The organism is Puribacter membranae (genome assembly GCF_055380425.1).
Genome location: NZ_AP040167.1, coordinates 858,300 through 915,970 on the forward strand (window position 1 = coordinate 858,300; position 57,671 = coordinate 915,970).

Genomic DNA, 57,671 nt, shown 5'->3' on the forward strand with positions numbered 1-57,671 from the left:
ACAAATGCTGCACGATGGTTTGATAGCCCTGTTCAAACACCACATCCGCGCCACTGAACGACTGATCTTCGTCAAAATATTGTGCCGATAATTGCTCCACCGAGCCGGAATACTCCTGCTCCAATGTGGAGTTGAGCAAAAACTCAATTTGCTGCGCCATCGCAGAGGTAATTCGTTTATTGCTTAAATACGCATTGACTGCCGCGCGTATCGAAACATCGTCATCCGCTTCACGCGCCGCATCGATCGCCATCTCGATCAACTCTTCGGCAGCATCATAATGATCGTCGTTTTGTAGCGCCGCATCCTTGGCATAAAAAACCCGCGCACTCTCCACCGAAGTGCTGATGGTTTTTGCCTGTATTTGTTTCGCCAAATCCGTGATCGGATTGCCTTGAACGCCGTGTATCCACGACGCACCCAAGTCCAGCGGCATGTCCGGCCAATGATGGCTGGTATGCGTACGCCCGCCAACGCGCTCGCGCGCTTCGAGTATCTGCACCGCATAACCGGCTTGGTGCAGACTGCGCGCTGCGGCCAAGCCCGCTAAGCCCGCGCCAACGACGATGACTTTTTTCTTTCCATTGGCCTTTGATGTTGGATTGCTCGTCTCACTCATGGCGCATGCCCAAACAGGAGTGCTCGCCATGATCGCCAAGCACAATTTCAACCAGTTTCTTCGCTTAGTGTCCATATCCGAGTCCTTTATTTGCCTGAACGCGTTTGAACCTCGGCTTCCAGCTTGGCCAATTTCGCCAAACGCGCCTCTTCTTTGGCGCGAGCTTTATCTCGCGCTTCATACGCATCGACAATGCGCGCCACCAGCGGATGGCGCACCACGTCGGCCGAGGTGAATTCCGAAAACGCAATGCCTTTGACCTTTTGCAGGGTTTGTACCGCATCGGCCAAACCGGACTTCATCCCGCGTGGCAAATCCAACTGCGACGGGTCGCCCGTTACCACCGCTCGCGCGCCAAAGCCGATGCGCGTGAGGAACATTTTCATCTGCTCGGGTGTGGTGTTTTGCGCTTCGTCCAAGATGATGAAGGCGTGATTGAGCGTGCGTCCGCGCATATACGCGAGCGGCGCGATTTCGATCATTTGCTTTTCAAACAGTTTTTGTACCTTGTCAAAGCCCATTAAATCGTACAAAGCATCGTACAACGGGCGCAAATACGGATCGACTTTCTGCGTCAAATCACCAGGTAAAAAGCCCAAACGCTCGCCCGCCTCCACCGCCGGACGCGTCAGTACAATGCGCTTGACCATATCGCGCTCCAGCGCATCCACGGCGCAAGCCACGGCCAGATAGGTTTTGCCCGTACCCGCAGGCCCCGTGCCAAAGGTGATGTCGTGCGAGAGGATATTTTCCAGATAGATTTTTTGGCGCGGTGTGCGTGCCTGCAAATCCGGTCGGCGGGTATACAGCACCGGTCCCGCGTCTTCCAATACCGGCAAGTTCGGATTGAGCGCGTGGCTCGGCAAACGCGCCTCATCGTCGTCTACTTTCGCACGCGAAGCATGAATCAGCAGACGCGCATCGGCGCGCTGCTCGTCCGTGCTCGCATGGCGTTTGTTGGCAAAGCCTGCCTGCAACTGCACGATGCCCAGCTGCACATCGTCAATCGACAATTCGCGTCCGGCCAAATCGTAAAAATACGCCAAGGCCTGAGCGACCTCTTGCGCACGCTGACCACTGGCCGCGCTGATGGTGAATTTGCCACCGCGTCGGCTGATGGTGGCGTTGTACGCCTGCTCAATCTGCCGTAGATTTTCGTCCAGCGTGCCGCACAGATGCGCCAGTCGCTGATTGTCGGATTTCGGGGCAATGAATTGGGTTTTGTGTGAAGCCATAACTTATTTCGTGTTCCTTTGGGTATCCCTTTGAGGGTTGCGCTGAGTGAGCAGCTCGATGAAATAGCGCTCGTATTCGCGCAAAAATCGGTCGATTTTCACGCTGGCATAGGTGGTATTCTTACCAAACAAATAGCCCGCATCGCGTTTGATCAGACCTTTTTGCTCGCATTCCGCCTCATTCAAGGCCATGCCCGCGAGTATGCCAACGCCCAAACCCAGCTCAACATAGGTTTTGATTACGTCGGCATCCACCGCTTCGAGCACGACATCGGCGCGCATATGTGCATCAATGAATGCCTTGTCGATTTTCGCCCGCCCCGCAAAGGCAGGTTCGTAGGTAATGATCGGGTATTCGGCAATATCGCTGATTTTCGGCTTGCTCTTATTGACCAGCGGATGATTCGCCGGAAAGAGCAATTGATGCGTCCATTCGTAGCATGCTTGCGAATCCAAGCCCTCGGTCGCGGCCAAACGTTCGGTTGCCACGGCGATGTCGGCATGGTCGTGCAACACCATTTGCGCAATTTGCGACGGCGCGCCTTCGATCAAGGACAGACGCACATCAGGGTATTTTTCACGGAATTTCGCAATCACCTGCGGCAGCACATAGCGCGCCTGCGTGTGCGTGGTAGCGATGGTCAAACGGCCAAATTTCGGGTTTTTACATTCGTACACCAAATCCTTGAACCCATCCATTTCCTGCAAAATGCGTTCCAACTGCGGCAATAAAATCGTGCCTTCTTTGGTCAGGCCACGAATGCGTTTGCCATGACGTTCAAACAAGTCAAAGCCCAAGCTCGATTCCAAATCCAAAATGGTTTTGGAGACGCCCGGTTGCGAGGTAAACAGCACTTCCGACGCACGGGTCAGGTTAAAATCCTGTCGCACGATTTCGCGCACATAGCGCAGTTGTTGCAAATTGATATTCATAGTCCATTCCTTCATCGATGATGGCTATACCACTCGAGTCACACGCCACAGCCAAATCATGGCAATGACCAAAAACAATACGGTCGGCGCCGCCGCAATCAGCACCGGCGAGTACGTCAGCAGCGGCCCCAAAAACTGCACCAAGGCGCTCAGAATAAAGAACAGCAGCCCTAAGAAAATCCCCGTCACCACACGCACGCCCACGCCGCCTTTGCGCGTCTGCATAAAGGCAAACGGCAAAGCGAGCAAAAGCATGGTCAGCATACTCAGCGGGTAAAACAGCTTTTGCCAAAAACCGAGTTCAAAATCACGCGAGCGCTGACCAGTCGATTGCAAACTGTCAATCCGCTGGCTTAACTGCATGAGCGGCAGACCAACGAACGACTGCCCCTGATAACGGATGGTGGACAAGGTGTTGTCCCCCAAATTGACCGTTTGCTCATCTAATTTTTGCTCGCTTTTGCCTGCGACCACACCGTTCTCACTCAGACTCAAATCGTATTGATGTACCTCTTTGAGTAGCCATTGTCCGGGCTTCTCGGTCTCCTGTGCGGTTTTGGCGTAAGTAACGCTTTTGAGCGCAAAGTCCGGCGTCAATTCGTACAGACGCACATCCTGCAAGGTGTCGCCATTCACCACCGTACGCACGTTGATCATTCGGCTGGCGTTCTGATCCAAAATCTGGCGACTCCAAAAACCACCGGCATTTTTAAAATACGAATCCGAATGCAAGGCTTTGTTCTTGATGCTGCGCGCCCATTGATCCGCATTGGCAATACCTGCCTCACCGACCAAAATCACCACCACCGCCAACACCGCGCCCATACTCATGATGATGCCAACCATGTGTCTGACGCTCAGACCCGAGGCACGCCACGCGATCAACTCCGAGCGCGCAGCCATGTTTGACAGCGCCAATACCCCGCCGATCAAAGTACAAATCGGCAGCAAACGATACACATAATCCGGCGAGCGCAACAGCACCACGGAGATCAAGGTGCGCCAAGTGTAATCATGCTCGCCCAAATTCTTCATCTCTTCCAAACCATCCATCGTGACCAACACGAGGAAAAAGCCCAGAAGAACCGCCAAAATCGACAGCAAAATTTCACGATAAAAGGTTTTAACAGCCAAATTCATACCCATCAACCCCGCTCAATCCTGCTTTTTCTGTAATAGACTGCCCAGAGAAAAATTCGGCAGCCGCCATGAATTGAAGCGATACCACAGCGCCAACAAACTCAAAGCCAAAAAGCCACCATGCACCAGCAGCAAGCCACGCGAAAAACGCCATTCGCCACGCGAAATATTGCTCTCGCCGATCTTAATCACATTCAGATAAATCATCAGAATCAAAATTCCCATCAGCACGCCCCAGGTTTTGGGCGAACGCGGCCGCACATAACCGAGCACCACGGCAAAAATCGCCGCCGGAATAATCATGAACGCATCAGAAAAACGCCGATACAGCTCACTCATTGCCGCTGCGCCACCTTTGTCCAATAGCTCATTGGTGAACATCTGATCGACCGGTTTTTCTTTGATCGCACCCACATCCACCTTAATCAAATCCTCCAGTGACAAACCATAGCGCCCAAAACGCATGCTGCTCACTTGCTCTTTCTCCTGCTCCAACAAATATTGACGACCGTTTTCCAAAATCAAAAACGAGCGACCATCGGCGCTCTCCTGCATTTTGGCTGACTGCGCAATCACCGTCAGATTTTTATCCGTTTGTTGCTGTGCGACGAAAATCTGCTCAAACTCTGGCAATACACCGGTTTTCACCTGACCAACGAATACCGTGCGCTCACCGCTTCTGGTGGTTTGAAACGAGCCGCTTTTGACCAAATTCAATTGACTGACCACATTATCGGTTCGAAACGCCGACATTTTCTGATTCGTCCACGGCAGCATCACCGCGTTCATAAACAGCAAAAAGCCAAACATCGGCAGCACCAGCATCCACACCGGACGGAAAATCGCCCAATGGCTCGCACCCGAAGTTTGCCACACCACCATTTCCGAATCTTTATAGATACGCGCAATCGTACTGATGAGCGCAATCATCACCGTCGCCACCATAATCAGCGGAAAATAACCCAGCGACACCACCAGCAAATACTGGAGCAGCACATCCACTGAGATTTTGCCTTGATTGACGTCATTGAGCGAGCGCACCAAAAAGAACACGGTCAAAATCGTGAACAAGGTGAAGAAAATAACCGCCGTTAACGTGATTTTTTCCCGCAAAATCGAGCGTTGAAAAATCATGGGGAAACCTATCCAAAAATAAAACGCGTACTGAACTATAATAACGCCATTGCGCGCGGCACGATAAATATGCAAACCAAACGCTTATGCACCAAACTTGGAACAGCGCGCGCTTATTATTCAAAAGCTTTATTTTACAGGAAAAACACCATGATATTTCAGATCAAAGCCGCCTCTTTGCCGAAAGGCTCAAAAAAACAGCTGAACTGCATTTTCGTCGTCGCACTGCAAAATGAACAATCCCAAGCGGCTCTGGACGCAAACACCCTGCAATTGCTACCTGAATCCGTACAAAGCGCGCTCAATACCGCCATCGCCGCCGAGCATTTCACCGCCGCCAGCGGCCAGCAAATCGGCATCATCGACCACGCCAGCCACAGCCAATTCATCGTCCTCGGCGTGGGTAAGAAACGTGAAAAAGCAGCCAAAACCGCCGCACAAGCGATCACCCAATACTGTCAGCAGTACGAAACCAAGCAAGCCTACGTCTACATTGACGAGAATTTAGATTTGGATCAGCAGGCGATCAATCAATTCATCCAATGCGCCGCCGATGCAGCCTACACCTTTGAAGCACCGAACGGCATGCACACGGGCGAGCACGCCAAGCAAAACGCCAAAAAAGCGGCACAAAGCGCCAAACGCGTGATCACATTGATGACCGCAAAAACCCCGAATGCCAAGCAAAAGCAAGAGTTCGCCCAAGCCGTCGCCATCGCCCAAGGCACCGCACTGAGCAAACAATTAGGCAATATGCCGGCCAACTACGCGACACCGACGCATTTAGGCAATATCGCCAAGCAACTGGCCAAAGAATACGGCTTCAAAGCACAGGTTTTGGAACGCAAACAAATCGCCGCGCTCAAAATGAACTCCTTCCTCTCGGTGGCCAAAGGCTCGACCGAGCCGCCGCGCTTCATCATCCTCGAATACAAGGGCAGCACCGCTAAAGCCGCACCGACTGTATTGGTCGGCAAAGGCATCACCTTCGATTCGGGCGGCATCTCGCTCAAACCGGGCGCGGGTATGGACGAAATGAAATATGATATGTGCGGTGCAGCGTCCGTTTTAGGCACATTCAAAGTACTGGGCGAGCTCAAACCCAATATCAATGTGGTCGGCCTGATCGCCGCCTGCGAAAACATGCCTGCGGGCAATGCCAACAAGCCGGGCGACATCATCACCTCCATGGCCGGTTTGACCATTGAAATTCTTAACACCGACGCCGAAGGTCGCCTGATTTTGTGCGACGCCCTCACCTATGCCGAACGCTACAAACCCGCCGCCGTGGTTGATATGGCAACACTCACCGGTGCGTGCGTGGTCGCATTGGGTCACCACCACACAGGTCTGTTCGCCAATAACGAAGAACTCGCGCAAGAGCTGCAAACCGCCGGTAAAGCGCAGCAAGACACCGCATGGCGCATGCCTTTGGACGCCGATTACAGCGAACAACTCAAATCCAACTTCGCTGATCTGGCCAATATCGGCGGTATGCCGGCCGGCAGCGTGACCGCAGCGTGCTTCCTGTCCAAATTCACCGAAAAATACCCTTGGGCGCATTTGGACATTGCAGGCACAGCGTGGAAATCCGGTACGAACAAAGGCGCAACCGGCCGACCTGTGCCGTTATTGAGTCAATTCCTGCTCAATCGCGCAAAATAATCTGTTGAAATAACTGTTTGTGGGGGCGCACTTCATAGCGCCCTCTCATCAAACCCGCCAACGAACCCGTAAAAAACGCCATGACCCAAATTGATTTTTTCAGCAACGCGCCCAACCGCATCGAATACGTCGCACGCTTATTACTCAAAGTACAGCAACGCGGCCAAAACGCCGTGGTCTATGGCTCGGCGCAAACCCTGAGCGCACTGAGCACAGCACTGTGGCGCAGCGACGGCTTTTTGGCGCATGAGATGATGTTGGACAACAACGCACCACTGAACGATGTCGCTCCCTTTATCCTGACCGCGTGTGAACACGAGCATTGGCCGCATCATCAGGTATTGATCAATCTATCCGACGCGCAACCGAGCTTTTTCGCGCAGTTTGAGCGGTTGATCGAAATTGTCCCTGACGAACCTGCGCCCAAACAAAAAGCGCGTGACCGCTGGCAAAGTTATAAACACACGGGCTACACGCTCAAGCATCACGATATTGCGGCGATGCGAAAATAAAAAAGCGGTCAATTGACCGCCTTTCTCTATTCCATTCCCGAAATCACTTACTTTAAATTCCCCGACAGGAATTGTTGCAAACGTTCGGACTTCGGTTGCGACAAAATCACCCGCGGATCGCCCTGCTCTTCAATCATGCCTTTGTGCAAGAAAATCAAATGGTTGGATACTTCGCGTGCAAAACCCATTTCATGCGTCACAATCACCATGGTGCGGCCTTCTTCGGCCAGTGCGCGCATGACTTTGAGCACCTCGCCAACCAGCTCGGGATCCAGCGCAGAAGTCGGCTCGTCAAACAATATGACTTCCGGCTCCATTGTCAAGGCGCGTGCAATCGCGACGCGCTGCTGTTGTCCGCCCGACATGGAGGATGGGTATTTGTCCTCCGCATTTTGCAGGCCGACTTTGGCCAGATATTGGCGCGCACGCTCGGTCGCCTCGGCTTTGCTCATGCCGAATACGCGAATCGGAGCTTCGATCAGGTTTTCCAACACGGTCATGTGCTGCCACAGGTTAAAGTGCTGAAACACCATGGACAGACGGCTGCGAAAATGTTGCAATTGTTTGGCATCAGACGCCACCAACTCTCCGGCTTTACTCACTTTGAGATTGAGCACCTCGCCATTGAGCGCAATCGTGCCTTGATTCGGTTTTTCCAACATATTGATGCAACGCAAAAAGGTACTTTTGCCCGAGCCTGATGAACCGATGATACTGATCACATCACCCGCATTCGCGGTCAAAGATACGCCGCGCAGCACTTCGTTGTCTCCATAGCGTTTGTGAATATCGCTGACTTTTAATTTTTCCATGCTCATAGTGTTCTACCTTTGATTTCTTTTTTGTTGACTGTATTAATCGCTTTGAATCAATCTCGATTGAGTTCTGATATTTACGGCCCCAAGGCATCGCCCAAGCCCAAATCTTTCGCGCCGGACACGCTCACCAACGTCGTCCCCTGCTGGGCAAAGTTGGCATGATGCACCGCGTAAACAAATCCATCGGTCGGCGTGGTGACGGGCGTGCAGATTTGATGAATCGGGTCAATGATGTCCGCCACCACTTGCCCTTGCGTTACCGTGTCGCCCGGATGGACGCGATACACGGCAATCCCTGCCAATGGCGCCAGCACATAGCTCAAACCGGACAATGGATTCGGCTCACGAATCAAATCAGGCATGGCTTGAATCGCCTGCTCATCCAGTTTAATCGCGCCGATATGCGCCAAATACTGAACAATCGCCTGCGCATCGGTCTGCGCCCATTCGTGTTGCAAATCCCCTTCGCCCCGCAATTCAATGGTGGTGCTAAAGCACGCCAGCGGAATATTCGCCTGCGGAAATTCGCGGCTCAAGCGCAGCCAAATGGTGGACAAAAATTCGTCAAAAGCATTTGAGCCGGAGTTTTCCGACAGAATCTGGCATTCGCTGCGCAAATAACGCGCCAGCGGCTCTAATTGCGGCCACAACTGCGGTAGTGTATAGGTGTGCATCACGGCTTTTTCATCGCAGTGCAAATCCAACACCACATCCGCATCATGAGCCAAACCAACCAAGGTCGATTGCAGCAAGTCCACTTGGGTATTCGATTGATACGCCGCAATTTCCTGCGCCATCAGTGCGCGAATGGTTTTGACATTCGCATTGCCATCGCTGCTCAAAACACTTGGGTCTGCCTTTAATTTGGCCAGCACGCGCTCATACAGCGGGAAATTGGTCAGACGATTGAAATTGCGTCCGGTAAACAGGTCAAAGCGCCCCGACTGATGGTACATCAGCGTTTGCCCCAAGCCAATCGGATTGCACAGCGGCACGAGGACGATGTGCGCTTTGATGCGACCTTCTTGCTCCAATTGCTCCAACAGCGGGCGCAAATGATAGGCGACCAACGAGCCGGGCAATTCATCCGCATGCAAGCTCGCCTGAATATAAATTTTCTGCTCGGCGTTTTGCTCGCCAAAGCGCAAGACCGTCAGATGACGGGTCGTGCCCAATGACGTGCCATCCAGCGCATGATATTCAATTTTCATAAGCTTTTCTCTCAGACAACGATCAATGCGAACGTGGACGCAAATGCGCCAAATAGCGTTTTTCCAGCGCCTTGAACACCAGCACCAAAATATACGTCATGATCAAGTACATGATAGCCGCCGGAATATACGCCACGAACGGCTGATAATGCGTCGAATTGAAACGCACCGCCTGACCGGTGATTTCAAACAGCGTGAAACTGGAGGCCAAGGCGGTTGCCTGCAACATCAAAATCACCTCATTGCTATACGCAGGCAAAGCGCGACGCAAGCTTGATGGCAGCACAATGTGACGCATCACCTGAAACGAGCTCATACCATAGGCGCGCCCCGCCTCGATTTCACCATACTCGGTATTATTGATCGCACCGGAGAAGATGATCGTCGAGTACGCGGCCGTATTCAACGTCAGACCCAGCAACACCCAAAAATACGCATCGCGCAAAAAGCCAAAACCGTCTTGGGTCATCAGATTTTGCACCCAGCCCAAACCACCGAAGCCATCATAAAAAATATACAACTGTACCAACAGCGGCGTGCCGGTAAAGAAAAAGGTGAACAAGCGCACCAACTTGGCCTGCCATGTCGTTCTACGAGAATGAATCACCGACAAAGGCAAAGCCAGCAAGCCGCCGACTAACAGCGATACAAAGGTCAAGCTGAGGGTCAATGGCAAGCCTTCCAAGGCTTGCGCGAACGATTTGCCCCACAACTCCAGCAGTTCGTTATTCATAGCGTACCTCCACAATGCCTTTGCGATAGGTTCTGTCCAAGTATTTGAACAAATACAACGATGCGATGGTAATCAACAAAAACGCCACCGCCGCACACAAATTAAACAGCAAAGACTGATGCTCCGCCGCACCGGCTTGGTTCGCAATGCGCACCACATCCTCCAGACCGATGATGGACACAACAGCCGTTGCTTTGGAGAGCGCCAGCCAGTTGTTGCGAATACCGGGCAAGGCAAAACGCATCATCAGCGGAAACGTGATGCGACGCAAAATTTGCCAATCGCTCATGCCATACGCCATGCCTGCTTCCATTTGCCCGGGCGGAATCGCCATGATCGCACCGCGTATGGTTTCGGTAAAATATGCGCCGTAAATCAACGACAGCACCAGAACACCTGCTGTGAACGGATTGATTTCGATCAGGCCAAAGCCCAAATACTCGGTCCATTGGTTCAGCCACATCTGGATGCCGAAAAACAGCAATAACATCCAGACCAGCTCAGGCACGCCGCGCAGAATCGATGAATAGGCCGAGGCAATCGCACGCACCCACGCAAAGCGCGACAGGCGCATCTGCGCGCCGATCATACCGATGACAAAAGAGAAAAAGAATGAGGTTGCCGCCACCGCCAAGGTGAGCAAAGCCCCTTGAAACAAGCGTGGCAAATATTCAAAGATAACGCCAATATTGGATGTATCCATCTGAGCATCCTTGCTGTGTCGTGTGACTACTAACGATAATCAGGCTGGAGCCGGTATTGTTCTAATTCGGCTCTTTGCCTTTTATACTAATTGATTCGATTCAAAGCGGGGCGTTTGGGATCATTCGGCATGATTGCGCCTCATCCCAAGCCACTCCCATGACAGCAACCGACGATTGTTTGATAAAAAACCCCGCCAGCATGATCCATCGTTTGCGGGGTGATTGACAGTCTGCCGATTACTTGCCGTAAATATCGAAATCGAAGTATTTTTTCGCGATTTCGTTATATTTACCGTTGGCGCGAATCGCTTCAAATGCTTTATTCAAGCTGGCCAACAAGGCGGTGTCTTCTTTACGCACGGCAAAGCCGGTACCGTCGCCCAAGATAGCCGGATCAGCCGAGCTTGGCACGTCCTCGCCCACTTGAGCAAAGCCCTTGCCCGCAGGGGTTTTCAAGAAACCATCGGATACAGTCACGCCGTCGGCAAACACCACTTCAACGCGGTTATTCACCAAGTCTTTTTGTGCCGCTTCCAAAGTTTTGTAGCGTTTGATCACCGCATCTTTGAAATATTTGGTGGCGTAGTCATCTTGAATCGTGCCTTGTTGCACGCCCAGCAATTTGCCTTTCAGACCTTCTGGTGTGGTTTGCAGCGTGCTACCGGCTTTGGCTACGAATTTATTCGGTGCATTCCAGATTTTTTGGGTGAAAGCCACGGATTTTTTACGCTCTTCGGTGATGTTCATGGATGAAGCGATCACGTCATATTTTTTCGCCAACAGGCTTGGAATAATGCCGTCCCAGTCTTGGTTTTGGAATGTGCAGGTGGCTTTCAACTCTTCGCACATCGCTTTGGCCAGATCAATGTCAAAGCCTGTGATATCACCGGATGGGCTGGTGAATTGAAATGGTGCGTAGGTTGCATCCGTACCGAATTTAATGGTCAACGGTGCAGCCGCAGCAGGTGCAGCACCGCCTGCCGCTGCTGGTTTGTCTGCCGGTTTGTCAGCCTTTGGCGCGCACGCGGCCAAGCTCAATGCGACCAATGTCGCGCCAACCCAAGTCATTGTTACTTGTTTCATTGCTCTCTCCATTCAAATCAAGGTGATGTCATATTCATTCGTACCGGATCGTACTGATATCAAATCAAACCATACAGCCAAAACGATTTGTAAACGCTTTCTAAGGCAAAAACATCCGTCTTTTTGGCATTTGTACGGCGCAAGTCTAACACAATTTCTACCATTTTCAAGCACCCAAATGAGGCCATTTGATGCCCAATAATGAAAACATGATGAAAAAATACGTCAATCCGTAAAAAACCGCCTCATTGTCCATTCGTCAATGAGGCGGTTTTTTGCAATAGTGCAGGGTCTGCTTGTTATTCGCTGAACTGGTTCATAATCGGCACCCGCCAGTCTTTACCAAACGCCAGCGTGGTAATACGCGGCCCGAGCGCGCCCTGTTTGCGTTTGTATTCATTGATGCGCACCAGACGCGCCACACGTTTGACCACCGCTTCATCATGCCCTGCGGCGACGATGCTGCGCACAGACTGACGCTGCTCAATATAGCGGTGCAAAATATCGTCCAGCACCTCATACGGCGGCAAACTGTCCTGATCGGTTTGGTTGTCGCGCAATTCCGCCGATGGCGCACGCGTGAGGATATTGTGCGGAATGATGTCGCGCGCGCCAAATGCGTCGGTTTGATTGCGCCAGTCGCAAATGCGGTATACAAAGGTTTTATAAATATCCTTGAGCACGGCATACGCACCGACCATATCACCATACAGTGTGCAATAGCCGGTCGCCAATTCGGATTTATTGCCCGTATTGAGCACCAGCGAGCCGTGTTTATTCGACACCGCCATGAGAATCACGCCGCGGATACGCGCTTGTAGGTTTTCCTCGGTCACATCGGCTGGTTTGCCATCAAATACCGGCGCGAGCATCTGCGTGTACAGATTGAACATTTCTTCAATCGCCACCACGTCGTAGCGCACACCGACGCGCTGCGCCATGTCCTTCGCATCATCCAGCGACATTTGCGCCGTGTAGCGCGTCGGCATCATGATGGCATGTACATTTTCCGCGCCCAGCGCATCCACCGCCACCGCCAGTACCAAAGCCGAATCAACTCCGCCGGACAAACCGAGGCATACTTTTTTGAATCCCGTCGTATGCACATAGTCGCGCACACCCATGACCATCGCGCGGTAGGCTTCTTCTTCCTCGCTCGGTGTCTCGATAATCATGTCTTTGTGCCAAGTTTTTTTCTGCGTATCAAATACAACCTCGTGCACCACCGGCACAAACATCGGCATTTGCATCGCCAATTCGACTTCGCCACCATTCGGTTGCAAGGCAAACGACGCACCGTCAAAAATCAATTCGTCTTGCCCGCCAATGCGGTTGAGCGACACAATCGGCAAGCCGGTTTCATTCACACGCGCACCGAAAAATCGGCGGCGTTTCGCCACTTTTTCCACATGAAACGGCGAAGCATTGAGCGCGATCAAGACCTCTGCGCCGAGCTCTTTCAAATGTGCCGCCGGTTCGGGATGCCACGCATCCTCACACACCAGCACACCGATTTTCACGCCGTGAATTTCGGTCAATTCGGGTTTCGGCCCCACGGTGAAATAGCGCAATTCATCAAATACCGACTGATTGGGTAATTTTTGCTTATGAATGCGCTGCACTTCACGCCCACCGAGCAACACCACCACGCTGTTATAGCATTTGGTTTTCACGCCTTGGGTAAACCATGTGGGAATCCCGACCAATACATATAAATCGGGATACGCCGCCAATGCTTCGCTCAAACGGCCAAACGCCGCCTCAGACGCCGCGCGAAACGCCGGACGCATCAGTAAATCCTCCGGCAAATAGCCGGTAATCGACAATTCCGGCGTGAGCAAAATATGCGCGCCCTGCTGCTGCGCACTGGCCGCCGCCTCCAAAATTTGCGTCAGGTTAAAGTCAAAATCACCTATGCGGGCGGGAATTTGGGCGCACGAAATTTTTAGCATGTTGTTATCCGTTGTTGAAAAGCACAAAAAAATTCATAGCCGACATGATACATGAGAACGATTTTGCCATCACATCACGCCACATAGAAAAAGGCGAGGAAAATCCCTCGCCTTATCTAATTAAAAGCAGCTTTGATGTATCACCGTCGGGTTTAATGCGGATTGGATGCATCCGCCCAGCGATGAATTTTATGCTCCAAAACCGCCAAAGGCAATGTGCCGGTGCTAATCACTTGATCGTGGAACGAGCGCACATCAAAATTCGCCCCCATTTTTTGCTTGGCTTGCGCGCGCATATCACTGATGGATAGCTGTCCCACTTTATACGACAGCGCCTGCCCAGGATTCGCCAGATAACGAACGACTTCATAGTCAATGTAATCTTTGCTAAGCGCCGAGTGGTCAGCCATGTATTTTTTGGCCTGATCTAGGCTCCAGTTGCGGGTGTGTAAGCCGGTTTCCACCACCAGACGCATGGCGCGCAGCATTTCATTATTCAACTGGCCAAAGCGTTGTAATGGGTCTTGGCACAACGCCAACTCTTGGCAAATGGATTCGACGTACAGCGCCCAACCCTCTTCAAAGCCATTGATTTCAGCGAATTTTCTAAATTGAGGTACATTTTGCTGCTCTTGTTTCAAAGAGATTTGAAAATGGTGTCCCGGGCGCGCCTCATGCACGTAGTTGGATTCCATTTCCCAGGTATACAAACCCAGTCCTGGCTTGGTATTGACGAAAAATACGCCGGGCTTGGACGCATCTGCCGTGCCTGCGCTGTACCATGCCGCGCCGTCGATCTCTTCACGCTCCGGCGGCACCGGTTTGATTTCCAGTTTTGTTTTGGGAAGGTGGTTAAAGAGCTTGGGAATGCTATTGTCCAGACGCTGATCTATGGCCTTGAACGCAGCCATTTGCTTGGCACGCTGGGTCCATTGATATTTTTTGTTGGTTGACAGGTCTTGCATGAAGTCTTTGAGACTGCCTTTGAAACCCGCAGCCTCCTTGGCCTCATTCATCTGCCGATAAATGCGCTCTACCTCCGCTTCACCCCTTTGCGCAATGGTATCAACCGGTAAATTCGTACTGGTTTGTGCATCGCTCAAATATTGATACCACGCGCTACCGTTCGGCAGATCTTTCCAGCCCAATCCTTCGCGTGGTTTGTATTGCGTGCTCATGTAGTTGACCAATCGCTGTATCGCAGGCGTGACTTCGGTCTGAACCGTTTTTCGATAGAGTTTTTCCAATCGTACCCGATCAGCAGCCGAGATGGTTTTAGGGAAACGCTGTACCGGCGAGTAAAATTTGCTTTCTTTCACTTTACTGCTCACCAGACCGCGCATCAGCTCAACCGTCGCATCCACCACCGGACGCGGCTGGGCGATGCCTTTGGCCGAGCCCTGCTTCATCCGCTCGATCGCCAAATCTGCCCAATGGCTAAAATCACTCATCCGCGCAGCGAAATCCTCGTAATCCTTAACCGTCTCAAACGGAAAAACCAAATCGCCACTGGCCTGCATCGCCAGATCCGACACTTTGTTGACCTCCTGCGTGAGCGGCAAGTACTGGGATGGGAAGTCAAAACCTTTGATGGCCGTTTCCCGTGCGTAGATAAAGGCGTCGTATGACAGCTGGTTTTCCGCATTCAGCGCTTTACGATCCATTTTCTGCACCAAAGCCAAATATTGTTGCTCCAGCGCTTTTTGCGCAGCCAAATAATCGTCAGACAGATAGTCACCAAAGCGTGCGTTGTATTGATTCACCTCTTTGGCCGGCGCGTACAACGGGTTTAACGCCGCATCGCGGATGAAAAACTCATCAACCGTTTGTCGAAAGTGCGTATCTGCCGTAGCGGCCTGCTCAGCAACGGGCGCTACCGCTGGCGTTGCAACGGTATCTGTAGCCCACGCAGGCTGCTGCGCAAAAGCCAAACAGACTGCGCTCAGTAATGCGTATTTGGTCATGGGGCTGTGCCATGATTGAATAGTTATCGTGTCTCCTATTGCTACTTCTCTTGTGTATTCATGTAGCGTTATTTTGTTCAAATGCGCCAAAAATAACTGCAAAAACCACAGCTACGTTAGGCTGCAGCGAATGTAGCAGTTTTAAAAACGGCTGCATAGTCCGCGCGCAACTGGTCTGACAAAGTCGCCACAAGTGGCATGAAATCAATCTGAATCCACAAAAACCATACGCTATTTTGTAGCAGAGTCCCCCCATGAGAGTTTTTAATCTAATTAGGCTCAAGGAGGACTCTATTTAAGTTCTTAAAATCTATTTTATCTACCAGTTAAAGGCAACTCATTAAGCTCTACTCGTGCTTCACGCCAATGTGGATAATGTTTTTCAAGTATGGCTATAAAGCGATCGTTGTGTGTAGGTTCAATCAAATGAACCATTTCATGTACGATCACATACTCTAATAAATCCTTAGGCTTTTTTACTAACTCAGTATTTAGACGAATATTGCCCTCTGCATGATTGCAACTACCCCACTTGGTTTTCATCCGTTGCAGGAAATAGCCTGAGACTTTCACCTTGAGCTTTTGCTCCCACTTTTGGATCAGTGGCGGTACAACCTTGTGCAGCAACGACTTGTGCCACTCATGCATCACCTCCGCGCGCTTTTCTGCGCTGCTGCCCGGACGAACAATCAGGGTGATCCGTTTGTTGCTGAGGACAACACTGGGCTTTACATCCTGGTAGTCGACCGTCATCAAGTAGCGTCGCCCCCATACGTAGTGGCTCTCACGTTCAACGAACTGGCGTGGTGTTTCCCGCGCCTGAGCTTCCAGCTTTCTCTGCTGGTCACGAATCCAGACCAACTTGGAGATCGCGTAGGCACGCGCTACTTCTAGGCGAGTGTTGGTTGGGGCGGCGAGAGTCACACGTCCATCAGGCGGATGAACGGTGAGGTGGACATTCTTGATGTCCTTCCTGGTCACCGCTATTGAAATCTCGCCCAGTTGAATCGTCTCGTTCATCAGTACCCCGATTGGTTCTTGATGATTTCGAAAATAGCCTGCGTTGCCACCCGATCCCGCGACATGATCGGAAACAGCGCATTGAGCACCTGCTTCTCACGGGTGTCATCCCCTTTCCAGCCTGCCGGTGCCTGCTCTCGCATCGCCTGATCGAGTTCAAGCGCGAGCGTCGCCTTGCCATCGTCGTCAGTCGGACAAACGAAAGTTTCGGCCAGAATACTGGCCAGATTATTGAAGAGAGCGATCGCTTCCGGGTGACCGTTGAGCACGTGCGGATGGCTGCCCGTATGCTTTGCTGCCATTTTTTTCACCAACGCTTCGGCCTTCTGGAGGAATTTCTCGTAGGCAGCGGTGTCGTCGCTCTTTTGCTTGATCAGGTCTTCGAGGAGCTTGGAGATCTCTTCGTAAAACTTCGGATCAGTCAGTTGATCCCGAATGATCGTCTTGCGGACGTTGTTGATGATGCCTTCAGCAATCGCATTCCTCGACAGCTTGCCCTTCTGGTTGAGCTTCTTGGCAATGGCGTCGTGAATGCCGGTTTCGATGATCAGCTCGGTAAGTGAGAGCGAGCTGAGATTTCCCAAATCTTCAGCTGGGTCTGCTTGGATGTAGGTGTTGATGAGGTGGCGCATATCCGCCTCATAAGGCTTAATGTCCAACTCTTCGCCTGAATGCTTCTTGATCGCCGTGCGAGTGTCGCTGTAGAACTCGATCTCCTTTTCGAGTGCAGCAATATCAGCCGCTGAATATCCTGCGTCCTCCAGGTTCTGGGCAATTGCCGCATAGGCTCGCAGGAATGCGGCTGCTGACTTGTAGAACGAGATGCGCAGCGGCTCGGTGTTCAGCAACGCTTCTGGATCGTTGGCATCACCGCAGAAATAGTGGAGGTACTGCTCCATCTCGCGGGGCATGGCCACCGGCTCACACAAGTAGCGCAGTGCTTCCCGGGCGGCATCGAGCTGCGCCTTGCCCTCCTTCAGCCAGTCTTTCACGGCTACGTTGCCGTCATCGCCACCTTCGTCGATGTCCAGCTCGTCCGAGGTGTAAACGGCGATGGAGTCCTGCACCTTCTCGAACAGCTCTTTGTAGTCGACGATGTGGCCATAGTCCTTGTCGTCGCCGTCGAGCCGGTTTGTGCGGCAGATAGCTTGGAACAGGTTGTGATCGCGCAGCTCGTTGTCGAGGTAGATGTAGGTGCAGGAAGGCGCATCGAAACCGGTCAGCAGTTTGCTCACCACGATTAGCAGCTTCAGATTGGCAGGCTCATCGATGAAGCGCTGCTTGGTCTTGTCCTCGTAGTCCTTAGTGGTCTGATCTTTCTGCAGGACGTGCTGGGTGTAGGTGTCAAATTTGTAGCGCTCGTCGCTGTCCTTGGGCTCGCGCGAAATCGCGTTGTGGTTGGGCTCGTAGGACGTAATGATTCCGCAGTACTTGCCAAACGACGTGTTCTGGAACAAACGGAAGTAGTGGCAGGCGTCGTAGATGGAGGCTGCCACCAGAATGGCCGTGCCCCGGTCATTGTTCAGACGCGGCTGAACTCCGAAGTCGTGGATGATGTCGGCGATGATGCGCTGCTTGCGCTCACCGGCACTCATCAGCTCTTCCATCGTCGCCCAGCGCTTACGCAGAACCGAACGCTGAAAGTTGTTCAGCCCCTTGGTTTTCTGATCAAACCACGCATCGATAGCTTTCTTTGACGTCAGGCGCTGAGGCACATCGCGCGCTTCGTACTTCAGGTCAAGCACAACCTTGTCGGCCACCGCTTCATCGAACTTGTAGGTGTGGATGTAGGTGCCGAAAACCTCGCGGGTGGTCTGCTTGTCTTTGCGCAGCAGAGGCGTGCCGGTGAAACCGATGAAGATGGCGTTCTCCAGCCACCGCTTCATCTGCTTGTTCATGTCGCCGCCTTGCGTGCGGTGACATTCATCGACGAAGACGTAAACACGGCCCACCACCCTCGGAGGCTCGCCCTTCAGGTCGCTCGTATCAAACTTGTGGATCAGCGCGCACATCAAGCGTGGCGTGGCTGCCCCTAGCTTTTCAACCAATTCCGCGCGAGAGGTGATGCGCGGCGATGCCGCATCCTCGCCGATCACGCCTGCATTACGCATCACACCCACGATCTGCTTGTCCAGCTCATCACGGTCGGTGATGACCAGGACGCGGGCGTGCGGGTCAAATTCCAGCAGCCACTTGGCAATCAGCACCATCAGAATGCTCTTGCCGCTGCCTTGGGTGTGCCAGATCACACCGCCTTCTTGGCTAGCGACCCGCTCCTGGGCCGCTTTCACGCCGTGGTATTGATGGACGCGAGGCACCTTTTTTTGCCCGCCATCGAAGATGATAAAGTTACGGATCAAATCCAGCAGGCGCACCTTGTCAAACATCTGCGCCAATGGAAGATCCAGCAGCGCACCCTCTGCGAGTGGCTCTGATGTGGCAGCGCCTTTATCCTTGCGCTCCTTCCACTCGACGAAAAATTTTTCAGGGGTGCCCGTGGTGCCGTAGCGCAAACCCTGCGAGTCGCTGCCCGCCAGCACCAACTGCACCGTGCTAAAAAAACCTTTATTGAAAATCTCTTCCTGGTTGGTGATGAGCTGACGAACACCGTCGGCCACCTCCACCGAACTGCGTTTCAACTCAATGACGGCGACCGCAATGCCATTGATATAAACGACCAGATCGGGCCGCCGCTCGTAGCCGCCGCGCAAGGTGACCTCTTCGGCCAAGCCAAAGTCGTTGTTGTCAGGCGTTTCCCAGTCGATGAGGTGTACGGTCTCATGCGCCTGCCCGGCTGCAATCTGTACCGGTACGCCATAGCGCAGCAGTTGGTAGGTGCGCAGATTGGCTTGATACAGGGTGATGCCGGTGGAGTCGGCGGCGGTCAGGAGCTTTTGCAGCGCAGCGGAAATGTGCGCATCGGAATAACCACGCTTCTTGAGGTTGCTGCGCAAAAAATCTGCCTCGATGCAGCGGTTGTTGTCGCGTTTACTCCACTCACCTAGGTGATCGTAGCCAAGGCAGTCAGGGCGACTTGCATCGGTAAACAGAGCGGCAACGCGGTTTTGCGTCTTGCGCTCAGATCGAGCTTGTTCAGTCATGGTACCAACCTCAAGGTGTTCTCCCAGTAGTCGCTTAGACACAAAATCATCTCTTGCTGATGGGAAAATGCCATATCGTCATTCCACCGGTCGCTCTCATAAATCAGGTCCATCTTGAGCGAATCCAACCGGCTCTTGTTGTTGTTAATAAAGCGCTGGCGCTTTTCGTTGAAGGGAAGATTTCCGTATTCTGAGTTCAAGCTTCGCGAGACCAGAGCGAGATTGCCGAAATAATCGAGCGCCTTGTCAACCCGGTTGTCGTCCCGTTCGGTTGGAGTCTGCGGAGAGATGTGTTCAACCGAGCTTTTGGCCGTGAGCCTGAATTTCTTCCAGCGCTCCGTTTGGCGTTTCTTCTGAAACCACAAGACGAAATCGAGCTTGTAGAACCAGTAGTGAGCAAACTTCACACCGCTGGGCTCGGCAAGCTCCTCCGCATGAATGGCATCGCGCCGTTGCCATGGTTCCTTCATGAAGCTCAGCGAGCGCACGATCAAAATCTCGTTGGCATCTGAGCCGAGCATGTGGTTGTCGAGATGCCGCAAGTAAGCGAAATACCGCTCCGCATCCAACTCGGGATTTCGGTGCATGAAGTTGAGCAACGGCGTAACCCAATACTGCGTGGTGATCTCCTGCGAGTGATAAAGCATGCTCTGTAGCAACGAAAAGCCCTGATGACTGTCGGACTCCCGCGAGCGGCTCATGTAGCGCTTCCCGCTGCTGGTGCTGACGCTGATGGCGCTGATCAGGTGAACCTCCTCTTCGCCCTGATCTACCCACTTGATGAGGTGCTCGTCGAAGATCACCCGCAGCCGCCAGAGTAAATCGATGAACGACCGGACGCTTTCCGTGCGATCCTCGGCAGGCTTAAAGAAATGCTCCTCGAACAGGGTGAGCAGCTCGCGGTCGAGGAGTCGCGGCAGGTCGGGCCGGCCACGTTCGAACAGCCAGATACGCAAGACATGTTGCAGAAAGAGGGGAAAACCGAACATGCCGCGCACCCAAGTCGGCTCTGTGGTCTCCGTCTCGGTCTCGCCTCCTCCGGCCTGCGCGTCGTCCGGTGCTCGCAGGATCTCCGCCAGAGTCAGTGCATGGTGGTGGTTCTGCTCCTGGATTCGCCTTGCCAGTAGCGCGCGCACCGCCGAGGCATCGGTTAGCTGGCCCCTTTCGTAACAGGCGGCTACTTCGCTGGCGAAACCCTTGAAATTGCCACTCAGGTTTCGCTCCACGAAGTTCTCCATGTCGGCGCAGGCGTCCCAGAGGACGGCATAGGGTCCTCGCTCGACCTCGTTGAGCGCATCCAGCATCCGTGCCTTGAGGATTTCATGGTGCTGTAGCTGCACACCCCGGTTGTTGATTACCTCGAACAGCTTGTTCAGGTCGGTTTCGCGGGGCACGGTGGTGATGACAAACTTCACTCGGCCAAAGACAAACTCCGTCAGCTCGCGGAGGTGCGCCTGAAGATTCGTAACGCCCGCCGGCAGCGGACGCTTTTCAAACACAGACCGCATCAAATCCAGCGCGATGCGCATCCGTTTGGTCGCTTCATCGTCCGGGACAGCTCGCCCCTGACCACCAAACACCATCGTCTCAAGGAAGCTATTCACTTCCGAGCGAATCGCGAAGCGCAGGCGCGGTTCGACCCGCTTGTCGTCCGTGGTGGTGGCAAGAAACGGCGTGAGCGCCTCGCGCCACGCGTGGCACAGCAGCCACAGGGTCGTGAAGCGTTGTTGGCCATCGATGAGATCGAAGTGCCGACCGCGCCCGCCCGACTGCTCCACAAGCAGGGTGCCGCCCAGAAAGAAAATCTCCTCGTCGCGTTCGTAGGCGTTCACGAGGTCGTTCAGGAGCGTGAGCACTTGGTCCTCGCCCCAGACATACAGTCGTTGGTAGATCGGGATATTGAAATGCCAGTCCGGGCTCTCCTTCACGATCGCCTCCAGACTGTAGAGCCGAGATTCGATCTTCATGCGGAACCTTCCTTCAGTTTCGTGTCGATCCATGTGTGCTTGCCGTTCAGGGACGTGACATCTATGCGCCCGTAGTAAGCGAGAACCGCCTGCTTGTAGATACCCTGCACCCCCTTGCCGGGCTCAATGGTCTCGTCAGAATATGTCTTGGCGTGGGTGTGATTGGCCTTCAGGTGGGCAATGACCTGCTCGGGCCGGTAGCCGCTGGCAATCACATCAAGCAGGTTCAGCGTGTCCTGCTTAAAGAAGTTCTGCGCCGCCTCGTAGCGCACCTGCTGCTTCTCGAGCCTAATTGCACCCAGCGCATGATCTAACCAGAGCGAGAACTCCCACAGCTTCTCGTCGTCGAACTGGTCGGCGAACATCACCGCCGCCAGCAGGAAGATTTCTCGCAGGAAGAGCGAATTGGCCATCACCAGCTTTTCGTAAACTTCGCGAAAGCGCAGAACTTCCACCGAGTCATTAGGGTCCACCACCAGACGGCGTAGCAGTGCCGCATACTTATCGGCATAGAGAAAGAAGCCAATGCCTTTATGTATCGGTTGTCGCATCGCGAAAGGCAGGTCCTCTGGCTTCGGGCTCAGAGAAATCCGGTTGGTGTGGATCTCGCCGTGACCGTCGCGTCGCAGTGTGAGGGCCGTGCCGAGCCGGTTGTGGCGCGAGCGGTAAAGCGGGATCGTCGCGGGGTCGCCTTCGCTTTTCCACGTGTGCTGCTGAAACTCCTCCATCAACGCGTCGTGCCCGCCAAGGCTCACCCGTTGCCCTGTCCAATACCGCGCCCGCCAGAGAAACTTGGCGAACAAGCTTTGTGCAAATTCCTGATCATGCGACAAGACTGGCGTACCTCGCTGGATGCCTTCCCAGCGCTGAGCACAAAGTGTTTGCAAGGCTTCCTTTCGCGCGACCGATTCCGCGTCCACCGCCCGCAAGTGATAGGCCTTGAGCAAGTCCGTGGCATGCAGCGGCACGCCGCGGTTGTTCTGGGTGTCAAAGAAGGTGAAGGCCAGGTCCACCCTATCTACCGAAATGACGGTGAAAACGATCTGGTCGAAAATCTCGGCGTCCGGACGGCTGCCATGTTCACGCAAGACTTTCGAGGCGGCACGGATGCACCGTGCGGACTTGGGGGAATAGGTCAGCGCGCATTTGTCGGGTAGCCCGTCTTTGAGCTGCTGATGCAGCAAACACAGGGCGGTGATCCGCTGCTGTCCGTCGATGAGGAAATGCTTCTCCTTTTCAGCGTGGCGGTGAATCAACACCGTGCCCATGTAGTAGGGAGGCTTGGGATCGTCCTCTTGCTGATAGGCGCTCAGGTCGTCGGCCAACTGCCGCACCTTGTCATCCCTCCAGACAAAGCCGCGCTGGTAGGTGTCTACCGCCAGCGGGAATACCGACTCATTGAAGAGCTGAGCAAAGCTCAAAACTTCAACCTGGACTGGGATGGACGAATCCCCTGCCGTCATACCAGCCTCGTCTTTCCGGTGAGCAACTCCTGCATCATGGCTTGTTTGATGTCGCGGGTTTTATCGCGACGTGCTTCAAGTGCAATCAGCTCTGCGTCCATTCCAGAGAGAACTTCTGCGATAGCGGCTTGTTCCTCTTTCAGAGGCAGCAGGACCGATGCCTCACACAGGGCTGTTTTAGAGAGGTTGTACCGTGTTGAACCTTGTGCGAGCGACTTCATCATTTCGCGCCCCGGATTGGCACGGATGTAATAAGTCAGAAATAGACCGTCCACTTGCTGATCGTCGAAAAGACGGAATCCGAAACAGAAACTGTTGAGATACAAATCCGGCACCTCTTCCGACATCAGCGAGCAAAATGCAACCTCTTCAGGCGTTTCGGAGGAGCCGTTGAAAAGTAAATCGCCGCGTAGCACTCTGTTTTGAGTCTCAGAGGCTGAGACGTTCACTTGCTCACAAGCCGCGCAATCGATCACCGTATTTGTCATCACATTCATGAAAGTGATGTACTTGGCAGTGCCGACCCCAAAGTCTGATTTGGTTTTTCCGGTTAGCCCGCCATAGGTTGCCCCCAGTTCTCCCAGGGTCTTTTTCTGCCACTCACCGAAAAAACCCGGCAGACGTGTCTTGCCAGTGAGTAATTGCTGCATAGCCGCCTGCTTCAAATCACGCTTCTTGAGGATAACTTGGTCAAGGGCAGCAAGCAGCGTATCTACATCGCTTAGCGCACTTGCGATTCGCGTTCGTTCCTCGTTGGTTGGCGGCAAAGGAACCTTGAAGGAGTTCAGGCTTTTGTTGGTGATCTGGTTGATGGTCGCGCCCAGATGCTCATTGATCTGTTTCTTGAAAATGCCAGACTGAAACACGTGACGCAGGAACTGTCCGTCTTCACTACGGAAAACTCCCATGAATGCACCGAAGGTCATGCCAACGGCCCGCTCGTCGATAAGAGCGGACTTGCCGATCAGATCCCGACTGCCATTTCGGACGCAGACAAGAATGTCTCCCGGCCTGACCATGATGCGGTCAGGAATATCGGCGTCGACAAAAACGTTGTCGTCAAAGCAAAGCGTCCCGTTTTGGACGTTGGATGAACGCAGCACCAGCGTTCCATACTTGCGAACTTCGGAAGGGCGATAGGTCAATCCAATGAGGCTGTCGCCAATCTCGCCCAGCGGCTTGGCATCCCAGTCGTCCGGGATCACGCCGACATCGCTGCGCTTGTAGCCAGGCATCAGTTCCATACCGCCCCCATCTTTTTCAGGTGCTCATCCACCCGCGCTGAGAGTGTGGCGAGCTCTTTGGTCAGCGTCGGCAGCGGCGTGGCATAGCGTTCCGCAAGCTGGCGGATGCGACTGGTGAGGGTTTGAGAAACCCGATCCAGCTCGCCTTGCACGGCATCGGCCAAGGTCGCCAGCCATTTGTCGTCCACTACAAGCTGCTTGATCTCGTCCTCGGTCAGCTTGGGGTACTTGGCATCCAGCTTGGCCTCAAGGTCGTCCTGCGCCGCTTTCAGCTTGCCTTTGATATCAGTCTGCTTGTCAAGCAAGGCGGCGTAGTCCTGCAGCGCCTTGCGCTCGTCGGCGTAGTCAGGATCTTTGCCGATCTCCTTCAGGCGGGCTTTGACAGCCTTAGCCGTGATCTTCTGCTTGTCGCCTTCGCCTTCAATGACCTCGGCTAGCAGCCCTTCTTCGCCGCTGTTCTCTTCCATCATCTCCTGAAGTTGTTGCTCGACATCTGCCAGCTTGGCCTCCAGCGCTTCAATGGCGTCGCGCTCAACGGTGAAGTAACGGGCGATCAGAATTGGCGCGGGAATCAGGTCGGATTTGAAGCGGCGCTTGCCTTTCTTGTAGTCATGCGCTTCGGGCCACGCCAGCTTGCCGTCCTTGTTCTTGACTTGAAGAATTTCACGCGGCTGCGCCCCAGCCTGCCAGCCTGCGTCTGATATCAGGTAGCAGTCGTCTTGCATCGTCTCGGCCCAGTAATCCATGAGGTGTTGGTACACGTCATAGGCATTGACCAGGGGTGTCGGCTTGAATCGGGCAAGCAAATCCTCGGACAGTGCATCGATCAGTTGCTTTGGGTGGCCGTTTTTCGCAAAGCCCTTCAGTTGCGGGGTGCGGGCCTGCTTCCAATCAGCAAAGACCTTGGTGGCCGCCTGATTGAATGCAGTGAACTCAGGATGCGCAAAGATGGTGGTCTTCACCTCGGCGATGGGCAGTTTCAACTGTGCATAACCAGCGCGCCCGGCTGACTCGAACAGGGTATTGCGCACACCGGGGATCACCTTCCAATAGCCGCTCAACGCATCCAGGTCACGCTCTGGAATCCCGCCACGCAAGTGGCCATCGATGTCCTGGATGTCTTCAGGTTCGGTGCTGTCGATGTAGCGTGGCAGGTTGAGGTTGTAGTCGTTCTTGGGATCTGCGATCTCGGTCAGCGGCACCATGCGCGAGTAGCGTGGCAACTCTGCCAACTTGGTGAAGGCATCGACGATCTTGTGAATGTCCTGCTCACGCAGGCGGTTCTTGGCACCGTCCTTGATAAAGCCCTTGGAGGCGTCGATCATGAAGATGCCTTTGCGTGCTGAAGCGTTTTCCTTGTCCAGCACCAGGATGCAGGCGGGAATGCCCGTGCCGTAGAACAGGTTGGCCGGCAGGCCAATGATCCCTTTGAGGATGCCCGACCGCACCAGCTTCTCGCGGATGACAGCCTCGGCATTGCCCCGGAAAAGGACACCGTGAGGGAGAATACAGGCGCCTTTGCCGGTGCTCTTCATTGAGCGAATGATGTGCAGCAGGTAAGCGTAGTCGCCTTGCTTTTTCGGCGGTTCACCCCAAGCAAAACGCTGGTGCGCGTCGCTGGCAGGGGTCAGGCCGGTGCTCCAGGTCTTGTCTGAAAACGGCGGATTGGCGACGACGTAGTCATAGGTACGCAGCGACTCGCCATCCTTGAATTTCGGCGAGGCCAGCGTGTTGCCCTGCAGGATGTTGGCGGTTGGAAAGTCGTGCAGGATCATGTTCATACGGGCGAGACCAGCAGTGGTCACGTCCATTTCCTGCCCTTCCAACGTGATGTGCTTGCCAGCCTCGGCGGCCACCTTCAGCAGCAAGGAGCCAGAGCCGCAGGTGGGGTCATACGCGGTGGTCGATGCCACTGCATTGGCGGGGGAGATGCCCACGACCTTGGCCATGATGCGACTGACCTCGGATGGCGTATAGAACTGGCCCTTGCTCTTGCCGCTCTGCGAGGCAAAGTGCCGCATCAGGTATTCGTAGGCATCGCCCAAAATGTCGTCGTTCTCGGCTCGGTTCTTCGAGAAATCCAACTCGGGCTTTTGGAAGATGCCGATCAGGTTGCTGAGGCGATCCACCATCGCCTGACCTTCACCGAGCTTGTTCGGGTCATTGAAGTCAGGGAAGTCGCTGCGTGCAAGACGGGTGTTGGCGTCGATCAGGGGCTGAATGACCTGTGTGTTGATCTTGTCGCCAATATCGCTTTTGCCCTTGAGGGCAACCATGTCCTTGAAGCTGGCTCCGGGCGGAATGGTGACAGGCGGGGCAAAGTCATCAGAGTTCCCGTACTTGTCCGAGACGTACTTAATGAACAGCATGAACAGGACGTAGTCCTTGTACTGGCTGGCATCCATGCCGCCGCGCAGTTCATCGCAAGATGCCCACAAAGATGAATAAAGATCGGATTTTTTGATAGCCATTGTATTATGAGAATACCACAATTGTGGTGGTTTTAATTTTAGGGGGTGTCTATTTGGCAGATATAGCCATCAGGATTGAGATTGTACCGAAGTAGCCTTTGGTGAGCTACATTTTTGGCTTGATTTTAAGGTAAATATCGATTTTTTGAATTCTACACCTGTGTTGAACTTTGGATTTTTGAAAAGAATCACTAAAGGTCTTTTTCATAATATTCTCTAAAAATCATTTGGGCTTCAATAAATTCCTTTTCAAGTATGTCAGGGACATCACGCTCTTGATAAGGAATGTTTCTCTCTTTGTAATAGGCCGATATAGCCCAATTTCGAATATCGGTCTGAACCTTAAGGTATTGTTGAAATTCCTTACTTTGTCGAACGATTGAGTCGGCTGCGGTAATACCCCCTAAAAAAGCCAGCACCTAAAAGTAGAACCCTTTAAACTAACCCAAAGGAGTTTTACATGAAAGTATCCAAATTCAGCGACAGCCAAATCGCCAGCATTCTAAAACAAGCCGAGTCAGGCGTACCCGTACCCGCACTGTGTCGTGAGCATGGCATCAGCAGTGCCACCTTCTACAAATGGCGCAGCAAATACGCAGGCATGGACGCAAACCTCATGAGCCGCCTCAAAGCCTTAGAAGCCGAGAACACGCGCCTGAAAAAACTCTATGCCGAATCCCAGCTGCACACCGACATCCTCAAGGAGTGCCTTGCAAAAAAGTAAGCGCGTCATCTCGTAAAGAGATGGCGCAACAACTGCACAACGATAAAAACATCAGCATCCGTGCGTCCTGCGAACTCATGAGTATCTCAGAAAAACGCTTTCGCCACATCCCAACGCGCGCGCAAGCCAACGCCATGATAGCCGCTAAACTGATCGAGTTGACCACCACCAAAGGACAAAACACATGGGGCTTTCGATTATGCTACCTGCACATCCGCAACGTCTTGGGCTGGAAATACAACCACAAACGCATCTACCGCATTTACTGCAAACTCGGGCTCAACTTGCGCCTGATTCCCAACAAACGCCTTGACCGAGAAACACCGCAACCACTCGAAGTGCCCGACGCAATGGATGTGACGTGGTCAATCGACTTCACCCACGACAACCTCGAGGATGGGCGCAGCATCCGCTCATGCAACGTCATTGACGACCACAACCGAGAAGGGTTGTTGGCAGAAATCAACTTCTCAATCCCCGCAACCACGCTGACGCGCTATCTCGACCAACTCATTGAATGGCGTGGTAAACCTCAAGCGATACGCTCGGACAACGGCCCTGAATTCATCAGCCACCACTACCAACAATGGGCGCAAAAGCACGACATTAAACTGCTCTACATCCAACCTGGAAACCCACAGCAGAACGCCTACATTGAACGCTTTAACCGAACCATGCGCTATGAATTGCTCAATCAGACATTATTTGAGTCACTCGAACACGCTCAAATCGAGGCGACACAGTGGCTGTGGTGTTACAATAACAACCGTCCTCATATGTCGCTCGGTGGATTCACTCCAGCGCAAACGCGTATGATGGCTTTAACAAACTCACGCGTCCTGCACTAAACGCAGGACTTGTGTTGATTCTACTTTTAGATGCCGCCCTTTTAGGGGGTATTACCGAACTTATAGGAGCATAGTTCATTCTAAGGTTGGCTTTTGACGCCAAAACCCTTCGCTGGCTAAAACGCCAGACCGAATTCGGTCAATTTTACCGAAATGGTACATATTGTATAATCTGCTATTGACTCGTTCGCGAACTCGATTTGAGGAAGGCATAAAATCTTGTGTTTGTTGAATATGCTCGGTTATGTACGCTACGATTTCGGTCGTACTGACCCAACTTGCTCGTTTAGACAGAATAGAATAGATGCATTGCGTCATTTCTCCTCGTTTGAGAAGAAATGGATTTTTGTGCGGATTTTTGGCTTTTAATCTAGATAATTCGACAGGGATTTCATGCAATGAAATCGAGTGTTCAATCGCTTGTAAGTCTTGTTGTAAGACCTGAATCAGCATATTGAGCTGCGTATTTCGTTCAATAATTTCGTTTGCGTGCTCTAGATATCTTTCAACATCTTCCAACTCTTTTTGGGCTTGATTCAAACGACCAAGAATCGTTTGGTGATTTTTAATCAGCCACTTGAGAGAAGAAGGAATTTTATAAGTACTCATGAATCTAGTCTAAGCTAGATTCATGAGTTTTTACAGGGGACGGTGCTACCTAATAGCGAAACCATATAAAAAAAGAGCTCATAAGAGCTCTTTTTTATCCAACCGATGATGATCAGCGAATACGGTCAACGAATACGACCACAAACACAGTCATCAGCCTTTGTAGTTCGCCACGCCATCGGTGATTTCTTTGTGCGCGTCTTCCAAACCGCCCCAACCTTCGATTTTCACCCATTTGCCTTTTTCCAGCGCTTTGTACTGCTCGAAAAAGTGTTGAACGTTGTCTTTGATGTATTGCGGTACTTGGTCAATGGTTTTGATGTCCGCAGTCATAGGGCAAACCTTGTCAATCGGTGCGACGATCAGTTTCGCATCCGCACCTTTTTCATCGGTCATTTTCAGCATGCCAATCGGACGGCAACGCACCACCGCGCCCGCCATGATCGGGAATGGCGCCAATACCAGCGCATCCACCGGATCGCCGTCACCCGCCAAAGTTTGCGGAATATAGCCGTAGCTCAATGGGTAACGCATACCGGTACCGATAAAACGATCCACCCACAAGGTTTGCGTGTCTTTGTCTACTTCGTATTTCACCGGATCGCTTTGCGCAGGAATCTCGATGATGACATTAAAATCGTTTGGAATGTCCTTACCAGCAGGAATAGCTTCGTAACCCATGATTAGTTCCTCAAAAAACAGTTAAACAAAATGATTGCGGCATTATAGCTCAAACACAACCTTGATCACCGAGCAATTTGAAAACGCTTTACCGCAATCGCGTATAAATCAAGCTGTCGTAAAACTCGCCATTTTTAAAGATACTCTTACGCAAACGCGCTTCGAACTCGTAGCCACATTTTTCTAAAACTTTCACAGATGCCACATTAGGCGCAAAGACGGTAGCGGCCAATCGCACCAAATCAGTTTGCTCAAACAGATAATCCGTCATCATCTGCACAGCCTGTGACGCATAGCCTTTGCCCCAATGTTCGCGCCCAATCACGTAGCCGATTTCAGCAGAATAGCGCTCTTCTAACTCTCCACGAATAGTACCAATCGAGCCTACCAACTGTCCATTTACCTCAATCGCACGGGCAATTTGCTCACGGCTTCCGACCTCGATCCACCAACGCGCATCCTCAACCGTATACGGCTGAGGAATACGCTCGGATAAATACTGCACCGTTTGCGGGTCATTCAAATAGCGCAGCAAAAGGGTTTCATCCTCTGCCACAAATTCGCGTAACTGCATCATTTCTGCCTCTTTTCTGCTTCCATCTCAATTGCGTCATCAAATATGATTCAAATGATTCTGCTTTGGAGTCGATATTTACGCCATCCTAATCCAGCACCCTCATTCCCCGTGGCGCAAACCCGTGGTTCAGCGGTCCATACCCTTGACCGGTTTGTACCGATTGCCCCTTTTCGATTGCTTGTAGGATGTATGCGCGCGCCTGCTGCACGGCTTCGGACAAAGACAAACCCAAGGCCAAGTAGCAGGCAATCGCCGAGGATAAGGTACAGCCCGTTCCGCGCGTGTTCATACTGGCTATGCGCGGGCTGGAGTAGGTTTGGGTCTGCTCGGTTTGATGGTTGGACGAGTCCAGCAGTAAATCCGTCACAACCGCCCCCGCGCTCTGCTCGGATAAATGCCCGCCTTTGAGCAAAACGGCACGCGCGCCCAACTCTGATAAATCATGAGCGGCTTGCTCCAACTGTTCAACACGTTCAATGCTGCGTCCGAGTAAGCATGACGCTTCATCTAAATTGGGGGTAATCAGCGTTACCAGAGGAAATAGCTCTTGAACCAGCACCTCAACGGTTTGCTGCTGCATCAAGGAATCACCACTGCTGGCCACCATCACGGGATCCAAAACCACGTTGGCAAAAACATATTCTCGCAATACCTGCGCCACCACATGGACAATTTCAGGGCTATACAGCATACCGATTTTCACCGCATCTACACCGATATCGGATACCACGGCATGAATCTGAGCACGCACCATCTCCGGCGGCAATACCTGTACCGCCTGCACTCCGAGCGTATTTTGTGCGGTAATCGCTGTGATGGCCGTCATGCCATAGCAACCCAATGCCGAACAGGTTTTTAAATCCGCTTGAATACCCGCGCAGCCGCCGCTGTCTGAACCGGCAATGCTCAATACGCGAGGATAATGGGGTTTTTGTAAGGGTAGGTTCATAGTGGGCTGCATTTGGGAGTTCGTGCCGATTGGTTATTTGCTTGAAGGCTTATTATGCCAGCCACACAGGGATTTGACTATGGCGGTTTGACTTTTATCTCGCGCTTATCTATGATTGCGCCTCTGCGCTTATTCAAATAATGTAATCGCACACCTGGGGGTGGTCAGTCGCATGGGGCGGCTCGGCCTGAGAAATACCCTTTGAACCTGTCGAGTTAATACTCGCGTAGGAAAGGACTCTAAATGAATCGCATATTTACTTCATCTGAATTTCAACCCCGTTCGCCATTGGCTTTATTCCGCTCGATTACCTTGCAGGAATGGGTAACTGTTGCCGTTATGGCCGCCGCTATGGGTGTGGCGTACTGGGCTTGGACCTTGGTCTACGACTTTTTGAAAGAACCCTTGCTCAAACCGCTCGGTATCAAACGCGCTTTGGATGGCTTTTGGCTGATGGCGCCGGTATTTTTCGGCTATATGGTGCGCAAACCGGGCATGGCGTTGTTCGGCTCCTTGGTCGCCGCCGGTGTCGAAGGCATCATCACGCAATGGGGCATGAGCGCGTTGATTTACGGTTTGGTGCAAGGTCTGGGCGCTGAGTTGGTATTCGCACTGTTCTTGTACCGCAAATGGAACTGGTCGGTGCTGCTGTTGGCAGCAAGCATGGCGGCCGTGTTCAGCTTTGGCTATGATTACTTGAGCCAAGAGCAAGCGAACCTGTCCATCGTGTTCAATGCGATTCAACTGGCCGTATTCGTCATCTCCAGCTGGGTTTTTGCTGCGGCATTGAGCCGCTATCTGGGGAAACGTTTGGTAAAAACCGGTCTGCTCGATGGCTTTTTAATTGCACGCGACCGCAGCTAATTCAAACCGCATGATGCGTTTAGAACCGTTTGATTTTCACTATGCCCGCACTCGTGCGGGTATTGCCTTATCCACGCCGCTGAATTTACCCGAGCGTGGCTTGGTCTGGCTCACAGGTGCGAGCGGCAGTGGCAAATCAACGTTACTCAACCTCATCAAAGGCCTATACCCCGAATTCATTCACGGCACACTCGCAGGCGGCAATCCGGCCATTGCGCGCGACGCGCTGTACCTCTCGCAAAACCCGCACACACAAATCGTACATGAGCGCGTCGGCGAAGAATTCTTTTTCAGCATGGAGCACCGCCAATACACGCCCGAGCAAATGCATGCGAAAAAATACCTGCTCGAACAATACGGCTTAGGCGATATGGAGCTCAAACCCACCGCGCAGCTCTCACACGGACAGGCACAGCGCCTGTTGCTCGCCTCCATGCTCGCGACCGAACCAAAAGTCTTACTACTGGACGAGCCAACCGCATTTCTCGATGAAGAGATTCGTACCGAGTTTTACCAACTGCTGAACGAGCTCAAGCAACACGTCTGCATCCTACTGGTCGACCACCACATGCAAGTCGCCGAATATGCCGATGTCTGCTGGCATATTTCCGAAAAAGGCGAACTAAACAAACGCTCGCCCGAAAGCTGGCTGCATGAAACTCAGCAAGCATTGCAGCAGCTGCGTGCCGAATCGAGTTTAACGCAAACACCTCCGCCACTGTCCGCGCAGATCACCTTGTCATTGGAACAACTGGTCGTCGGCTACGACAAAAAGCAACCGCTGTTCACCGCCAATGCAACGCTTCACTCGGGCGAATGCACCGTGCTATGCGGCGAAAACGGCTCGGGCAAATCCACGCTGCTCAATACCTTGGCCGGTATGACCAAACCGCTCGGTGGTCAATGCACCCTGCGCTACCAAGCCTCAGCCGAAGAAGCGCCGCAGCAGATCAAACCGCGCGAGCAGATGATGTATGTGTTTCAGCACCCTGACAGCCATTTTTTCTTTGACACAGTGGCTGAAGAACTGACCCAACTCGGCGTGCAAGACATCGCAGGCACACTGGCGCACTTCGGTCTGGCCGACTGTGCCGAACGCTCGCCACATCAGCTCTCCGAGGGGCAAAAGCGCCGCCTCACCCTGCTGTTCCCTGTGCTTTTGCAACGCGCGCTGATCGTGCTTGACGAGCCGACGTTTGGCCAAGACGCGCTCAATGCCGAACGCATCACGCAACTGATTCGCTCATTCAAAGCCGCTGGTCACGCGCTCATTGTCATCACCCACGATGCCACCTTGCATCGGGCGATTGCCGATCAAACGTGGGAGATTCGCGACGGGGAGTTACATATACACGCAGGCGCAGAGACAGAGGAGACACCACGATGAACCCCTCTGTCATTTCTGCCACCTCCCCCACTTCTGCCTCTTCTGCAACCCACAGCTCTGCACCCATCCGCACGCGCCCACTGCACGACGCGCACGTATTGGCATTACTCATGCTGTTTTTCATCGGCGTGGCATTCCCCGTCGCATGGCATACCGTGGTGGCGTGGTCGTTGGCGATGATGGTGTTGGCAAAGATTCAGGGCATGAGTTGGCGCGCGATTCTCATTCGATTCGGACTGGCGCTGCTGCTCTCTTGGTCCATCTGGCTGTGGAATATGATTTTTGTCGCCGAGCGCACCGACGAAACCATGCAAAAAGCCAATCAGATTCTACTGCGCGTCACCACCATGACTTGGGTCGCGCTCATGTCCGGCACAATGGTGAATCTGCGTGATGTGGTCAGCACAGCGCTGCAACGCGGCTGGCTCAGTATGAATGTCGCCTACGCGCTGCAACTCGGCTTCGGCGCCATCGGCCTGATGCGCGCGGAGATCAAACGCATCATGCTCAGCGCAAAACTGCGCGGATTGAACTGGCGCGAGCGGTTTTTACAATGGCTGCCCATTTTGATTTTCGCCCTGCGCCACGCCACACGCGGCGCCATGAGCCTACGCGCGCGCGGACTGGTCGAGCATGAGGCGAAAAAAACGTTTTACTATAATTATCAAAGCACGCGCCGACAACAAATCGCCGCATGGCTGACGCTGTTGCTATTGATCGCCATCACAGCGATCAGCGAATGGCTACGCCGCTATCCGATGTAATGAATATTGGTAAACCTTAGGGTCGCTTCATTTCAAATAATTCACGCGTGCCACTGTACCAATCGCCGCCCATTTTGCCCACCGTATCAATCAGCGGCTGCTTAATCATACCGCCTTCCAAAGCCAGTTCATCCGCCACATAAACTGCCACCACATCGAGCAAAATCATGGTGCCGCCCATCGGCAGTGTGCTCATGCGTGACACTTCACGCAAACGGCACTCATAGCGCACCGGCGCATCCATGACCGATAAAGGTTTGACCTGCGCGCTGGCACAACTGTCCACCTGTGCAAACTCAAATTCACTCTGATCACGCGATAAACTGGCGCAAGTTTGATTCATGCGTTCGGCCAAAGCAACATTCACTACGTTGACCACGCACTCTTTGGTTTCGAGCAAATTGAGCAAAGTATCTTTATCTTGACCATTTTGCGGTTGTAAATGCGACACCATCAATATCGGTGGGTTGCAACTGACCACATTAAAAAACGAATACGGCGCAAGATTATTCACGCCAGCAGCCGACTGCGTGCTGATCCACGCGATCGGACGCGGCGTGACGCCACACACAAGCAAGCGATAGTTTTCTAAAGCAGAAATATCCGATGTATTAAACAGCATAATCGCACCTATTTAAATTATTAATTAAATGCTTAAATTTTACATCATTATACAAACCTTCATTTTCCAGTACAATCGCACATTAAAATTTATTCTACGCTTTTATGCAACGCCCCTCTTTATTCACAATCACACTACCTGTGTTACTCGGCTACATCCCTCTGGGCATAACCTTCGGTTTTCTGATGGTTTCGCAGGGCATTGCTTGGTACATTCCAATTCTATTCAGTATTTTTGTATTTGCGGGTGCGGCGCAATTTTTAGCAGTCGGTTTGGTGGTGAATCACGCCTCGCTTTTGGACACCGCGATTGCGACATTTTTAATCAATCTGCGTCATGTTTTTTACGGTCTATCGCTGTTTGATTTTCTACCACACACTTGGGCGAAACGGCTGTATTTCATGTTTGGCATCACCGACGAAACCTATTCGCTGTTGACCAGCTCCAAATCGGCCAACCCGAGCAATGCGCTGCCCATCGTCGCGTTAAATCAGTTGTATTGGGTTGCGGGAACAGCCATCGGAGCGCTGCTCGCCACCTCACTGCCGCCGATCAAAGGCATCGAGTTTTCGCTGACCGCGCTGTTCGTGATTTTATTGGTCGAGCAAATCCGCGCCAACCACGAGACGAAAACCGTGGCGATGGGAATTTTGGCTTGCTTGGCGGCCACTTGGCTCGCTCCCAACTACTTTTTACTCACCGCCAGCGGCGTGGCGTTGATCCTATTGATGTTGGATTACACTCGTCAACCGAAGAAAGTGGAGGCAGGCGTATGAATACTCCGGTTAGCGGCGTGTACATCGCCGCCATGATTGTGGTGATGGGTTTGGTGACGTGGGGCTTGCGCGCGCTGCCGTTTTTCTTTAAAGATTGGCTGAACGCCCATCCCTTCATCGCCTATATTAAAAATCGCTTTCCACTGATTATGATGCTGATTTTGGTGGTGTATGCGTCGGATGCATACAAAGCCAAGCAATTTTCCGAAATACAGTTTGCGGTATTCGGTATCGCATTGACCGCTTTTTTGCAGGTGGTATTTAAAAACTATCTGCTGAGTTTATTCGGCGGTGTCGCGCTGTACATGATTTTAGTCAACAACGTCCTGAATTTATTCTAAACATAGAAAAGCCCGAGCGATTTCGTTCGGGCTTTGCACTTATATGCCAAATGGCATGTCAATTATTTTTTCAGTACCTTATGGTACTGATTGCGAATCTCCAGCAAACGATTCAGCTCTGCTTTTGCCGCAGTTAAATTGCCCGATGCGATGTTTTGCTCAACCAGCATCAAGCCCGCATCCAGTTTTTTCATCCCTTCAGCATACATAGCCTGCTCAGCATCCGTACCTCGATAGCGGTTGAGCGCTGCGTCGTGTGTGCCTTTTTTAAATCCTGCTACGTGCATTTTAAAATCCGCCAAGTTATCGCTGTTCATCGCCGCTTGATGCGTATTTTTCATCTGCTGCATGGCACTTTTAATGCTCGGCGTACCCATCGGCGCACTCGCGCAGGCACTCAAGGTCAACAAGCTCACTCCCGTGAGCAATGCCGCCAAATTTTTCTGTATGGTGGATGCCTTCATAGTCGTCTCCTTCTGGTTAGAAATCATATTCAATCGGAACTACCCACATCATCATCGCAGTGAAACCGATGCAGCAAGCGATGCGCCACCGGTGTGACCATCAGCGCGGCGGTGACAACGAATACCAAGCCGGCATACAGCGCATACATCCCCGCGAATAGTTTGCCCGCTTCGGTCAACGGTGGATTCACCGGCCCCATTCCACCCAACAGCATGGCGGAATTCAAAAACCCGTCGATCCACGCTAATTGCTCAAACACTTTATAACCCACCATGCCCATCGCCAAAGAGCCGATGAGTAAGGCCAAAGCCACCCACAGATGCTGGCGCAAACGACGCATAAACTGCTGATGTGAAATCACCTGTTGGCGTTTATTCTCGTACATAAATCTCTGCTGTATCGGTTCAAATGACTTTGGACATCATTATGGTTGGGTATTGTACTCAATCGTCACGACTACGCGCGCGATTTTTTTGACCGTGCTTTTATCATAGACGCCGCCGATGCTGTCTTCGGCGCTGCCATTCGCGGGCAGAATGTCAAATGTCCCCTGTGAAGCCGAACGCATCGTACCGACTTTCGCATCGCCATTTTTGGCAAACTCATCCGCACGGGTTTTGGCGTTTTTCGTCGCTTCGCCGATCAGCGCGAGTTTGATGTCATCCAGATTGCCAACCAAAAAATCCACATCGGACACATTCAAATCATGGCCTTGTGCCTGATACTCGATGATTTTGGCGCGGGCTTCTTGAATTTTCGCCAGATCGTTGGTTTTGATGTGCAATGTTTGGGAGGCGTTGAATCCGCGTTGCACCGATACGCTGTAACCGCGATCATCGCGTTCATCCACCATGTGCGGTGTGACGCTTTCCGCATCGAACATCACCTGTTCACCGTCAAAACCAAACTGTTTGAGAAAATTTTGCATCGCCGGTTTTTCTTGCTTGATCTGCGCCAGCGCATCGGCAAAGCTGTCCGCACGCGTATTGAGCGTAATTTGCCATTCGGCTGAAGTCGAATCAATCGGTTTTTCGGCCACGCCCTTGACCGTGATGGTTTGCTTGGCCGAGCCAATTTGCTTGGCCTGCACACCGAGGATAAATGCACCGATGGACATGCCTAAAGCCAACAAAACACCTAAAATTGCCAAACCACGTCCGATGCTTTTATCCATGATGCGCTCCTCTTGTTTACGCTAACCTGCTATGGTCATATTTTCAATCAAAATCGAACCGGTTTGTTTGGTACCGCGCACGATTTCGTCCGCGCCGACCGCCACGATTTGACGGAAGATGTCTTTCAAATTGCCCGCGATGGTGATTTCCTCCACCGGATGAACAATCACCCCGTTTTCCACCCAAAAGCCACTCGCGCCGCGTGAATAATCACCCGTCACATAGTTGACGCCGCTGCCAAGCAATTCGGTCACGAGCAAGCCCGTACCCATTTTATTCAACATGGCCGCGAAATCGTCGCCCTTTTTGGTCTTTGAACTGCTCAAACGCAAATTGTGCGAGCCGCTGGCGTTGCCAGTCGGCTGCATTTTGAGTTTACGCGCCGTGTACATCGACAGCAAATAGCCGGTCAAACGACCTCCGTCCACCAATTCGCGGCGCTGGCACGCCACGCCTTCGTCATCAAAATAGCTGCTGCCCATGCCCTGAACGATGAATGGATCATCCACAATCTGAATGTGTTTCGGAAAAATCCGTTGACCCAGTGCGTCCAATAAAAACGAGGTTTTGCGGTACAAAGCGCCACCGCTGATCGCTTGGGCAAAGTTGCCGAGCAAACCGGCCGCCAAAGGCGCCTCAAACAACACGGGACACGAGCGCGAGCTGATTTTTTTCGCACCCAAACGCGCCGCCGCACGATGCGCTGCATACGCGCCGATTTCCCGTACATCGGCCAATTTTTTCGGATCGCGTGCCGAGGCGTACCACACGTCGCGCTCCATGTGCTTACCCTTTTGCGCAATCGGCACACAACTGGCCGAGTGACGCGAATAGGCATAACCGCCCATAAAACCGTTGCTTGCCGCTGAAACAAAGTGTCCTTGGTGACTGGAAACGCTCGCACCGTCTGAGTTTTTGATGTATTTGCAGGTGTCAAACGCTGCTTGCTCCGCCTGCAAGGTCAATTCGATCGCCTGTGCAGTGGTCAAATCCCACGGGTGGTATAAATCCAAATCCGCATGACTCTTTTTCGGTTGATACAAATATTTTTTCTCCGGCAAACCAGCGCATGGATCGGCTGCCGTGTAACGCGCAATGTCGTATGCCGCCTGAACCGTGCTGGCAATCGCCGGTTCGGAAAAATCCGAGGTGCTGGCAAAGCCACGCTGTTTGCCCACATAGACCGAGACCGAGAGCGATTTGTCGCGGTTATGCTCAACCGTCTCCACCGCGCCATTGCGCGAGCTGACCGACAGGCCATTGGACTCGGAAACCTCCACCGCGCAGGCACGCGCACCCAGTTTTTTTGCGGTCTGTAATGTGTGATGCGCAACGGCTTCAAAGTCGTTGCGTGTATAATCGAAGCTGACGGACATGAAAAACGATCCTTATCTACTTTATGTCTGAATTTAAGGAAACACGGAACAACCCAAACCAGTTTGCGTTCTGAGCAAAAAACATTCAGAACGCGGCGCAGGATAGGGGGCGTAGTCGTTCTACGACAGCCCCTATTCTGCAACAAAGTTCTGGGTGTTTTTTGCCAGAACCCTTTGGGCTGGTGATGGGCGCGTGATTAACTTTGTTGTGATGCCTGTCTAGGGAATGACCATAGACTGCGCGCCACGCCTCGTTACTCATCACGCCAATCAACCAGCGCAGACGGTAGGGGTTGTTCCGTGTTTCCTTAAACCACTATTTGCATTCAATGCGCCCGCATCATACCGCTTTTGTGCCTCATTTGCACGATGACCGTATGTCGCGCGCCCTTCATTACGGTGAATCCATGTCAGAAACTTTTTACGTCGTCGACGGCACACGCGCCGTTGATAAAATCAGCAAAACCAAACGCAAGCAGCAAATGCACGAATTGCAAGACATCGGCGAAGAATTGGTCGAGCTGTCCAAAGAAGCCTTGAGCAAAATCCCGATGTCCGAAGATTTGCTCGATGCCATCAAAGAATACAAACGTCTGAACGCACACGAAGCGCGCCGCCGCCAAATGCAGTTCATCGGCAAAATCATGCGCAAAGAGGACACCGCGCCGATTCGCGAAAAGCTCGAACAAATCAGAGGCTCATCCACCGCCGCGACCGCACTGCTTCATCGCATCGAACGCTACCGCACCGCAATGATCGACAAAGACGAGGCCATCACCCAATTCCTCAGCGACTTTCCGCACGCCTCGGTACAAGAGCTGCGCACGCTGGTACGTAACACACGCAAAGAAACCGAGCAAGCCAAACCGCCCAAATCATTCCGCGAACTGTTTCAATTCATCAAAGCCGTTCTGGAACACAACCCCGATGAGACCGACGAGGATATAACACCGGAGGCCGACCCTACCGATGAAGCGTAAACCAACTATGGTAAAGTTTCACGGCGGTAAGGCTCCACGACAGTAAGACTCGCATTACAATCAACCATTACCATTCGCCATGACATTCTAATATTTAAAACCACACGAAAAGGAGACAAATATGTTTAATTGGAACGACTACGGTAACGGCGTATACGGCTTCGACTCAGGCTACGTTCGCCCCGAATTGGCCGCGATATACCTGATGGTGGAAAACGGACGCGCCGCATTCGTCGATAGCGGCAGCAACGACTCCGTACCCAATGCCCTCGCCGCGCTCAAAAAAGTCGGGCTGAACGAAACCGCCGTTGACTACGTCATCCTCACCCACATCCATCTCGATCACGCGGGTGGCGCCAGCCTAATGATGCAAAAATTCCCGAACGCCAAACTCGTCGTGCATCCGCGCGGCGCGCGTCACATGATAGAGCCATCCAAACTCATCGCCGGCGTGAGCGCGGTTTACGGCGCGGACTATGTGAAAAAAGTCTACGGTGAAATCCTGCCCATCCCAGCCGAACGCATCATCGAAGCACCCGACGACACCCGCATCTCGCTCAATGGCCGCGAACTGCTGTGCATTGACACCCCGGGTCATGCGCGCCACCACATGTGTATCGTTGACCAAAAGTCACAAGGTATCTTCACCGGAGACATGTTCGGCCTGTCCTACCGCGAATTGGACATTGACGATCGCGTATTCATTTTCCCAACCACGACGCCGACGCAATTCGAGCCGGAGGAAATGCGCAACTCCATCGCGCGCCTGCTCGAATTCAAACCCAAAGCCATGTACCTCACGCACTACGGCGCGGTATACCATCCGGAAAAACTCGCGCGCGAACTGCTGCGCCACATCACCGCCGTGGTCAATATGGCCGAATACGTCCAAAGCCTCGGCCTGGATCACGACACGCGCCACCAGCGCCTGAAAGACGCCCTGCAAGCCTACATCATCATGCAAGCGCAGATGTTCGGCAGCACGCTATCCAGCGAGCAAATCGCTGAAATCTTCGCGGGTGATATTGAACTGAATACCCAAGGGATGACGGTTTGGCTGGACAGTTTGGCGAAGTAATATTTGTCACGTTGTACAAAAAACAAAGGGCGCATGTGCGCCCTTTTTGAATAATGATCAAATTAGCACTCTACTGCATGCCTTGCTTACGCCAATTTGCAATAGCTACCAATAATCGACTTTCTTTAACTGGTTTTTGCCATTCATCCCAGAAATTCACCGTACCACTATTTGGTTTGTTTTTCGGCTCATCAATTCTAATTCGACTCGGCAGCAAACTAGCATCCCCCACAACCAGAGCTTCACCAGTATCAAGAGTCGGAAGAATATCACTAAACCCACCAAGACTATCAGGAAGCAATCTCTTGATAACCCCTTGATCCTCAGCATTTGTTAACCTCATAGATACAAAATTACTACATTGACTAGGTAATACCCCCTAAAAAAGCCAGCACCTAAAAGTAGAACCCTTTAAACTAACCCAAAGGAGTTTTACATGAAAGTATCCAAATTCAGCGACAGCCAAATCGCCAGCATTCTAAAACAAGCCGAGTCAGGCGTACCCGTACCCGCACTGTGTCGTGAGCATGGCATCAGCAGTGCCACCTTCTACAAATGGCGCAGCAAATACGCAGGCATGGACGCAAACCTCATGAGCCGCCTCAAAGCCTTAGAAGCCGAGAACACGCGCCTGAAAAAACTCTATGCCGAATCCCAGCTGCACACCGACATCCTCAAGGAGTGCCTTGCAAAAAAGTAAGCGCGTCATCTCGTAAAGAGATGGCGCAACAACTGCACAACGATAAAAACATCAGCATCCGTGCGTCCTGCGAACTCATGAGTATCTCAGAAAAACGCTTTCGCCACATCCCAACGCGCGCGCAAGCCAACGCCATGATAGCCGCTAAACTGATCGAGTTGACCACCACCAAAGGACAAAACACATGGGGCTTTCGATTATGCTACCTGCACATCCGCAACGTCTTGGGCTGGAAATACAACCACAAACGCATCTACCGCATTTACTGCAAACTCGGGCTCAACTTGCGCCTGATTCCCAACAAACGCCTTGACCGAGAAACACCGCAACCACTCGAAGTGCCCGACGCAATGGATGTGACGTGGTCAATCGACTTCACCCACGACAACCTCGAGGATGGGCGCAGCATCCGCTCATGCAACGTCATTGACGACCACAACCGAGAAGGGTTGTTGGCAGAAATCAACTTCTCAATCCCCGCAACCACGCTGACGCGCTATCTCGACCAACTCATTGAATGGCGTGGTAAACCTCAAGCGATACGCTCGGACAACGGCCCTGAATTCATCAGCCACCACTACCAACAATGGGCGCAAAAGCACGACATTAAACTGCTCTACATCCAACCTGGAAACCCACAGCAGAACGCCTACATTGAACGCTTTAACCGAACCATGCGCTATGAATTGCTCAATCAGACATTATTTGAGTCACTCGAACACGCTCAAATCGAGGCGACACAGTGGCTGTGGTGTTACAATAACAACCGTCCTCATATGTCGCTCGGTGGATTCACTCCAGCGCAAACGCGTATGATGGCTTTAACAAACTCACGCGTCCTGCACTAAACGCAGGACTTGTGTTGATTCTACTTTTAGATGCCGCCCTTTTAGGGGGTATTACCACTAAGCATTGTCTTATTTACTTCAGAAGGTCGTTGACTTATCACTACAAGGCTAATACCGTATTTTCGCCCTTCTTTAGCTATACGCTCAAAAATATCCAACGAGACATCATGAGCAGAATCAGCCATACTTCGCTGTGGCATATAGAGATGAGCTTCATCACATAAAAGCGCAATGGGATGTCGCAATTCCAATGGCGTCCATTGTTGGACAGAAAAAGTAACTCGCGCGACCAATGAAACAATTAATGGCAGGACATCCGACGGGACCTCAGAAAAATCAATGATTTTGATCCCTGCTTTACAATTCTCACCAGTACTACCCAATATAGCCTGAGTAAACTTTTCAAGCCAGTCAAAATTCAAGATATCGCCACCTCCATCGAACATAAATCCAAGTCGTCTATCTGACATTTTATTTTCTAACCGAGAAATCATCCGAGCTAGTTTTCCAAAGAAATCACCCTGCTTTTCACCACGAGTACCCGGAACCATTTCTACATTAATTTCATTCAACCGCATCATAAGAGCTTGTAGATCAAATGGAACTGGACTGTCAACTGTAAAATGATTTAGTACCTCCTGTTGATTATTATTTTTTAAGTAATTTTTCTTTGCTTGATTGATTTCTCGAGCCATGATCATAGCTTGATTAGGGGCATTTTGATCACTACGATCAACAAACATGGACACAAGTGCTTCATATGAGAGTAACCAATAAGGGAGATAAAGCACACCGTCATCAACTGTACGCTTTGCCTCAACATCCCCTGGCCCTGCCACTTTAAAGTATTGAATACCATCACCGACTAAAGGCGCATACTCACCATGAAGGTCAAAAACTATGGCATTTGCCGCTGATAGTTCCGACATCTGCTCAATAATCTTGGCTGTTGCCCAAGACTTTCCTGAACCAGTACTCCCCCCAATAAATGCGTGACGCTGAAAAAACTTATTTCCATTAAGATAAGCCAAGGCATGCTCATCTAAAGTGTATCTGCCAAGAATCAGTGAATTACTGTCTGTAATAACATTTGAAAGTGTGCGCATGAAGTTTGTAAGATTATCTCCTTCCAATGAAAAGCAATTAGCATCAATTTCAGGAACACTTTCTAGAGTACGACGAAATACATTTCTTCTTTCTCCATCTCTATCTAACATAGTACCAATCAAAGCAATACGACATAAATTAAGTTCAGAGGGGTCGTTCACACCCTCATTGATAATATCGCCAATATTTCGTTTACGGGTCACCTGTGTAATTAGGCCGATAAGATGCTGTCCTGGACGGCTACTTTGGAGTACAGCAAGATGGTTGACCTGTAATCTTTTGGTAATACCCCCTAAAAAAGCCAGCACCTAAAAGTAGAACCCTTTAAACTAACCCAAAGGAGTTTTACATGAAAGTATCCAAATTCAGCGACAGCCAAATCGCCAGCATTCTAAAACAAGCCGAGTCAGGCGTACCCGTACCCGCACTGTGTCGTGAGCATGGCATCAGCAGTGCCACCTTCTACAAATGGCGCAGCAAATACGCAGGCATGGACGCAAACCTCATGAGCCGCCTCAAAGCCTTAGAAGCCGAGAACACGCGCCTGAAAAAACTCTATGCCGAATCCCAGCTGCACACCGACATCCTCAAGGAGTGCCTTGCAAAAAAGTAAGCGCGTCATCTCGTAAAGAGATGGCGCAACAACTGCACAACGATAAAAACATCAGCATCCGTGCGTCCTGCGAACTCATGAGTATCTCAGAAAAACGCTTTCGCCACATCCCAACGCGCGCGCAAGCCAACGCCATGATAGCCGCTAAACTGATCGAGTTGACCACCACCAAAGGACAAAACACATGGGGCTTTCGATTATGCTACCTGCACATCCGCAACGTCTTGGGCTGGAAATACAACCACAAACGCATCTACCGCATTTACTGCAAACTCGGGCTCAACTTGCGCCTGATTCCCAACAAACGCCTTGACCGAGAAACACCGCAACCACTCGAAGTGCCCGACGCAATGGATGTGACGTGGTCAATCGACTTCACCCACGACAACCTCGAGGATGGGCGCAGCATCCGCTCATGCAACGTCATTGACGACCACAACCGAGAAGGGTTGTTGGCAGAAATCAACTTCTCAATCCCCGCAACCACGCTGACGCGCTATCTCGACCAACTCATTGAATGGCGTGGTAAACCTCAAGCGATACGCTCGGACAACGGCCCTGAATTCATCAGCCACCACTACCAACAATGGGCGCAAAAGCACGACATTAAACTGCTCTACATCCAACCTGGAAACCCACAGCAGAACGCCTACATTGAACGCTTTAACCGAACCATGCGCTATGAATTGCTCAATCAGACATTATTTGAGTCACTCGAACACGCTCAAATCGAGGCGACACAGTGGCTGTGGTGTTACAATAACAACCGTCCTCATATGTCGCTCGGTGGATTCACTCCAGCGCAAACGCGTATGATGGCTTTAACAAACTCACGCGTCCTGCACTAAACGCAGGACTTGTGTTGATTCTACTTTTAGATGCCGCCCTTTTAGGGGGTATTACCTTTTAAGTTGATCTATATTTTCCACATCCACGATAATATTCGTCGTATCAACGGAAGCAACCTTTCCAAGAGCCTCTTCATCTTTAAAATTAAAAATAGTCATATTTTTCCTATGTAATAAGTGACAAATATCCTTCAAGACTCCAAATATTTCTTTTAATGATTAGTGGCGTCTTATTTAAAGAGGAATATACAATAGACTGATCATTCGTTTCTCCTCTTTCTATTGCTAAAAAACTCTGTGCTTCATTATCAATAATTAGCTTCTTGGCTGCATCGGAAAGCGAGTGAGTAATAATTGTAATGGGTATTTTTTCACGAATGCATTTCGTTATGAGCTTCGGTTGAATATGCTCATCATTAAAGCCATAGCCGATGCATAGATACGAATTAGCAGATTTTATAGCTTCATCAGCACTGTTAATAATAGAACGAAATGGTTCCAAGTGAGTCTTTTGATATTTTTGAGCTCCTGGGGTAACAATCTGAGGCTCGTAATTTTCCGGTATCCCATGGGTACTTGCAAGAGCGATGGTATCCTCTGATGAAGACTGAAACCAATCTAAGGAGCCGTGTACTTTCCAGATATTTACTTGACGGGAAGATTTTATTTCTGTTGGCAAGGCGAGCCTACGCAAGAACCCATGCGTAAATCCCGTGTAGTGATGGATTCCTACCTGATCACAGGCATATTCTGCTAGTCGATCATAATTTGTAGTAACAATATTTATTATCCTAAGGCTACTTTTAAACATGTGCTCAAGCAAACGACTTAATGGAAACATGTCTCTATTCTGAAGGCTTTTTTGAAAAACAAGAGAGTCTTCCGTATTAATAAGAAGCCAGGTTGTTTTAATAATTTTTGAGGTAAGCGCATCAGAAACTTTAACCTGATGCAGCGCCGATTCTAGGTCTACCCCTTTCGTTAAGACCTGACAAAGCTGATTCCATGCACTACTATCTGGGTCGGAGGGCTTTAAATCAGTTATATGTGAGATCAAATGATCTGCCAGCCCCTTCATTCCAGACATGCCGTGCGCGGCCGAAGCACCACTACCAAGAATAATAACTGGAACTTTGCTATAGAAATCCTGCGCTTGTTTTTCGTAGTCAAAATCGGGCATTTCAATTTTCCATCAATTTGCTGCATACTAGTTCATGAGCAAAACTCATTATTAATGAGATCATATGCTCTATTGTGGACTATGGACAGTAGAGAATCAATGCTATCAAATGAGCAAAGCCCATCCTTGTCATGTCTCTCTTAACTCAAAAAATTTTGAACATTACAACTACTTAACCAAAATCGTTTCCCGATAGTATTTCAGCTCATCAATCGACTCGTACACATCGGCCAGCGCGGTGTGGCGCGTTTGTTTTTTATAGCCGTCGTACACACGCGGATACCAGCGGCGCGCGAGTTCTTTGAGTGTGGAGACGTCGAGATTGCGGTAGTGAAAGTATTTTTCGAGCGTCGGCATGTAGTTGGCCATGAACCGGCGGTCTTGGCCGATTGAGTTCCCGCACATCGGTGATTTGCTCGGGCCGATGTAGCGTTTGATAAATTCCAATGCCGCTTGCTCGACCTGTGCTTCGGTCAGCGTGGAGGCGCGCACTTTGTCGATCAGGCCTGAGTTGCCGTGGGTTTTTTGATTCCATGCGTCCATGCCGTTGAGCACTTCGTCGGCTTGGTGGATGACCCAGACCGGTGCTTCGGCGATGGTGTTGAGGTTTTTGTCGGTGATGACAATGGCCAGCTCGATAATGCGGTCGGATAAAGGGTTGAGGCCGGTCATTTCCATGTCAAGCCAAACCAGTCGGTCGTCGTCACGCGTACTGATCTCTGCGGGATTTGTCGCTTGTGCAATGGGGCTGGTTTCTGTCATAATTCGCTGGTCTTTCATAATCCGAAAAATTGAGGGTTTATTTTTTATGATGGCTGTATTCAAACAAGCTGAGTTGTTGTTGATGCTGGCGTTCGTCGCCGCGCTGGTGCTGTATTTTACGCTGAAATTGTGGCTGAATATGCGGCAAATTCGTTTCATCATGGCGCATCAACATCAAGTACCGCCCCCGTTTGACCGCCGCATTGATTTGGAGGCGCATCAAAAATCCGCTCGCTACGCGTTTGTGAAACTGCGTTTGGCGCGATTGGGCTTGTTTATCAGCACTTCGGTGTTGCTGATCTGGACTCTGGGCGGTGGGATCGCGAGTTTGTCCGCCGTGGTTCAGCATTTGACCTCGCATCCTTTGCATTTTGGCGTGGTATTGCTGGTGTTGTTCAGTCTGATTGGTTCGCTGTTTGAGCTGCCGCTGGCGTATGTCGATCAATTTTACGTCGAGCAGTCTTTTGGTTTTAACCGAATGACGCGCGGTATGTGGTTGATGGATTTGCTTAAAAATACCGTGCTCTCGGCGATTTTGGGCATTCCTTTGTTGTATGCGGTATTGGCGTTCATGCGTCTCTTTCCTGACACGTGGTGGTTTTGGGCATGGGCGCTGTTCTTGGGGTTTAACGTGCTGATGCTGTGGCTGTATCCGACGCTGATCGCCCCGCTGTTTAACCAATTCACGCCGCTGCCCGATGGCGAATTGAAAACCCGCTTGGAGGCATTGCTTCAGCGTTGCGGCTTTTCCTCGAATGGGATGTTTGTGATGGACGGCTCACGCCGTTCGGGTCATGGCAATGCGTATTTCACCGGCTTTGGTCGCAACAAGCGCATTGTGTTTTTTGACACGCTGCTGGCGCAGTTGACCGAGCCGCAAATCGAGGCAGTGCTGGCGCACGAGCTGGGGCATTTTCACCACAAACATATTCTCAAACGCATGGCGTGGATGCTGCCACTGAGTTTGGGCGGCTTTGCCCTGCTCGGATTTTTGGTTGATAAAATGTGGTTTTACGCGGGCTTGGGTGTCTCGGATGATTTTGCCCTGCTCGACTCATTGGCACAACAACCGACGCATTTATTCGCCGTTGGCCTGCTGCTGTTCAGTCTGGTACTGCCGGTATTTCTGTTCATTTTTACGCCGATTTTTTCGCTGCAATCGCGCAAGGATGAGTTTGAAGCCGACGCATTTGCGGTCAAAAACAGCAACGGCCAAGATTTGATCGACGCGCTGGTAGCTATGTACCACGACAATGCCAGTTTCGTCGGCACCGATCCATGGTATTCGCGCTTTTATGACAGCCACCCGCCGGCGGTGATTCGTGTGGCGCATTTACAATCCGAAATCAGCAAACAATCGGGTGTGCATCATGAGTAAAACCACCACCCTCGTTCGCATCGTCGCCAATTACGGTCATCAATATCTCGGCCTGCTGAACGACTCGCGCACCGACGATGAGCAGCCGCAGTGGGTGCAACTGGTCGCACGCGGCAAAAAGCAAGGCTACGCGGTCGGCGATGTGGTGCAGGTCACGCTGACCAACACCAGCAGCACACCGGCGCAAGGCGCGATTGAGAAAGTCCACGAGCGACGCAATTTGTTCTACCGCTCGGAATTTAACAAACAGAAAAACCTCGCGGCGAACATCGACCAAGTCGCCATCATCTGCGCCACCGAGCCGGGATTCTCCGAGGAGCTGCTCGGGCGCGCGCTGATCTGCGCGCATGTGGCTGACATTGAAGCATTGATCGTGTTGAACAAAATCGACGTGGCCGAATTGCTGCCCTTCGCGCGTGAACGGCTGGCGTTATACCAATCGCTCGGCTACCGCGTGATTGAAGTTTCGGCCAACCAAGAAAACAGCCTACAGAACGAACTCATCCCCGCGCTCGCGGGTCAAACCACACTGTTCATGGGGCAAAGCGGTATGGGCAAATCCTCACTCATCAATGTCCTGATCCCCTCGGCCAATTTACGCACACGCGAGATTTCCAACGTACTCAACACCGGCAAACACACCACCACCTTTTCGCGGCTATTTGACTGCGAATTGAATGGTCACGCCACGCAGATCATCGACTCGCCCGGCTTTGAACAATTCGGCATGGCGCAATTTTCGCTCTCGCAGATTCAACACGCCATGCCCGAATTTGCACCACGGATCGGCCAGTGCAAATTCCACAACTGCACCCATGTGCACGAACCGGCCTGCGCGATCATCCATGCCCTTGAGCACGGTGAGATTTCACCGATTCGCTACGAATTTTATTTACGCCTGATTCAGCAGTTAGACTACTATGAAAACGCCCAATACTGATACACCCCAAGCCGAAATCGTACGCCCAACCATACAGGTACTGGAGCGCACCAACGATTTGCTCAATATTCTGGCGAGGTACAACCAACCGCTCTCTCTCAAATTCCTCGCCGAGCAATCGAAACTGAATATCTCCACCACACATCGGATTTTGAACGATCTGGTACTGGCACGCATCGTGCATCGCCCCAGCTCGGGGCACTACCAACTCGGTATGCGCCTGCTCGAACTGGGTAATCTGGTGAAAGCACGGCTGAACGTGCGCTCCATTGCCCTACCAATCATGCGCCGGCTACAACAAAAAATCGGCCAAACCATCAACCTCTCGATTCGCCAAAACGACGAAATCGTCTACATCGAGCGTGCCTTCTCCGAGCACTCCGGTATGCAAGTCGTGCGCGCCATTGGCGGTCATGCACCTCTGCATTTAACCTCAACCGGCAAACTGTTTCTCTCCACCTACGACAAAGCCGCCCTGCTGGACTACGCCAAACGCACCCAACTCAAAGGCAATACACCCAACAGCATCAACTCATTGGAAAAGCTCAACAAAGAGCTGGAAAACGTGCGCAAAACCCAAACCGCACGCGATCATGAGGAGCTGGAAATCGGCGTATCGTGCATGGCCGCCGCGATCTACGACGACGCACACCAAGTCATCGCCGGACTGTCCATTTCCTCCCCTGCCCATTTGATGCAAGAAACATGGCTCGATGTACTGCGCGAAGCCGCACGAGAAATTTCGACCGCCATGGGGGATGCACCGAGCGAATAAATCGTTTTACCTATAAAAAGAGCGAGCTATATAGCTCGCCCAGATTGTTGAGAAAGTGGCACATACGCCTAAACAAAACTCTGTCATTGCGTTCCGCGAAACTGCGCTACGCTTGTTTTATCGAAACTTCGCTACGCTCGTTTTCCCGCATGATTTTAGCGGGAATCCAGATAGTGACTTCTAACTAAATGTTTTTATTAAAATTTCTGGATACCCGCTTTGCAGAAACTGCACTTCGTTTGTTTTGCGGGTATAACGGCATTTTTCTTAGATTTTGCGACAAATTGCAAGACAGAGGGTTCGTCAGCAATCTGGAGTGAGTTGTATAGCTCGCCTTTTTACAGATACATCATGCCTTACATGAACTTCATATCCTTCAAACTAAAGTACCAAAACGGTATTTGAATCGGCGCAGTCACCACATCAAACGCCACCCCCAGCGGCAGCAATATCACGCGCAGCGGATTGTGGTTTTGTTTGTACTCGGTTTTATAAAACTGCACCGGTCGGGTTTGCTTAAATTGCGAAGCAATCGCCGCTAAGTTTTTCACAGGCGGATAAACCACGCCTTGAATGTGCAAGGAGCGCCAATAAGACTGCTTATCCTCTGACAATATAAATTTCAGCTCTGTCAGGGTTTTGCGCTCTTGCTCGGTCAAGCGATCAGCCGCCTTGTTGTAGGTGATCGTCACATCGCCGCGCACACTCTGAATCTCGCTGCTGTCCTGCTGTACCAGCATATTGATCTTCGGCTGATCTTGATTCACGCCGATCAAACGACCATCCAAATTTTTCACGATGGCTTTGATTTCATCCGCGCCCTCGGTGAGCAAATAGGTTTGTTTTTCGCCAATCAGCGCGAGAAAGTTGCGCGCTTCCGCGCTGATATTTTCACCCGTCGGCTGCCCCATGCCCAAAATCGCATCTTCATAAGCCAAGGTTTTGGTGATTTTGGTGGTGGTTTCCGTCGATTGACTGGCCATATAGGTCGCACACCCCGACAGGCTCGTCATCAACAACGCTGCCACCCATGCCATCCAGCTCAATTTGAGTCGGTTCATCGTCATCTCCTATATTGTTTATAAATATGTGCTGCCATTAAACCACAAAATTAACCACAAAAATCAAAGGGATGAACTGTCGCTCAAAAATCAGAGTGTTAAACCGCTTTTCTCCGCGACCGTGTGCATGTCTTTGTCGCCACGCCCCGATAAATTGACCAACACCACTTGATCGGGCGACATGGTTTTCGCCAGTTTCATGCCATACGCCACGGCGTGCGAGGATTCGAGCGCAGGAATGATGCCCTCGACGCGGCACAGCGTGTGAAATGCGGCCAATGCTTCCGCATCACTGATTGGCACATACTCGGCGCGCCCTGAATCCTTGAGCCACGCATGTTCCGGCCCCACGCCCGGATAATCCAAACCGGCAGAAATTGAGTGTGTTTCAATGACTTGACCGTTTTTGTCTTGCAGTACATAAGTGCGGTTACCGTGCAGTACGCCGGGCGAGCCTTTTTGCAACGACGCCGCGTGGCGTTCGCTGTCAATGCCGTCGCCTGCGGCTTCGACGCCGTACAACTTGACGGCGTCAAATGGAATGTAGGGATAAAAAATGCCCATCGCATTCGAGCCACCACCGACGCACGCCACAACCGCGTCCGGCTGGCGATCGCCGCCCAGCATTTCGGGTATTTGTGTCAGACACTCATCACCAATCACACGCTGAAAATCGCGCACCATCGCCGGATACGGATGCGGTCCCGCGACCGTACCGATGATGTAAAACGTATTTTCGACGTTGGTCGCCCAGTCGCGCATGGCTTCATTCAGCGCGTCTTTGAGTGTGCGTGAGCCGGATTCGACCGCAATCACGTTCGCGCCCAGTAATTTCATGCGATAAACGTTCGCCGCCTGACGCGCCACGTCCTCTGCGCCTTGATACACGTCGCATTGCAGACCAAAACGCGCGCAAATGGTCGCGGTGGCCACACCGTGCTGTCCCGCACCGGTCTCGGCAATCACGCGCGGTTTGCCCATATGGCGAGCGAGCAGCGCCTGGCCAATCACGTTGTTAATTTTGTGTGCGCCGGTATGGTTCAAGTCCTCACGCTTGAGGTAAATCTGCGCGCCACCATTTTCCTCTGACAAGCGCTTGGCATGATAAATGGGTGACGGACGACCGACGAAGTGCTTGAGCTCATACGCGAACTCTTGTTGAAACTCAGCCGATGGCACGATGGTGCGATACGCCTCATTCAACTCATCCAGCGCCGGAATCAGCGTTTCCGAAGCGAAACGCCCACCATAAATACCAAAATGTCCTTTGTCGTCAGGATAGTTGTAACTCATTGTTTCCTCTACTGTTTATCTTTAATGGTGCAACACTTGCTGCATAAACGCACGCATTTTATCTGCGGATTTCACGCCCTTAGACAGTTCAATGCCGGATGAGACATCCACCGCATACGGTGCAATCTGTGCCATCGCTTCACCCACACTGTCCACGCTCAAACCACCGCTCAAAATGATACGCCCACGCAGTTCTTCCGGAATGCTGTGCCAATCAAAACCATGTCCTGACCCGCCATAACCCGCGCTGTCCGAATCCAACAATACACCGGCCAATTGATCTATGTGACGCGCAATTTCCGCCCAATCGGTTTGGGCATTGACACGCACGGCTTTGATCACCGGTATATGGAGCGTCTGTTGTAAGTGTACGGCAAAAGCAAACGATTCATCACCATGCAACTGCACAAACTGTATGGGCGCTTGGTGCAATACAGCTTGAATCTGCGCCTCTTCGGCATTGACGAACAGCGCGATCGTCGAGACAAATGCAGGTACCGACGCGCACAACTGCGCCACGCGTTCGGGCGTGACATAGCGCGGGCTTTTTTCATACAGCACGAAACCGAGCGCATCCGCGCCCAGCGCCACAGCCTGCTGCACATCCTGTTCGCGGGTAAAACCGCAGAATTTCACTCGGGTTCGCATGATTTTTTTGAAAATTAATTTAAGCCTAAGGCCTGCGCAAAGTCATCACACGGCGTAGGTAATTGATAGTGTTCGGGATAGTGAATCGCCGACAGATACAGCCCCGCAGGCGAAAATGTCGGCGCGGACAGTTTGCGGTCTTTTTGTTGCAATAAAAATGCCAGCCAATCCGTCGGCTGTTTGCCCGCCCCAATATACACCAAACTACCGACCAAATTGCGCACCATGTGGTGCAAAAAAGCATTGGCCGTGATGCGTAGCAACACTGCATCACCGTAGCGCTGAACGCTGATCTGATGCAAGGTTTTCACCGGCGATTTGGCCTGACACTCTGCCGCGCGAAACGCGGAAAAGTCATGCTCACCAACCAACACCTGCGCCGCTGCGTGCATTTTCTCCACGTCCAATGCATGATGATACCAACCCGCGCGCCCTGCCCAAATCGGCGAGCGCACCGCATGATTGTAAATCAGGTAATGATAGGTGCGCTGATACGCATCAAAGCGCGCATGAAACACCGGCTCAACCACCCGCGCCCAGCGCACGGCAATGGTTTCGGGCAAAAATGCGTTGACCCCGCGCACCCATGCGTGTGTATCGCGCTCAAACGGTACGTCAAAATGCACCACCTGTCCCAACGCATGGACACCGGTATCGGTGCGACCGGCGCATTGTACGGCTATGGTTTGGTTGGCGAATTGGTGTAATGCGGTTTGTAAATGGTCTTGAACCGTTAGACCGTGGCTTTGTGATTGCCATCCTTGAAACGCGCGCCCGTCGTATTGCACACCCAAAGCAATGCGCGGCATCAATGACCTCGGCTCTCTTGCGCCTGCTGACGCAAATATTGGATATGCCATTGATTGCGTAGATCCAAAGCCTGCGTGCTTTGCGCCGCATTGCCACGTAAAATCACTTCGTTCAAAATATGATGCGCCACATTCGGATAGGCCTGTGCGTAGGCTTTTTGCGCGTGATCGAGCAAATCATCCATCGACTGGGCGCTCATCCATTTTTGCAAACGGGTGCGCTCGGCCAATGCGTAGTAATTCACGGCCTGCCCCGATTTTTCCGCCGTATGGTTGGCATACTGGCGCAGCAAGTGATTGACATTCAAACCTGAGCCGCCAGAATCACTTGGTGCGGCTGTCGCGGTCGTTTGCGTTGTATTCAGCATCGTTGCTGCTACAGTCACCGGCACAGCAGGCATGGTCGGCGCAACGGCTGCGGCAGGCGTATCGAACTGCACTTTGCTGGCGCTGGTACTGCGCAAATCCAGTTTCTCCGGCGTCAAACCGTGCAAAGCTTGTTTGAAGCGAAGTTCGATCTCCTGCGCGGCTTCCGGCTTCACATCCACCCGCTCATCTGCCACCTCTGCGCTTAATGTTTTTTCTTGTGCTGCCACGTGATTTGTTTGAGTCACCGTTTCAGCTGTTTTTACGCTGTCCGCTTGTGCGCTTGCTTCTGCTTGCGCAGGAAGCGATTCAACGATCACCGGTGGTTGAACGGCAGCGGGTACTGCAGTGACAGTAGGACGCTCAGCGTCGGCGGATTGAACGGATTCGACAACGACCTGAGTCGGTGTTTCTGAACCATCGAGCCACGAATCCACAGTTTCATTGGAAATCGGCTTATCGGAATCCGCGCGTTCTGAAAGCGCCGCTTCTGGCGCTTCTGGTACGATTTGCGCGGATGTTTGATCCATCGCCTGAGCCACTTGCTCCGCTTGAACCGGTGCTACCGTGGATGGAGCGACTTTCTCTGTAGCTTCGTTTGCTGTCAGATCATCCGTTGCAGCATCATCTTTACCCTGACGCGAACCGCGCATCATCAACCAGACAAACGCACTCAATAACAATGCCGGAATGATCACCAGCCACAAAGATTTAGGCACACGCAAGAACCATGCTTTGAGCTGGGCCATGCCGCCCTGAGCAGCGGTCGTCGCCACTTGCGTGGATACGGTCTGCTCCGTTTGAGGCGGCGATGCACTTGGCGTTGGAGCCACAGGCGCAGCAGGAACAATCGCGGCTTGAGTGGCGTCGGCCGCAGCACCGGCCGAAGATGCTGTCGTTGTTTCATTCGCTGAACTCGCAGCTACCGTCGGCTCAGGCTTGCTGCTTTCACTGGCAGCAGTGCCTTGTTTGGGCAGGACAATTTGCGCGCCCACCTGCATTCGATCGGGGTCACCGCCGGGAAATTGTGCTTGGTTGGTCTGTGTTAAGACTTCCAAGGCTTGTTTAAACGGAATATTATTTTTAACCGAATAATACTGCGCAATCGTGCGCAACGAGTCGCCACGACGCGTTTGCAACACCACGCCCGCCTCATCGGAGCGAACCGTGCGCGATTGAATCGCCGATTCACTCATCGGTTTGGCGTTAACCGTCACGCTTGCCAAGCCACACACCGCACCCAGTGCAATCGCTACCCACGCTCTGCGCAATGCGCGGCGTGACTGTGCAAACGGTACTGTTTTGAATAAGTGGTGTGTGCTTGGCTGTGACATAGACATCCTTTTTTAATTACGCTTGCGCCAAAATAATGCGCAATACGCGGCGCAACGGCTCTGCCGCGCCCCACAACAATTGATCACCGACGGTAAATGCGGACAAATACTCACCGCCCATTGCCATTTTGCGCAAACGTCCGACCGGTACGGTCAATGTGCCGGTTACGGCGGTTGGCGTCAAATCCTGCATGGAAGCGGTACGCTCGTTCGGCACGACTTTGACCCAGTCATTGGCTTTGGCCAACATATCGTTGATTTCATCCAACGGCACGTCTTTTTTCAATTTGATGGTCAATGCTTGGCTGTGGCAGCGCATTGCGCCCACACGCACGCACAAGCCTTCGACATTGATAAAGCCCGCTTGACCCTCGGCTTTACCCAAGATTTTGTTGGTCTCGGCGGAGCCCTTCCACTCTTCTTTTGATTGGCCATTGCCCAAATCTTTGTCAATCCACGGAATCAAGCTGCCGGCCAATGGTACACCGAAATGCTGCGCCGGGTAGTCGGTCTCGCGCATTTTTGCAGAGATTTTGCGATCGATTTCCAAAATAGATGAACGCGGATCCGCCAATAAATCAGCCACTTCGCCATTGAGCAAGCCCATTTGACTCACCAACTCGCGCATATTCGCCGCGCCACCACCCGAAGCCGCCTGATACGTCATCGAGGTCATCCAGTCAATCAAATCCGCTTTGAACAGACCGTCCAAAGCCATCATCATCAAGCTGACGGTACAGTTGCCACCGATGTAGTTTTTCACGCCCTTGTTCAAACCATCGGTAATTACCGGCATATTCACCGGATCCAAAACAATGATCGCATCATCGGCCATACGCAGGCTTGAGGCTGCATCAATCCAGTAGCCATTCCAACCCGCTGCGCGCAATTTAGGGAAAATCTCGTTGGTGTAGTCGCCGCCTTGGCAGGTCAAAATAATATCGCAGGTCTTCAATTCATCAACACTGTTACCGTCATGCAATACGCCATCCGACTTCGCAATCGTTGGTGCTGCACCGCCCGCATTGCTCGTGCTGAAAAAAACCGGTTCAAAATGTGCGAAATCATTTTCCGCCACCATGCGATCCATCAGAACCGAACCGACCATACCACGCCAACCCACTAATCCCACTCTTTGCATCATTTACTCCAATAAACACCCAATAAAATCATTAAAAATAATCAGTTAACAAATCCGTCCATATTGATTTTCTGTACGACAAACACATTCATCCGCGCTGTTTCCGCGCGTAAGAACGAATTGACCGCCGCATCATCAAAGCCATCCAGTTTAAATACCGTGGTCAAACGATAGCCAAAATTCGCATCATCAAAATACGGGTTTGCACCCGAATTGGCCGAGCCGGTGCGAACCGCCCCAATTCGTCGCGCCGCCAAATCAAAATACAGACAACGATAACGATTGCCCGAGTTTTCGTAGCAGGCACGCGATTCAGTTTCCAGTCGCGCCATTCCGCCCAATTGGTGTAATTTTACCGCCCAATCGGCAATTCCTGAAATCAATTCGTCTGAATAAGCATATTTTGCCCAAGATTGTTGTTGATTCACACTCGAAGCTTTACCTTCAAGAATTTGGGCTTCCAAACGCTTCATTTCCAGTTGTTTCACCCGTTCTTCCATACGCTGGATTTCCAACTGCTGCTGTGCTTCTCTTCGCTTCTGCACTTCAATTTGCATGATTTGCGCTTCGGCTCTGCGACGCTGTTCAGCAAATTTTTCACCGCCAGCAACATTTTCACCAATCTTGATATTCTGAACCGCTAATCGACGCTCTTCCATACGCTGAATTTCTACGCGCTGAGC

At 51.8% G+C, this 57,671-nt stretch carries 51 protein-coding genes, 3 pseudogenes and 1 riboswitch (2 of these 55 cut by a window edge); of the genes and pseudogenes, 15 read left to right on the forward strand and 39 right to left on the reverse strand.

What is annotated here, in order from left to right; translation table 11 throughout:
* The 5 genes from ACZ41M_RS04235 to lptF all read right to left on the reverse strand — a co-directional run.
* A protein-coding gene (locus tag ACZ41M_RS04235; RefSeq protein ID WP_464730163.1) for a flavin monoamine oxidase family protein crosses the window boundary here: on the reverse strand, positions 1 to 619 show its 5' portion. Its footprint begins 692 nt before the window's first position; the window shows 619 of its 1,311 coding nt (coding positions 1-619); it begins with the start codon at positions 617 to 619; its stop codon lies beyond the left edge, outside the window.
* An 86-nt stretch (positions 620 to 705) separates the two neighbouring features.
* On the reverse strand, positions 706 to 1,854 hold the full coding sequence (locus ACZ41M_RS04240) for a PhoH family protein (protein ID WP_464730162.1): 1,149 nt from the start codon (positions 1,852 to 1,854) through the stop codon (positions 706 to 708).
* A 3-nt stretch (positions 1,855 to 1,857) separates the two neighbouring features.
* A complete protein-coding gene (locus ACZ41M_RS04245; protein WP_464730161.1) occupies positions 1,858 to 2,787 on the reverse strand; it encodes a LysR substrate-binding domain-containing protein in 930 nt (309 codons plus the stop codon).
* Between the two features lie 24 nt (positions 2,788 to 2,811).
* Entirely contained in the window at positions 2,812 to 3,927 is a 1,116-nt protein-coding gene (gene lptG, locus ACZ41M_RS04250) for an LPS export ABC transporter permease LptG (RefSeq protein ID WP_464730160.1), read from the reverse strand.
* Between the two features lie 15 nt (positions 3,928 to 3,942).
* On the reverse strand, positions 3,943 to 5,061 hold the full coding sequence (gene lptF / locus ACZ41M_RS04255; RefSeq protein ID WP_464730159.1) for an LPS export ABC transporter permease LptF: 1,119 nt from the start codon (positions 5,059 to 5,061) through the stop codon (positions 3,943 to 3,945).
* Positions 5,062 to 5,211: 150 nt separating this feature from the next.
* Here lptF and ACZ41M_RS04260 point away from each other — a divergent pair, with 150 nt between their 5' ends.
* Both ACZ41M_RS04260 and ACZ41M_RS04265 read left to right on the forward strand, forming a co-directional pair.
* Positions 5,212 to 6,726, forward strand: coding sequence for a leucyl aminopeptidase (locus ACZ41M_RS04260; RefSeq protein WP_464737481.1), 1,515 nt, complete (start codon positions 5,212 to 5,214; stop codon positions 6,724 to 6,726).
* Between the two features lie 80 nt (positions 6,727 to 6,806).
* The gene (locus ACZ41M_RS04265; protein ID WP_464730157.1) at positions 6,807 to 7,238 is read left to right on the forward strand and encodes a DNA polymerase III subunit chi; all 432 of its coding nucleotides are present in this window, start codon (positions 6,807 to 6,809) and stop codon (positions 7,236 to 7,238) included.
* A 47-nt stretch (positions 7,239 to 7,285) separates the two neighbouring features.
* On the opposite strand, the gene ACZ41M_RS04270 is transcribed toward ACZ41M_RS04265, so the two are convergent.
* The 14 genes from ACZ41M_RS04270 to ACZ41M_RS04335 form a co-directional block, all read right to left on the reverse strand.
* Positions 7,286 to 8,050 carry an ABC transporter ATP-binding protein gene (locus ACZ41M_RS04270; protein WP_464732121.1) on the reverse strand — a complete coding sequence of 255 codons (765 nt, stop codon included), beginning with the start codon at positions 8,048 to 8,050 and terminating at the stop codon, positions 7,286 to 7,288.
* Between the two features lie 80 nt (positions 8,051 to 8,130).
* Positions 8,131 to 9,267, reverse strand: a complete 1,137-nt coding sequence (locus ACZ41M_RS04275; RefSeq protein ID WP_464730156.1) for a succinylglutamate desuccinylase/aspartoacylase family protein — start codon at positions 9,265 to 9,267, stop codon at positions 8,131 to 8,133.
* A gap of 22 nt (positions 9,268 to 9,289) precedes the next feature.
* The gene (locus tag ACZ41M_RS04280) at positions 9,290 to 10,000 is read right to left on the reverse strand and encodes an ABC transporter permease (RefSeq protein WP_464730155.1); all 711 of its coding nucleotides are present in this window, start codon (positions 9,998 to 10,000) and stop codon (positions 9,290 to 9,292) included.
* On the reverse strand, positions 9,993 to 10,703 hold the full coding sequence (locus ACZ41M_RS04285; protein WP_464730154.1) for an ABC transporter permease: 711 nt from the start codon (positions 10,701 to 10,703) through the stop codon (positions 9,993 to 9,995). Before ACZ41M_RS04285 ends, ACZ41M_RS04280 begins: the two co-directional genes overlap by 8 nt.
* Before the next feature lie 238 nt (positions 10,704 to 10,941).
* Complete coding sequence (locus ACZ41M_RS04290) at positions 10,942 to 11,787, reverse strand: transporter substrate-binding domain-containing protein (RefSeq protein WP_464730153.1); 846 nt, start codon at positions 11,785 to 11,787, stop codon at positions 10,942 to 10,944.
* A 299-nt stretch (positions 11,788 to 12,086) separates the two neighbouring features.
* The gene (locus ACZ41M_RS04295) at positions 12,087 to 13,739 is read right to left on the reverse strand and encodes an NAD+ synthase (RefSeq protein WP_464730152.1); all 1,653 of its coding nucleotides are present in this window, start codon (positions 13,737 to 13,739) and stop codon (positions 12,087 to 12,089) included.
* A 152-nt stretch (positions 13,740 to 13,891) separates the two neighbouring features.
* Positions 13,892 to 15,703, reverse strand: coding sequence for a DUF885 domain-containing protein (locus tag ACZ41M_RS04300; protein WP_464730151.1), 1,812 nt, complete (start codon positions 15,701 to 15,703; stop codon positions 13,892 to 13,894).
* Between the two features lie 315 nt (positions 15,704 to 16,018).
* A complete protein-coding gene (locus ACZ41M_RS04305; RefSeq protein ID WP_464730150.1) occupies positions 16,019 to 16,723 on the reverse strand; it encodes a M48 family metallopeptidase in 705 nt (234 codons plus the stop codon).
* Complete coding sequence (locus ACZ41M_RS04310; RefSeq protein ID WP_464730149.1) at positions 16,723 to 19,824, reverse strand: type I restriction endonuclease subunit R; 3,102 nt, start codon at positions 19,822 to 19,824, stop codon at positions 16,723 to 16,725. The genes ACZ41M_RS04305 and ACZ41M_RS04310 overlap by 1 nt, the downstream gene beginning before the upstream one ends.
* Positions 19,821 to 21,791: a DUF262 domain-containing protein gene (locus ACZ41M_RS04315; protein WP_464730148.1), complete on the reverse strand. Its 1,971-nt coding sequence runs from the start codon at positions 21,789 to 21,791 to the stop codon at positions 19,821 to 19,823. Before ACZ41M_RS04315 ends, ACZ41M_RS04310 begins: the two co-directional genes overlap by 4 nt.
* Complete coding sequence (locus tag ACZ41M_RS04320) at positions 21,788 to 23,254, reverse strand: DUF262 domain-containing protein (protein ID WP_464730147.1); 1,467 nt, start codon at positions 23,252 to 23,254, stop codon at positions 21,788 to 21,790. Before ACZ41M_RS04320 ends, ACZ41M_RS04315 begins: the two co-directional genes overlap by 4 nt.
* Entirely contained in the window at positions 23,251 to 24,498 is a 1,248-nt protein-coding gene (locus tag ACZ41M_RS04325; RefSeq protein ID WP_464730146.1) for a restriction endonuclease subunit S, read from the reverse strand. Before ACZ41M_RS04325 ends, ACZ41M_RS04320 begins: the two co-directional genes overlap by 4 nt.
* Positions 24,489 to 26,969: a type I restriction-modification system subunit M gene (locus ACZ41M_RS04330; RefSeq protein WP_464730145.1), complete on the reverse strand. Its 2,481-nt coding sequence runs from the start codon at positions 26,967 to 26,969 to the stop codon at positions 24,489 to 24,491. Before ACZ41M_RS04330 ends, ACZ41M_RS04325 begins: the two co-directional genes overlap by 10 nt.
* Before the next feature lie 191 nt (positions 26,970 to 27,160).
* On the reverse strand, positions 27,161 to 27,388 hold the full coding sequence (locus ACZ41M_RS04335) for a hypothetical protein (RefSeq protein WP_464730144.1): 228 nt from the start codon (positions 27,386 to 27,388) through the stop codon (positions 27,161 to 27,163).
* A gap of 41 nt (positions 27,389 to 27,429) precedes the next feature.
* Between ACZ41M_RS04335 and ACZ41M_RS04340 the strand changes: the two are divergent.
* Positions 27,430 to 28,541, forward strand: a pseudogene (locus ACZ41M_RS04340) (IS3 family transposase).
* Between the two features lie 75 nt (positions 28,542 to 28,616).
* Here ACZ41M_RS04340 and ACZ41M_RS04345 read toward each other — a convergent pair.
* The 4 genes from ACZ41M_RS04345 to thiD all read right to left on the reverse strand — a co-directional run bounded on the left by ACZ41M_RS04345 (position 28,617) and on the right by thiD (position 31,357).
* Entirely contained in the window at positions 28,617 to 29,150 is a 534-nt protein-coding gene (locus ACZ41M_RS04345) for a hypothetical protein (protein ID WP_464730143.1), read from the reverse strand.
* Between the two features lie 153 nt (positions 29,151 to 29,303).
* Positions 29,304 to 29,831, reverse strand: coding sequence for an inorganic diphosphatase (ppa, locus tag ACZ41M_RS04350; RefSeq protein WP_464730142.1), 528 nt, complete (start codon positions 29,829 to 29,831; stop codon positions 29,304 to 29,306).
* Between the two features lie 88 nt (positions 29,832 to 29,919).
* A complete protein-coding gene (locus tag ACZ41M_RS04355; protein WP_464730141.1) occupies positions 29,920 to 30,408 on the reverse strand; it encodes a GNAT family N-acetyltransferase in 489 nt (162 codons plus the stop codon).
* Between the two features lie 85 nt (positions 30,409 to 30,493).
* The gene (gene thiD, locus ACZ41M_RS04360) at positions 30,494 to 31,357 is read right to left on the reverse strand and encodes a bifunctional hydroxymethylpyrimidine kinase/phosphomethylpyrimidine kinase (RefSeq protein ID WP_464730140.1); all 864 of its coding nucleotides are present in this window, start codon (positions 31,355 to 31,357) and stop codon (positions 30,494 to 30,496) included.
* A 146-nt stretch (positions 31,358 to 31,503) separates the two neighbouring features.
* A riboswitch (TPP riboswitch) is annotated at positions 31,504 to 31,607 on the forward strand.
* Here thiD and ACZ41M_RS04365 point away from each other — a divergent pair.
* The 3 genes from ACZ41M_RS04365 to ACZ41M_RS04375 all read left to right on the forward strand — a co-directional run bounded on the left by ACZ41M_RS04365 (position 31,601) and on the right by ACZ41M_RS04375 (position 34,372).
* Positions 31,601 to 32,221 (forward strand): ECF transporter S component, encoded by a 621-nt coding sequence (locus ACZ41M_RS04365; protein ID WP_464730139.1) that lies wholly within the window; start codon positions 31,601 to 31,603, stop codon positions 32,219 to 32,221. It overlaps the preceding riboswitch by 7 nt.
* 10 nt (positions 32,222 to 32,231) lie before the next feature.
* Positions 32,232 to 33,608, forward strand: a complete 1,377-nt coding sequence (locus ACZ41M_RS04370) for an ATP-binding cassette domain-containing protein (RefSeq protein ID WP_464730138.1) — start codon at positions 32,232 to 32,234, stop codon at positions 33,606 to 33,608.
* The gene (locus ACZ41M_RS04375) at positions 33,605 to 34,372 is read left to right on the forward strand and encodes an energy-coupling factor transporter transmembrane component T family protein (protein WP_464730137.1); all 768 of its coding nucleotides are present in this window, start codon (positions 33,605 to 33,607) and stop codon (positions 34,370 to 34,372) included. The genes ACZ41M_RS04370 and ACZ41M_RS04375 overlap by 4 nt, the downstream gene beginning before the upstream one ends.
* Positions 34,373 to 34,388: 16 nt before the next feature.
* On the opposite strand, the gene ACZ41M_RS04380 is transcribed toward ACZ41M_RS04375, so the two are convergent.
* On the reverse strand, positions 34,389 to 34,994 hold the full coding sequence (locus tag ACZ41M_RS04380) for a flavin reductase family protein (RefSeq protein WP_464730136.1): 606 nt from the start codon (positions 34,992 to 34,994) through the stop codon (positions 34,389 to 34,391).
* Between the two features lie 140 nt (positions 34,995 to 35,134).
* Between ACZ41M_RS04380 and ACZ41M_RS04385 the strand changes: the two genes are divergently transcribed.
* Both ACZ41M_RS04385 and ACZ41M_RS04390 read left to right on the forward strand, forming a co-directional pair.
* Positions 35,135 to 35,770, forward strand: coding sequence for an AzlC family ABC transporter permease (locus tag ACZ41M_RS04385; protein ID WP_464737482.1), 636 nt, complete (start codon positions 35,135 to 35,137; stop codon positions 35,768 to 35,770).
* Positions 35,767 to 36,111: a branched-chain amino acid transporter permease gene (locus ACZ41M_RS04390; protein WP_464730134.1), complete on the forward strand. Its 345-nt coding sequence runs from the start codon at positions 35,767 to 35,769 to the stop codon at positions 36,109 to 36,111. The genes ACZ41M_RS04385 and ACZ41M_RS04390 overlap by 4 nt, the downstream gene beginning before the upstream one ends.
* Before the next feature lie 62 nt (positions 36,112 to 36,173).
* Here ACZ41M_RS04390 and ACZ41M_RS04395 read toward each other — a convergent pair whose 3' ends face one another.
* The 4 genes from ACZ41M_RS04395 to pmbA are packed head-to-tail and all read right to left on the reverse strand — an operon-like array spanning position 36,174 to position 39,127.
* Positions 36,174 to 36,575 (reverse strand): cytochrome b562, encoded by a 402-nt coding sequence (locus ACZ41M_RS04395; protein WP_464730133.1) that lies wholly within the window; start codon positions 36,573 to 36,575, stop codon positions 36,174 to 36,176.
* A gap of 29 nt (positions 36,576 to 36,604) precedes the next feature.
* Entirely contained in the window at positions 36,605 to 36,961 is a 357-nt protein-coding gene (locus ACZ41M_RS04400; protein ID WP_464730132.1) for a hypothetical protein, read from the reverse strand.
* Positions 36,962 to 37,000: 39 nt separating this feature from the next.
* Positions 37,001 to 37,750 carry an SIMPL domain-containing protein gene (locus tag ACZ41M_RS04405; RefSeq protein WP_464730131.1) on the reverse strand — a complete coding sequence of 250 codons (750 nt, stop codon included), beginning with the start codon at positions 37,748 to 37,750 and terminating at the stop codon, positions 37,001 to 37,003.
* Between the two features lie 21 nt (positions 37,751 to 37,771).
* A complete protein-coding gene (pmbA, locus tag ACZ41M_RS04410; RefSeq protein ID WP_464730130.1) occupies positions 37,772 to 39,127 on the reverse strand; it encodes a metalloprotease PmbA in 1,356 nt (451 codons plus the stop codon).
* Between the two features lie 407 nt (positions 39,128 to 39,534).
* Here pmbA and yjgA point away from each other — a divergent pair, with 407 nt between their 5' ends.
* Complete coding sequence (yjgA, locus tag ACZ41M_RS04415; protein WP_464730129.1) at positions 39,535 to 40,107, forward strand: ribosome biogenesis factor YjgA; 573 nt, start codon at positions 39,535 to 39,537, stop codon at positions 40,105 to 40,107.
* Between the two features lie 121 nt (positions 40,108 to 40,228).
* Complete coding sequence (locus tag ACZ41M_RS04420; RefSeq protein WP_464730128.1) at positions 40,229 to 41,185, forward strand: MBL fold metallo-hydrolase; 957 nt, start codon at positions 40,229 to 40,231, stop codon at positions 41,183 to 41,185.
* Positions 41,186 to 41,255: 70 nt separating this feature from the next.
* Here ACZ41M_RS04420 and ACZ41M_RS04425 read toward each other — a convergent pair whose 3' ends face one another.
* Positions 41,256 to 41,528, reverse strand: a complete 273-nt coding sequence (locus tag ACZ41M_RS04425) for a hypothetical protein (protein ID WP_464730127.1) — start codon at positions 41,526 to 41,528, stop codon at positions 41,256 to 41,258.
* Positions 41,529 to 41,621: 93 nt separating this feature from the next.
* On the opposite strand from ACZ41M_RS04425, the pseudogene ACZ41M_RS04430 reads away from it, so the two are divergent.
* A pseudogene (locus tag ACZ41M_RS04430) lies at positions 41,622 to 42,733 on the forward strand (IS3 family transposase).
* A gap of 41 nt (positions 42,734 to 42,774) precedes the next feature.
* Here ACZ41M_RS04430 and ACZ41M_RS04435 read toward each other — a convergent pair.
* Positions 42,775 to 44,148, reverse strand: a complete 1,374-nt coding sequence (locus tag ACZ41M_RS04435; protein WP_464730126.1) for an ATP-binding protein — start codon at positions 44,146 to 44,148, stop codon at positions 42,775 to 42,777.
* A gap of 41 nt (positions 44,149 to 44,189) precedes the next feature.
* Here ACZ41M_RS04435 and ACZ41M_RS04440 point away from each other — a divergent pair.
* Positions 44,190 to 45,301: pseudogene (locus ACZ41M_RS04440) on the forward strand (IS3 family transposase).
* Positions 45,302 to 45,467: 166 nt separating this feature from the next.
* Here the strand turns inward: ACZ41M_RS04440 and ACZ41M_RS04445 are convergent.
* Positions 45,468 to 46,481, reverse strand: a complete 1,014-nt coding sequence (locus ACZ41M_RS04445) for an SIR2 family protein (RefSeq protein WP_464730125.1) — start codon at positions 46,479 to 46,481, stop codon at positions 45,468 to 45,470.
* Between the two features lie 168 nt (positions 46,482 to 46,649).
* Positions 46,650 to 47,243 carry an oligoribonuclease gene (gene orn, locus ACZ41M_RS04450; protein ID WP_464730124.1) on the reverse strand — a complete coding sequence of 198 codons (594 nt, stop codon included), beginning with the start codon at positions 47,241 to 47,243 and terminating at the stop codon, positions 46,650 to 46,652.
* A gap of 46 nt (positions 47,244 to 47,289) precedes the next feature.
* On the opposite strand from orn, the gene ACZ41M_RS04455 reads away from it, so the two are divergent.
* The 3 genes from ACZ41M_RS04455 to ACZ41M_RS04465 are packed head-to-tail and all read left to right on the forward strand — an operon-like array spanning position 47,290 to position 50,336.
* Positions 47,290 to 48,621, forward strand: coding sequence for a M48 family metallopeptidase (locus tag ACZ41M_RS04455; RefSeq protein WP_464730123.1), 1,332 nt, complete (start codon positions 47,290 to 47,292; stop codon positions 48,619 to 48,621).
* Positions 48,614 to 49,561, forward strand: coding sequence for a ribosome small subunit-dependent GTPase A (gene rsgA, locus ACZ41M_RS04460; RefSeq protein ID WP_464730122.1), 948 nt, complete (start codon positions 48,614 to 48,616; stop codon positions 49,559 to 49,561). Before ACZ41M_RS04455 ends, rsgA begins: the two co-directional genes overlap by 8 nt.
* Positions 49,542 to 50,336, forward strand: a complete 795-nt coding sequence (locus ACZ41M_RS04465; protein WP_464730121.1) for an IclR family transcriptional regulator — start codon at positions 49,542 to 49,544, stop codon at positions 50,334 to 50,336. The genes rsgA and ACZ41M_RS04465 overlap by 20 nt, the downstream gene beginning before the upstream one ends.
* Positions 50,337 to 50,692: 356 nt before the next feature.
* On the opposite strand, the gene ACZ41M_RS04470 is transcribed toward ACZ41M_RS04465, so the two are convergent.
* The 7 genes from ACZ41M_RS04470 to ACZ41M_RS04500 all read right to left on the reverse strand — a co-directional run.
* Positions 50,693 to 51,397: a YidX family protein gene (locus tag ACZ41M_RS04470; RefSeq protein WP_464730120.1), complete on the reverse strand. Its 705-nt coding sequence runs from the start codon at positions 51,395 to 51,397 to the stop codon at positions 50,693 to 50,695.
* A 90-nt stretch (positions 51,398 to 51,487) separates the two neighbouring features.
* A complete protein-coding gene (gene trpB / locus ACZ41M_RS04475; protein ID WP_464730119.1) occupies positions 51,488 to 52,690 on the reverse strand; it encodes a tryptophan synthase subunit beta in 1,203 nt (400 codons plus the stop codon).
* 21 nt (positions 52,691 to 52,711) lie between these two features.
* A complete protein-coding gene (locus ACZ41M_RS04480) occupies positions 52,712 to 53,338 on the reverse strand; it encodes a phosphoribosylanthranilate isomerase (protein WP_464730118.1) in 627 nt (208 codons plus the stop codon).
* Positions 53,339 to 53,352: 14 nt separating this feature from the next.
* A complete protein-coding gene (gene truA, locus ACZ41M_RS04485; protein WP_464730117.1) occupies positions 53,353 to 54,147 on the reverse strand; it encodes a tRNA pseudouridine(38-40) synthase TruA in 795 nt (264 codons plus the stop codon).
* Positions 54,147 to 55,847: a hypothetical protein gene (locus tag ACZ41M_RS04490; RefSeq protein WP_464730116.1), complete on the reverse strand. Its 1,701-nt coding sequence runs from the start codon at positions 55,845 to 55,847 to the stop codon at positions 54,147 to 54,149. Before ACZ41M_RS04490 ends, truA begins: the two co-directional genes overlap by 1 nt.
* Positions 55,848 to 55,863: 16 nt before the next feature.
* Positions 55,864 to 56,988, reverse strand: a complete 1,125-nt coding sequence (asd, locus tag ACZ41M_RS04495; RefSeq protein WP_464732120.1) for an aspartate-semialdehyde dehydrogenase — start codon at positions 56,986 to 56,988, stop codon at positions 55,864 to 55,866.
* 41 nt (positions 56,989 to 57,029) lie between these two features.
* Positions 57,030 to 57,671, reverse strand: the 3' end of a protein-coding gene (locus ACZ41M_RS04500; RefSeq protein WP_464730115.1) for a coiled-coil domain-containing protein. The gene runs 2,709 nt beyond the window's last position; only the last 642 of its 3,351 coding nucleotides appear in the window; the start codon falls outside the window, past its right edge; the stop codon is at positions 57,030 to 57,032.

Bases quoted from the DNA above. Each gene is read 5' to 3' on its own strand.
- ACZ41M_RS04240 (WP_464730162.1), bottom strand. From the start codon at position 1,854: ATGGCTTCACACAAAACCCAATTCATTGCCCCGAAATCCGACAATCAG.
- ACZ41M_RS04245 (WP_464730161.1), bottom strand. From the start codon at position 2,787: ATGAATATCAATTTGCAACAACTGCGCTATGTGCGCGAAATCGTGCGA.
- lptG (WP_464730160.1), bottom strand. From the start codon at position 3,927: ATGAATTTGGCTGTTAAAACCTTTTATCGTGAAATTTTGCTGTCGATT.
- lptF (WP_464730159.1), bottom strand. From the start codon at position 5,061: ATGATTTTTCAACGCTCGATTTTGCGGGAAAAAATCACGTTAACGGCG.
- ACZ41M_RS04260 (WP_464737481.1), top strand. From the start codon at position 5,212: ATGATATTTCAGATCAAAGCCGCCTCTTTGCCGAAAGGCTCAAAAAAA.
- ACZ41M_RS04265 (WP_464730157.1), top strand. From the start codon at position 6,807: ATGACCCAAATTGATTTTTTCAGCAACGCGCCCAACCGCATCGAATAC.
- ACZ41M_RS04270 (WP_464732121.1), bottom strand. From the start codon at position 8,050: ATGGAAAAATTAAAAGTCAGCGATATTCACAAACGCTATGGAGACAAC.
- ACZ41M_RS04275 (WP_464730156.1), bottom strand. From the start codon at position 9,267: ATGAAAATTGAATATCATGCGCTGGATGGCACGTCATTGGGCACGACC.
- ACZ41M_RS04280 (WP_464730155.1), bottom strand. From the start codon at position 10,000: ATGAATAACGAACTGCTGGAGTTGTGGGGCAAATCGTTCGCGCAAGCC.
- ACZ41M_RS04285 (WP_464730154.1), bottom strand. From the start codon at position 10,703: ATGGATACATCCAATATTGGCGTTATCTTTGAATATTTGCCACGCTTG.
- ACZ41M_RS04290 (WP_464730153.1), bottom strand. From the start codon at position 11,787: ATGAAACAAGTAACAATGACTTGGGTTGGCGCGACATTGGTCGCATTG.
- ACZ41M_RS04295 (WP_464730152.1), bottom strand. From the start codon at position 13,739: ATGCTAAAAATTTCGTGCGCCCAAATTCCCGCCCGCATAGGTGATTTT.
- ACZ41M_RS04300 (WP_464730151.1), bottom strand. From the start codon at position 15,703: ATGACCAAATACGCATTACTGAGCGCAGTCTGTTTGGCTTTTGCGCAG.
- ACZ41M_RS04305 (WP_464730150.1), bottom strand. From the start codon at position 16,723: ATGAACGAGACGATTCAACTGGGCGAGATTTCAATAGCGGTGACCAGG.
- ACZ41M_RS04310 (WP_464730149.1), bottom strand. From the start codon at position 19,824: ATGACTGAACAAGCTCGATCTGAGCGCAAGACGCAAAACCGCGTTGCC.
- ACZ41M_RS04315 (WP_464730148.1), bottom strand. From the start codon at position 21,791: ATGAAGATCGAATCTCGGCTCTACAGTCTGGAGGCGATCGTGAAGGAG.
- ACZ41M_RS04320 (WP_464730147.1), bottom strand. From the start codon at position 23,254: ATGACGGCAGGGGATTCGTCCATCCCAGTCCAGGTTGAAGTTTTGAGC.
- ACZ41M_RS04325 (WP_464730146.1), bottom strand. From the start codon at position 24,498: ATGGAACTGATGCCTGGCTACAAGCGCAGCGATGTCGGCGTGATCCCG.
- ACZ41M_RS04330 (WP_464730145.1), bottom strand. From the start codon at position 26,969: ATGGCTATCAAAAAATCCGATCTTTATTCATCTTTGTGGGCATCTTGC.
- ACZ41M_RS04345 (WP_464730143.1), bottom strand. From the start codon at position 29,150: ATGAGTACTTATAAAATTCCTTCTTCTCTCAAGTGGCTGATTAAAAAT.
- ppa (WP_464730142.1), bottom strand. From the start codon at position 29,831: ATGGGTTACGAAGCTATTCCTGCTGGTAAGGACATTCCAAACGATTTT.
- ACZ41M_RS04355 (WP_464730141.1), bottom strand. From the start codon at position 30,408: ATGATGCAGTTACGCGAATTTGTGGCAGAGGATGAAACCCTTTTGCTG.
- thiD (WP_464730140.1), bottom strand. From the start codon at position 31,357: ATGAACCTACCCTTACAAAAACCCCATTATCCTCGCGTATTGAGCATT.
- ACZ41M_RS04365 (WP_464730139.1), top strand. From the start codon at position 31,601: ATGAATCGCATATTTACTTCATCTGAATTTCAACCCCGTTCGCCATTG.
- ACZ41M_RS04370 (WP_464730138.1), top strand. From the start codon at position 32,232: ATGATGCGTTTAGAACCGTTTGATTTTCACTATGCCCGCACTCGTGCG.
- ACZ41M_RS04375 (WP_464730137.1), top strand. From the start codon at position 33,605: ATGAACCCCTCTGTCATTTCTGCCACCTCCCCCACTTCTGCCTCTTCT.
- ACZ41M_RS04380 (WP_464730136.1), bottom strand. From the start codon at position 34,994: ATGCTGTTTAATACATCGGATATTTCTGCTTTAGAAAACTATCGCTTG.
- ACZ41M_RS04390 (WP_464730134.1), top strand. From the start codon at position 35,767: ATGAATACTCCGGTTAGCGGCGTGTACATCGCCGCCATGATTGTGGTG.
- ACZ41M_RS04395 (WP_464730133.1), bottom strand. From the start codon at position 36,575: ATGAAGGCATCCACCATACAGAAAAATTTGGCGGCATTGCTCACGGGA.
- ACZ41M_RS04400 (WP_464730132.1), bottom strand. From the start codon at position 36,961: ATGTACGAGAATAAACGCCAACAGGTGATTTCACATCAGCAGTTTATG.
- ACZ41M_RS04405 (WP_464730131.1), bottom strand. From the start codon at position 37,750: ATGGATAAAAGCATCGGACGTGGTTTGGCAATTTTAGGTGTTTTGTTG.
- pmbA (WP_464730130.1), bottom strand. From the start codon at position 39,127: ATGTCCGTCAGCTTCGATTATACACGCAACGACTTTGAAGCCGTTGCG.
- yjgA (WP_464730129.1), top strand. From the start codon at position 39,535: ATGTCAGAAACTTTTTACGTCGTCGACGGCACACGCGCCGTTGATAAA.
- ACZ41M_RS04420 (WP_464730128.1), top strand. From the start codon at position 40,229: ATGTTTAATTGGAACGACTACGGTAACGGCGTATACGGCTTCGACTCA.
- ACZ41M_RS04425 (WP_464730127.1), bottom strand. From the start codon at position 41,528: ATGAGGTTAACAAATGCTGAGGATCAAGGGGTTATCAAGAGATTGCTT.
- ACZ41M_RS04445 (WP_464730125.1), bottom strand. From the start codon at position 46,481: ATGCCCGATTTTGACTACGAAAAACAAGCGCAGGATTTCTATAGCAAA.
- orn (WP_464730124.1), bottom strand. From the start codon at position 47,243: ATGACAGAAACCAGCCCCATTGCACAAGCGACAAATCCCGCAGAGATC.
- ACZ41M_RS04455 (WP_464730123.1), top strand. From the start codon at position 47,290: ATGATGGCTGTATTCAAACAAGCTGAGTTGTTGTTGATGCTGGCGTTC.
- rsgA (WP_464730122.1), top strand. From the start codon at position 48,614: ATGAGTAAAACCACCACCCTCGTTCGCATCGTCGCCAATTACGGTCAT.
- ACZ41M_RS04465 (WP_464730121.1), top strand. From the start codon at position 49,542: ATGAAAACGCCCAATACTGATACACCCCAAGCCGAAATCGTACGCCCA.
- ACZ41M_RS04470 (WP_464730120.1), bottom strand. From the start codon at position 51,397: ATGAACCGACTCAAATTGAGCTGGATGGCATGGGTGGCAGCGTTGTTG.
- trpB (WP_464730119.1), bottom strand. From the start codon at position 52,690: ATGAGTTACAACTATCCTGACGACAAAGGACATTTTGGTATTTATGGT.
- ACZ41M_RS04480 (WP_464730118.1), bottom strand. From the start codon at position 53,338: ATGCGAACCCGAGTGAAATTCTGCGGTTTTACCCGCGAACAGGATGTG.
- truA (WP_464730117.1), bottom strand. From the start codon at position 54,147: ATGCCGCGCATTGCTTTGGGTGTGCAATACGACGGGCGCGCGTTTCAA.
- ACZ41M_RS04490 (WP_464730116.1), bottom strand. From the start codon at position 55,847: ATGTCACAGCCAAGCACACACCACTTATTCAAAACAGTACCGTTTGCA.
- asd (WP_464732120.1), bottom strand. From the start codon at position 56,988: ATGCAAAGAGTGGGATTAGTGGGTTGGCGTGGTATGGTCGGTTCGGTT.